Annotated in this window: 49 protein-coding genes (2 of these 49 cut by a window edge); 31 read left to right on the top strand and 18 right to left on the bottom strand. The window is 66.5% G+C overall.

Annotated features, from left to right (window positions below; genetic code table 11):
* From ACZ4TW_RS16730 to ACZ4TW_RS16715, 4 genes are all read right to left on the bottom strand, one after another.
* Positions 1-545: the beginning of a glycoside hydrolase family 65 protein gene (locus ACZ4TW_RS16730; RefSeq protein WP_465544389.1), read on the bottom strand. Its footprint begins 2,503 nt before the window's first position; the window shows 545 of its 3,048 coding nt (coding positions 1-545); it begins with the start codon at positions 543-545; its stop codon lies beyond the left edge, outside the window.
* Positions 546-651: 106 nt separating this feature from the next.
* On the bottom strand, positions 652-873 hold the full coding sequence (locus ACZ4TW_RS16725; protein WP_465544387.1) for a hypothetical protein: 222 nt from the start codon (positions 871-873) through the stop codon (positions 652-654).
* A gap of 50 nt (positions 874-923) precedes the next feature.
* Positions 924-2,450, bottom strand: a complete 1,527-nt coding sequence (locus ACZ4TW_RS16720; RefSeq protein ID WP_465544385.1) for an amidohydrolase family protein — start codon at positions 2,448-2,450, stop codon at positions 924-926.
* Positions 2,451-2,485: 35 nt separating this feature from the next.
* Positions 2,486-3,928 (bottom strand): purine-cytosine permease family protein, encoded by a 1,443-nt coding sequence (locus tag ACZ4TW_RS16715; protein WP_465544383.1) that lies wholly within the window; start codon positions 3,926-3,928, stop codon positions 2,486-2,488.
* Positions 3,929-4,081: 153 nt separating this feature from the next.
* Between ACZ4TW_RS16715 and ACZ4TW_RS16710 the strand changes: the two genes are divergently transcribed.
* The 6 genes from ACZ4TW_RS16710 to ACZ4TW_RS16685 all read left to right on the top strand — a co-directional run bounded on the left by ACZ4TW_RS16710 (position 4,082) and on the right by ACZ4TW_RS16685 (position 9,452).
* Positions 4,082-5,635: a PucR family transcriptional regulator gene (locus ACZ4TW_RS16710; RefSeq protein ID WP_465544382.1), complete on the top strand. Its 1,554-nt coding sequence runs from the start codon at positions 4,082-4,084 to the stop codon at positions 5,633-5,635.
* Between the two features lie 120 nt (positions 5,636-5,755).
* Entirely contained in the window at positions 5,756-6,130 is a 375-nt protein-coding gene (locus ACZ4TW_RS16705; protein ID WP_465544381.1) for a hypothetical protein, read from the top strand.
* Positions 6,131-6,216: 86 nt separating this feature from the next.
* Positions 6,217-6,588, top strand: a complete 372-nt coding sequence (locus ACZ4TW_RS16700; protein ID WP_465544380.1) for a hypothetical protein — start codon at positions 6,217-6,219, stop codon at positions 6,586-6,588.
* A 70-nt stretch (positions 6,589-6,658) separates the two neighbouring features.
* On the top strand, positions 6,659-7,855 hold the full coding sequence (locus tag ACZ4TW_RS16695) for a TY-Chap domain-containing protein (protein WP_465544379.1): 1,197 nt from the start codon (positions 6,659-6,661) through the stop codon (positions 7,853-7,855).
* A 29-nt stretch (positions 7,856-7,884) separates the two neighbouring features.
* Entirely contained in the window at positions 7,885-8,340 is a 456-nt protein-coding gene (locus ACZ4TW_RS16690) for a hypothetical protein (RefSeq protein ID WP_465544378.1), read from the top strand.
* Between the two features lie 176 nt (positions 8,341-8,516).
* Positions 8,517-9,452, top strand: a complete 936-nt coding sequence (locus ACZ4TW_RS16685; RefSeq protein ID WP_465544377.1) for a hypothetical protein — start codon at positions 8,517-8,519, stop codon at positions 9,450-9,452.
* Between the two features lie 57 nt (positions 9,453-9,509).
* Here the strand turns inward: ACZ4TW_RS16685 and ACZ4TW_RS16680 are convergent, their stop codons facing one another.
* Positions 9,510-11,174 carry a CotH kinase family protein gene (locus tag ACZ4TW_RS16680; RefSeq protein ID WP_465544376.1) on the bottom strand — a complete coding sequence of 555 codons (1,665 nt, stop codon included), beginning with the start codon at positions 11,172-11,174 and terminating at the stop codon, positions 9,510-9,512.
* Positions 11,175-11,360: 186 nt separating this feature from the next.
* Here ACZ4TW_RS16680 and ACZ4TW_RS16675 point away from each other — a divergent pair, with 186 nt between their 5' ends.
* Positions 11,361-12,668, top strand: coding sequence for an aspartate aminotransferase family protein (locus tag ACZ4TW_RS16675; RefSeq protein ID WP_465544375.1), 1,308 nt, complete (start codon positions 11,361-11,363; stop codon positions 12,666-12,668).
* Here the strand turns inward: ACZ4TW_RS16675 and ACZ4TW_RS16670 are convergent.
* Entirely contained in the window at positions 12,665-13,723 is a 1,059-nt protein-coding gene (locus ACZ4TW_RS16670; protein WP_465544374.1) for a hypothetical protein, read from the bottom strand. The genes ACZ4TW_RS16675 and ACZ4TW_RS16670 overlap by 4 nt on opposite strands.
* A 176-nt stretch (positions 13,724-13,899) precedes the next feature.
* Here ACZ4TW_RS16670 and ACZ4TW_RS16665 point away from each other — a divergent pair, with 176 nt between their 5' ends.
* The 3 genes from ACZ4TW_RS16665 (at position 13,900) to ACZ4TW_RS16655 (ending at position 16,820) form a co-directional block, all read left to right on the top strand.
* Positions 13,900-15,144: a S8 family serine peptidase gene (locus tag ACZ4TW_RS16665; RefSeq protein WP_465544372.1), complete on the top strand. Its 1,245-nt coding sequence runs from the start codon at positions 13,900-13,902 to the stop codon at positions 15,142-15,144.
* Positions 15,063-16,331: a hypothetical protein gene (locus tag ACZ4TW_RS16660; RefSeq protein ID WP_465544370.1), complete on the top strand. Its 1,269-nt coding sequence runs from the start codon at positions 15,063-15,065 to the stop codon at positions 16,329-16,331. Before ACZ4TW_RS16665 ends, ACZ4TW_RS16660 begins: the two co-directional genes overlap by 82 nt.
* A 72-nt stretch (positions 16,332-16,403) precedes the next feature.
* Positions 16,404-16,820, top strand: coding sequence for a DoxX family protein (locus tag ACZ4TW_RS16655; protein WP_465544368.1), 417 nt, complete (start codon positions 16,404-16,406; stop codon positions 16,818-16,820).
* 7 nt (positions 16,821-16,827) lie between these two features.
* Here ACZ4TW_RS16655 and ACZ4TW_RS16650 read toward each other — a convergent pair whose 3' ends face one another.
* Together ACZ4TW_RS16650 and ACZ4TW_RS16645 are read right to left on the bottom strand one after the other, a co-directional pair.
* A complete protein-coding gene (locus ACZ4TW_RS16650) occupies positions 16,828-18,555 on the bottom strand; it encodes an ABC transporter ATP-binding protein (protein ID WP_465544366.1) in 1,728 nt (575 codons plus the stop codon).
* Positions 18,552-21,110, bottom strand: a complete 2,559-nt coding sequence (locus ACZ4TW_RS16645; protein WP_465544364.1) for an ABC transporter ATP-binding protein/permease — start codon at positions 21,108-21,110, stop codon at positions 18,552-18,554. Before ACZ4TW_RS16645 ends, ACZ4TW_RS16650 begins: the two co-directional genes overlap by 4 nt.
* Before the next feature lie 252 nt (positions 21,111-21,362).
* On the opposite strand from ACZ4TW_RS16645, the gene ACZ4TW_RS16640 reads away from it, so the two are divergent.
* Positions 21,363-22,898 (top strand): catalase, encoded by a 1,536-nt coding sequence (locus tag ACZ4TW_RS16640; RefSeq protein ID WP_465544362.1) that lies wholly within the window; start codon positions 21,363-21,365, stop codon positions 22,896-22,898.
* Here the strand turns inward: ACZ4TW_RS16640 and ACZ4TW_RS16635 are convergent.
* Both ACZ4TW_RS16635 and ACZ4TW_RS16630 read right to left on the bottom strand, forming a co-directional pair.
* Complete coding sequence (locus tag ACZ4TW_RS16635) at positions 22,875-24,389, bottom strand: dynamin family protein (RefSeq protein ID WP_465544360.1); 1,515 nt, start codon at positions 24,387-24,389, stop codon at positions 22,875-22,877. The genes ACZ4TW_RS16640 and ACZ4TW_RS16635 overlap by 24 nt on opposite strands.
* Complete coding sequence (locus ACZ4TW_RS16630) at positions 24,373-26,043, bottom strand: P-loop NTPase family protein (RefSeq protein WP_465544411.1); 1,671 nt, start codon at positions 26,041-26,043, stop codon at positions 24,373-24,375. The genes ACZ4TW_RS16635 and ACZ4TW_RS16630 overlap by 17 nt, the downstream gene beginning before the upstream one ends.
* A gap of 21 nt (positions 26,044-26,064) precedes the next feature.
* Between ACZ4TW_RS16630 and ACZ4TW_RS16625 the strand changes: the two genes are divergently transcribed.
* On the top strand, positions 26,065-26,256 hold the full coding sequence (locus ACZ4TW_RS16625) for a hypothetical protein (RefSeq protein ID WP_465544415.1): 192 nt from the start codon (positions 26,065-26,067) through the stop codon (positions 26,254-26,256).
* 65 nt (positions 26,257-26,321) lie between these two features.
* On the opposite strand, the gene ACZ4TW_RS16620 is transcribed toward ACZ4TW_RS16625, so the two are convergent.
* The 3 genes from ACZ4TW_RS16620 to ACZ4TW_RS16610 form a co-directional block, all read right to left on the bottom strand.
* A complete protein-coding gene (locus ACZ4TW_RS16620) occupies positions 26,322-27,074 on the bottom strand; it encodes a hypothetical protein (protein WP_465544359.1) in 753 nt (250 codons plus the stop codon).
* Positions 27,075-27,267: 193 nt separating this feature from the next.
* Positions 27,268-28,458, bottom strand: a complete 1,191-nt coding sequence (locus ACZ4TW_RS16615; protein WP_465544358.1) for an IniB N-terminal domain-containing protein — start codon at positions 28,456-28,458, stop codon at positions 27,268-27,270.
* A gap of 142 nt (positions 28,459-28,600) precedes the next feature.
* Positions 28,601-29,185, bottom strand: coding sequence for an IniB N-terminal domain-containing protein (locus ACZ4TW_RS16610; RefSeq protein WP_465544356.1), 585 nt, complete (start codon positions 29,183-29,185; stop codon positions 28,601-28,603).
* 369 nt (positions 29,186-29,554) lie between these two features.
* Between ACZ4TW_RS16610 and ACZ4TW_RS16605 the strand changes: the two genes are divergently transcribed.
* From ACZ4TW_RS16605 to ACZ4TW_RS16590, 4 genes are all read left to right on the top strand, one after another.
* A complete protein-coding gene (locus ACZ4TW_RS16605; protein WP_465544354.1) occupies positions 29,555-31,363 on the top strand; it encodes an Hsp70 family protein in 1,809 nt (602 codons plus the stop codon).
* A 3-nt stretch (positions 31,364-31,366) separates the two neighbouring features.
* Positions 31,367-33,718: a helix-turn-helix transcriptional regulator gene (locus tag ACZ4TW_RS16600; RefSeq protein WP_465544353.1), complete on the top strand. Its 2,352-nt coding sequence runs from the start codon at positions 31,367-31,369 to the stop codon at positions 33,716-33,718.
* 159 nt (positions 33,719-33,877) lie between these two features.
* A complete protein-coding gene (locus ACZ4TW_RS16595) occupies positions 33,878-34,234 on the top strand; it encodes an ArsR/SmtB family transcription factor (protein WP_465544351.1) in 357 nt (118 codons plus the stop codon).
* 3 nt (positions 34,235-34,237) lie between these two features.
* A complete protein-coding gene (locus ACZ4TW_RS16590; RefSeq protein ID WP_465544349.1) occupies positions 34,238-34,723 on the top strand; it encodes an SRPBCC family protein in 486 nt (161 codons plus the stop codon).
* An 18-nt stretch (positions 34,724-34,741) separates the two neighbouring features.
* Here ACZ4TW_RS16590 and ACZ4TW_RS16585 read toward each other — a convergent pair whose 3' ends face one another.
* A complete protein-coding gene (locus ACZ4TW_RS16585; protein ID WP_465544347.1) occupies positions 34,742-35,347 on the bottom strand; it encodes a TetR/AcrR family transcriptional regulator in 606 nt (201 codons plus the stop codon).
* Between the two features lie 107 nt (positions 35,348-35,454).
* Here ACZ4TW_RS16585 and ACZ4TW_RS16580 point away from each other — a divergent pair, with 107 nt between their 5' ends.
* The 8 genes from ACZ4TW_RS16580 (at position 35,455) to ACZ4TW_RS16545 (ending at position 45,440) form a co-directional block, all read left to right on the top strand.
* A complete protein-coding gene (locus ACZ4TW_RS16580) occupies positions 35,455-36,351 on the top strand; it encodes a metal-dependent hydrolase (RefSeq protein WP_465544345.1) in 897 nt (298 codons plus the stop codon).
* Complete coding sequence (locus tag ACZ4TW_RS16575; RefSeq protein WP_465544343.1) at positions 36,348-37,418, top strand: PDR/VanB family oxidoreductase; 1,071 nt, start codon at positions 36,348-36,350, stop codon at positions 37,416-37,418. Before ACZ4TW_RS16580 ends, ACZ4TW_RS16575 begins: the two co-directional genes overlap by 4 nt.
* A 10-nt stretch (positions 37,419-37,428) precedes the next feature.
* Positions 37,429-38,958, top strand: coding sequence for a flavin-containing monooxygenase (locus tag ACZ4TW_RS16570; protein ID WP_465544341.1), 1,530 nt, complete (start codon positions 37,429-37,431; stop codon positions 38,956-38,958).
* Entirely contained in the window at positions 38,955-39,809 is an 855-nt protein-coding gene (locus ACZ4TW_RS16565) for a short-chain dehydrogenase/reductase (RefSeq protein ID WP_465544339.1), read from the top strand. Before ACZ4TW_RS16570 ends, ACZ4TW_RS16565 begins: the two co-directional genes overlap by 4 nt.
* A gap of 80 nt (positions 39,810-39,889) precedes the next feature.
* Positions 39,890-41,665 carry an AMP-dependent synthetase/ligase gene (locus ACZ4TW_RS16560; protein ID WP_465544337.1) on the top strand — a complete coding sequence of 592 codons (1,776 nt, stop codon included), beginning with the start codon at positions 39,890-39,892 and terminating at the stop codon, positions 41,663-41,665.
* A gap of 11 nt (positions 41,666-41,676) precedes the next feature.
* Positions 41,677-42,828, top strand: coding sequence for an acyl-CoA dehydrogenase family protein (locus ACZ4TW_RS16555; protein ID WP_465544335.1), 1,152 nt, complete (start codon positions 41,677-41,679; stop codon positions 42,826-42,828).
* 63 nt (positions 42,829-42,891) lie between these two features.
* Positions 42,892-44,058, top strand: a complete 1,167-nt coding sequence (locus ACZ4TW_RS16550) for a CaiB/BaiF CoA transferase family protein (protein WP_465544333.1) — start codon at positions 42,892-42,894, stop codon at positions 44,056-44,058.
* 137 nt (positions 44,059-44,195) lie between these two features.
* Positions 44,196-45,440 carry a DUF7373 family lipoprotein gene (locus ACZ4TW_RS16545; RefSeq protein ID WP_465544331.1) on the top strand — a complete coding sequence of 415 codons (1,245 nt, stop codon included), beginning with the start codon at positions 44,196-44,198 and terminating at the stop codon, positions 45,438-45,440.
* Between the two features lie 27 nt (positions 45,441-45,467).
* Here ACZ4TW_RS16545 and ACZ4TW_RS16540 read toward each other — a convergent pair whose 3' ends face one another.
* On the bottom strand, positions 45,468-45,980 hold the full coding sequence (locus tag ACZ4TW_RS16540) for a flavin reductase family protein (protein ID WP_465544330.1): 513 nt from the start codon (positions 45,978-45,980) through the stop codon (positions 45,468-45,470).
* Between the two features lie 227 nt (positions 45,981-46,207).
* Between ACZ4TW_RS16540 and ACZ4TW_RS16535 the strand changes: the two genes are divergently transcribed.
* The 4 genes from ACZ4TW_RS16535 (at position 46,208) to ACZ4TW_RS16520 (ending at position 50,897) form a co-directional block, all read left to right on the top strand.
* On the top strand, positions 46,208-47,440 hold the full coding sequence (locus ACZ4TW_RS16535) for an acyl-CoA dehydrogenase family protein (protein ID WP_465544328.1): 1,233 nt from the start codon (positions 46,208-46,210) through the stop codon (positions 47,438-47,440).
* A 50-nt stretch (positions 47,441-47,490) separates the two neighbouring features.
* Positions 47,491-48,837 carry a styrene monooxygenase/indole monooxygenase family protein gene (locus tag ACZ4TW_RS16530; protein WP_465544326.1) on the top strand — a complete coding sequence of 449 codons (1,347 nt, stop codon included), beginning with the start codon at positions 47,491-47,493 and terminating at the stop codon, positions 48,835-48,837.
* A gap of 162 nt (positions 48,838-48,999) precedes the next feature.
* The gene (locus tag ACZ4TW_RS16525) at positions 49,000-49,620 is read left to right on the top strand and encodes a DedA family protein (protein ID WP_465544324.1); all 621 of its coding nucleotides are present in this window, start codon (positions 49,000-49,002) and stop codon (positions 49,618-49,620) included.
* Positions 49,617-50,897 (top strand): competence/damage-inducible protein A, encoded by a 1,281-nt coding sequence (locus ACZ4TW_RS16520; RefSeq protein ID WP_465544322.1) that lies wholly within the window; start codon positions 49,617-49,619, stop codon positions 50,895-50,897. The genes ACZ4TW_RS16525 and ACZ4TW_RS16520 overlap by 4 nt, the downstream gene beginning before the upstream one ends.
* Here the strand turns inward: ACZ4TW_RS16520 and ACZ4TW_RS16515 are convergent.
* Both ACZ4TW_RS16515 and ACZ4TW_RS16510 read right to left on the bottom strand, forming a co-directional pair.
* On the bottom strand, positions 50,887-52,524 hold the full coding sequence (locus ACZ4TW_RS16515; protein WP_465544320.1) for an AMP-binding protein: 1,638 nt from the start codon (positions 52,522-52,524) through the stop codon (positions 50,887-50,889). The genes ACZ4TW_RS16520 and ACZ4TW_RS16515 overlap by 11 nt on opposite strands.
* A gap of 207 nt (positions 52,525-52,731) precedes the next feature.
* Positions 52,732-53,367, bottom strand: a complete 636-nt coding sequence (locus ACZ4TW_RS16510; RefSeq protein WP_465544318.1) for a hypothetical protein — start codon at positions 53,365-53,367, stop codon at positions 52,732-52,734.
* 580 nt (positions 53,368-53,947) lie between these two features.
* Between ACZ4TW_RS16510 and ACZ4TW_RS16505 the strand changes: the two genes are divergently transcribed.
* Positions 53,948-55,075 (top strand): nitronate monooxygenase, encoded by a 1,128-nt coding sequence (locus tag ACZ4TW_RS16505; RefSeq protein ID WP_465544316.1) that lies wholly within the window; start codon positions 53,948-53,950, stop codon positions 55,073-55,075.
* A gap of 97 nt (positions 55,076-55,172) precedes the next feature.
* Positions 55,173-56,222 (top strand): lipase family protein, encoded by a 1,050-nt coding sequence (locus ACZ4TW_RS16500; RefSeq protein ID WP_465544314.1) that lies wholly within the window; start codon positions 55,173-55,175, stop codon positions 56,220-56,222.
* A 5-nt stretch (positions 56,223-56,227) separates the two neighbouring features.
* Here ACZ4TW_RS16500 and ACZ4TW_RS16495 read toward each other — a convergent pair whose 3' ends face one another.
* Positions 56,228-57,232 carry a cupin domain-containing protein gene (locus ACZ4TW_RS16495; protein ID WP_465544313.1) on the bottom strand — a complete coding sequence of 335 codons (1,005 nt, stop codon included), beginning with the start codon at positions 57,230-57,232 and terminating at the stop codon, positions 56,228-56,230.
* Between the two features lie 178 nt (positions 57,233-57,410).
* On the opposite strand from ACZ4TW_RS16495, the gene ACZ4TW_RS16490 reads away from it, so the two are divergent.
* Positions 57,411-57,671, top strand: partial view of a 4-hydroxyphenylacetate 3-hydroxylase family protein gene (locus ACZ4TW_RS16490; protein WP_465544311.1) — the start only. 1,311 nt of this gene lie beyond the right edge of the window; only the first 261 of its 1,572 coding nucleotides appear in the window; it begins with the start codon at positions 57,411-57,413; its stop codon lies off the right edge, out of view.

Below are 57,671 nucleotides of genomic sequence, written 5' to 3'. Positions count from 1 at the left end.
CGATCACCGTCGTCGACGCTGCGGACGACGATGCCGATCCCATCCGCTCCCAGTAGCTCGTACACGGCTTCACTAGCGCCGCCATCGCCGATGTAGATGGGGAGGTCGGTGGTGGCATCGGCGCCCATGTGCTCCAGCAACCACTGCACCGCGTGTGTGGTGGGCTCGCCGGTCGGGTCCAGGTTCTCCTCCCCGCCGTCGCGGCCGAGGATCTGGCGGCCACGTTCGGCGACGTACCAGAGGCCGTCGACGTCGACCCGCGCCCGCAGCTCCGCGAGTCCTCCCCCGCCGATGACCGCCACGGGACAGAAACGGGCGACGCGGACGAGTTGGTGACGCAGGCCGTCGACCACGTCGGCCGTTGCTCGTTCGGAGGTGATGGTCCCGTCGAGATCCAGGATCACCAGGGGCGTCCGGTTGTGGAATCGCGCGGTGAGCTGATGGCGGGAGGTGAGGGCCTCGGGGATCTGCGACAGCCGTCGGAGTCCGGCGGGGTCCTCCGCGGTGCTGCCGCGCGATGAGGTGTTCTCGGTGTGTGGATCCATGTCGTCGTTCCCTTGGGGGTGATCGGACGTCGGTGGACCCTTCGACACTAACCGCTCACAGCCCTCCGACGACGTGTTTCGCGAGCGCCGGGGACCCGGCCGGCGGCTACCCCAGCACGACGCGGATCGCGCGCCGCACGTCGTCGATACCCGTGTACGGCGCCCGCCCACCCGGCTCGTACAGCGCCGTCACATACAGCAACCGGTGCAGGTGCCCCTCTACCTCGCCCTGCAGCACGGCGGCCTCCACACGCGCGACGTCGTGCTTCGTCTCGGCGCCGTTCAGCACCCGCTCACATTCGACGATGAGGGTCCGACTGATCCACATACGGCCATTGTGAGCGCTGATCAACGCGAAGTCACCTGATTCACGACGACTCAGTTGACCCAGCACTCCCCGCGCCCGCTGTAGCGGTTCACGGCGGTCTCGCGTGACATCGTCGTCGAATACTGCCGGTCGAATGCGGGTAGCAACGCCCGGTTGCGTCGTTCCATCTCGTCCTGCCATGCCCGCAGCTGCGGCCCCCGCGCCTGCAGCTCCTCCAGGACGGCTTTCTCGTCGACGGTGAGCAGCTCACCGTCGTCGAGCACGACCTGTCCGTCGACGATGACCGTTCGGATCGACGACCCGTTCTCCGAGTACACGAGATGATTCTCTGGCTTGTTGCGCGGTGTGAAGGCGAGGGAGGTCATGTCGTAAAAGACGAGGTCGGCCTTCTTACCCACCTCGACGCTGCCCACGACATCGCCCAACCGCGCCGAGCGCGCACCACCGAGCGTGCCCGCGGTCAACACTTCCTGGGCCGTCGGCCATTGCCGGAAATCGGGACCGGTGACCTTGTGTAGGAGTGCTGCGGTCTTGACGACCTCGGACATGCGGGCGTTGTCCGAACTGGACATCCCATCGGTCCCCAATCCGACATTGACGCCCTTGTCCAGGTACTTGCGCCACGGCGCGATGCCTGACCCAAGCTTCAGATTCGAGATCGGATTATGCGATAGCGACGACCCGGCACCGACGATGGTGTCGAGATCGGCGTCGGTGAGCCAGATGCCGTGGGCCATGGTGACGTGCTCGGTGAGCACGCCGAGCGAGTCGAGGTAGCCGACCATCGTCTTGCCGTAGAACTCCTCGGCGGTAACGGCCTGGGTGCGGGTCTCCAGGACGTGAATGTGGAACTCGAGGTCGAATTCCTGTGCGAGGGACCTACATCCGGCCAGAAGTTCGGGGCTGCACCGCTGTGGCGCCGACGGCCCGACCATGAAGCGCAGCCGGCCGTCGGCATAGTCGTCGTACTTCTGTGCGGCACTACGGGCAAAGGCGAGATAGTCGTCGGCCGAGGTCACCGCGAGCGCATCGAGTTCGTTGCGCAACTCCGGCTCCAGCGCATCGGCGAGAAACGGAAAGTGTTGCACCAACGGATGATCCATCACATGTCCGGAGATGTTGGCGCGGATCCCGATGTCCCGGTACGCCTGGAACACCGCGTCGAGCTGCCCTTCGGTCTGACCGGGGATCTCGAGGACATCGTCGACGAGTGTGGTGACGCCGTTGCGCAACGACTCGATGGCGACGAGTTGGCTGCGCAGCCGGATGAGGTCGGGCGATACCGGCTCCAGCCCGAGCACCGGGTAGGAGAGCAGCATCCAGTGCTCGAGCGGCAGATTGTCCAGTCGTGCCCGGAACAGCGCCTCCCACGAGTGGGTGTGCGCGTTGACGTATCCGGGCACGACCAGCCGATCACGTCCGTCGATGACCGTTTCCCCCTCAGCGGCAACCAGATCGACGCCGATCTCGGTGATCACCCCGTCGTGGACGCGGATGGAGCGGGTGATGGGCGACGCCCCGTGCTCGGCGTCCATGGGGAGAACGGTGGCGCGATGAATGAAGAGGTCGGCGGTCATGGCGGTGAATTCCTTTCGGGGAGAGTCGGAGTAGATCAGGCGACGACGCGACGCATGCGGACGGTTTCGAGGGCAAAGTACGAGACCGCGGCAGCGGTGCCGCCCGCCAGCCAGGAGAGGTCGATACCGCCGAGCGCGACGGCGGCCGGGCCCTGCAGGACGTCGAGCATGCCGTACATGAAGAACCAGGTGCACACGATGCCCAATGCGAGGGAGATCAGCGCGGTGGGCCGGACCATCGGGAGCGTGCTCTGTGCGGGCGAGGTGAACAACGACGCGGCGTCGACGCTGCGGCGAGCGACGTAGAACCAGTGCACCAACATGACTGCGGCCCAGGGGGTTACCCATCCGACGATGCCGATGAGCCAGCTGTCGATGGTGGTCGCGAAATCACCGTTGAGGACGAAGAAGGTCACGATACCCATGGCGACGACTCCGATCAGGACGTTCAGAATCCTACGGTCGACCCGGATGTCGAGGGCCTGAGTCGAGACGGTGCACGTGTAGATGTTGAGGATGTTGGTGGCGAGCGGACCGTGCACCACCAGGAGCAGCACCGGGACCGCCAACACGCCGTAGGCGTCGACGATGATCTTGCCGGGATCGTCGGAGGAGCTCAAGGTGGCCAGCGTCGCGCCGAGTGCCCCTAACCAGACGACAGGGATGAACTGACCCAATGCGCTGGCCAGGAACAACTTTCGGGACGGGACGTCGGTGGATACGAAGCGTGAGTAGTCGCCGGCGTAGCCGAGCCAGGTGAGTCCCCAGCCGATGCCGATGGCGGTCATGACGGCGGTGATGGCTCCCCAGTGCTGGCTGGTGGTCATGGCGGGATCGCTGCCCTGGCCCCAGTTGACGTCGAGCCCGATCCACGCGACGAGCGACATCGCGATGAGGATGGCGACGGTTGGCGGAACGGTCCAGCGTTCGAAGGCGGAGATCACCTTGTAGCCAAACCATGCGATGGACACCTGCATCACCATGATGACGGCGGCCACCGCGATGCGGGCGCCGTCGTTGGCGGACGCGGCGTCGACGATGCCGATCCTGCCCAGCAGTGCCATCACCAGATCCAGCACGATCCAGGTGTTCACCGCGCACCAGCCCATGCAGACGATGGCCTGTACCGCGGCTGGGACGTAGGCTCCGCGGCGACCGAAGACTGCGCGGGACAACACCATTCCGGTGACGCCGGTCTTCTGACCGATCACCACGAAGATCCCGAAGATCGCCATGCCGATGAGGTTGCCGAGGGCCAGCACGGCGATGGTCTCCCACAGCCCGAGTCCCATGCCGACACCGAGGGCGCCCAGCACCCAGTTGATCGGGGCGATGTTGGCGCCGGCCCAGATCCAGAACTGGCCACGCACATCGTGCACCTTGGCGGATTCGGGGATGAGTTCGAGTTCGGCCTCGTGGACGGCGATGTCGTCGTCGGGCATGGTCACCGCGGAGGGCGCGGCGTCGAGTGAGGTCATGACGGTTCCTGTCGGGATCGGACGTTCTCGGTCCGGGATGAGGGTGACGGTGCGCGACGCTGCGCTGCATCCATCCTCGCCCGCTCGCTCGCGCTGCGGTATGTACAGAGTGGCTATAGTCTTGGGCTCCCTATAGCCACATCGCTCATAGCGATGCTCACCTCGGAAGCCGCCATGCCGTCGACGCCGCCCATCCCACCCGCGTCGTTGACGTTGCGCGAGATCCTCGCCGACCCGGCACTCGCCGCCGCCCGCCCCTCCGTCATCGCCGGGTGGGAACACCTCGACAACGAACTCCGCTGGGTGCACACCTCAGAGGTCCTCGACGTCGCCGACCTACTCACCGGCGGTGAACTGATCCTGGTAGCCGGCGTCATCCTCGCCGACACCGACGACGACGCATTGCGCGCCTACATTGATTCGCTCGCCGATGTCGGTGCGGCGGGACTCGCCGTCGAAGGTCCGCGGCTCGATGGAATGCCGACGGCGCTGGCGGAACAGGCTGCGGCGCGGGGCTTTCCGTTGATCGAGTTGCACGAGGTGGTGCGGTTCGTCGACGTGACACGGGCGATCAACAGCCGGCTGGTGGCGACGTCGGTGCGGGAGCTGCATTTCAACGACGAGGTCACCCACCGCCTCGCGGGAGTGCTTGCGGCAGAGGGGGATCTGGATGCGATGGTGGCCGCGCTGCGGGATCTGACGGGGTGCTCCATCATCATCCGATCGGTCGCGGGTGCGGTGATCGCGTCCGCCGAGGTGGCGGGCGCACGCCCCCGCGGGTATGCGCGGGTCGCGCCGATCGATTCTGCCGGCGTCACCATCGCGAGTCTCGAGGTACTGCCACGCGCCGGCGTTGACCTGCAGATGATCGCGGCGGCCTGTCGGCGGGCTCCGGAACCGCTGGCACTCGCCCTCCTGCGCGATAACCCGATGACTCTCTCCGACCAACACGTCCGCGAGGTGTTCCGCCTACTCGTCAGCGCCGCCGACCCGGAGCGCAGTGGTGCTGTCCGCAGCGAGGACGCACGCGCCATGCGCACGGCGACAACCGAACTCGGCTTCGATGGTCCGGCGTTGTTCGTCGGGGTGGTCGCGCTCTCGGTGTCGGGTCCACTGCAGACCGCCGAACTGTCCGAGGCGTTGCGGATCGACGAGTTCCCCGTCCTCTCGGAGGTCCGCGACGGCATACACCGCTCCATCGTCCGCGTTCCCACGCGGCGTGACCGCGGCGTCGTCGTCGACGATCTGGTGCGGCGGTTGATGTCGTGGGCGTTGCCGGGTCAGCTGCGGATCGGTGTCACCGAACCAGCCGACGACATCCTCGCGCTCGCTCCCGAGATGGCGATGGCGCGGACCGCTGCGTCGTCTGCGACATCGCGCGACTACGTGGCGTTGGCCCGCGATGTGGCCGTCGACCACTTCCTCAGCGGTGTGGATGCGCGGGTCGTCGACGGATTTCTGCAGTCCGTGCTCGGGCCGATCCTGGCGTCGGATCGCTGCGATGAGTTCCTGCTCACGCTGGTGGCATTGCACCGCACCGGGTCTCGGGTGGCGGCGGCAAAGGAACTCAACATTCACCGGCAGACGATGTACCAGCGGCTTGATCGCATCACGCGAATCCTCGGCAGACCGATCGACGACAACTCGGGCGCCAAGGGCGCGTTGCTCGTCGCCGCCGAATTGGCGTTGGCGCGGGGGCAGGGTTGAGGGAGGCTGCGGACGGTTCTCGGTTGCCGCCCTACGGAACCGCACGCCGACTGTCATACCCTTCCCCTACCCTGACACTCCCCGAACCACCCCAGGTTCGATCCAGGTCAGGAAGGCGCGATGTCCGAGCTCAGCTTCGACGGCTACGTCAAGGTCGCGTGGCGTGACCGTGCGATCGCACTCGGCCGAAATCTGAAGCAGATGACCTACGGCGACACCCTCACCATCAGCCAGTCCACCGACGAGCTGCCCGGTGGCCCGCACGGACGTGTCAGCTTCTCCGTCACGCGCGGCGGACTCATCCGCGCCACCATCGACTCGTCCGATCTCGATACCGACATCACGCACATCAACGACAACCCACCCGAGGTCCAGCTCATGGCTCGTCTGGCCTTCATCGACGATCCGGCGCACGTCTACGACGTCATCAACGACATCGGCCGCCGACATCGCGGAATCTCATTCCACGTTCACGGCGACCATTTACACGCGTAATCGATTGTGCTGCCTTTCATCCCGCGAACCTCCGCAACGGAATCTGGTGCTGGTATGAGTTCCTGCGCAGCGCGGGGCCGGGCATCGTGGAGATCCTCGATCCCGACCACACCGGAGGTCGACGATGCGACGTCGAGATCCCTCGTCTGTTGCGTGAGCTGTTGGAGGAGACGCGACGCCGCGAATTGCGGCCTGGCCAAGCCGGATTCGCATGCGATCATGACATCGACCTGATCTACGACTACCTGCGCATCTGCGACCGCGAGTTCATCGCATGGAACGACCGCTGGGCCGAAGCCAAGTCCCGCAAGGTGTGCGGGGACGCCGACGACTTCTACGGCGAAGCCGTCCTGTGGGAACGGCTCGGCGATCATCTCCGCGACTGCCTGCCGGCCGCGGCGAGGATCAAGTACGACCGCAAGACCAGACCGATGCGTCCGCGTCGCACTCGGAACTGAATGTCAGACCCCTCCCCTACTCTGCACCCCAAACAGATTCAGCCGAGGGTTTCCACAGACAGGGGACACGATGGACAACACCTTCGACAGGCAGGTCACGCTGGCATGGAAGGAGTGGGCGGCCGACATCGGCGGCGAACTGTGCAAGCTCAGCAAGGGGCAGCACACATCCGTCGCGCAGACGGACAACGACGACACACCCAGCTGCGGAAATCCGCGGATTCTCTTCACGGTCACCGGCGCCAAGCGGCTACGAGCCACCATCAAAGAGATCAACCTGAGCGCGGCTCCGGAGCGACGCTCCGCCCAGATTGCTTACCTCGATGAACTCGGCTGGCGGCGCCTCAACAACGGCACCCACATCCTGGAACAGTCGATTCGTGAGCCACGCCGCATGGCGGCCCTCGCCGGTCACGCCCTGCGCAATGTCTCGGAGGTGATGCACCCGGCCTTCCTCAACGACGAGATGGACGCCCCGGAGGAGCCCGCTCCCAGCATGACCCCGTCGACAGCCGACGACGCCTCCGAGCTCCTCGATCCCGATCGGCTGTTGCAGGTGGTCGCCGAGTTCCTGTCGGCATCCTCGGGGATCGAGGTCGAGCCGAGCATCCATCGGACCGTCCCCCTCCCGGACACCGACGGCATCGACTCGTGGCTCCAGCCGACGATCCGCGGCGTCGGCGTGGAATGCCTTGCACGCCTGGGACTTATCGGTAGTCCGGCGGCAATCGGTGACATCATCCTCGAGTACGGCGAACAATGCCGTGACGTCTCCCTGTTCGTCGACGACGGCTATCTCTGCGCGGCACTTCCCATCCACTGCCCATCGTTCCAGGCCGCCAACTTCCGCGAGTCATTGCGGTTGTGGCATCACTTCCTGTTGTTCGACGCCAAGGCAATCCGGGGCCGCATCGCCGCAGCAGCCTCGTGCGCACACCCCACCGACACCGCTCCCATCCCGAAGTTGTTGCAGCACATCGCTGATCAGTGCGCGCATGACGACACGTACGCCGCACCGCAGGTCGCTGCCGACTGCGAACTCAACGAACTCCTGATCCTCACGTTCCTGCGAACCTGCGATCGCCTCATCGTCGAAACCACCGAGCGCGCCATGAATGCGCTTCTCGTCGACGGCGACAACGACGAAGGGCAACGCATCAACGCCGAGGTCGACGGCTGGGTGCTGGTCAGCACGGTGCTGCGGCAGGCGCTGCGCATCACCGTCATGAAGAACCGTGAGGACCGGAAGAACGGCGTGGTCAGGTGAGCGACTCTGTCCCTGCTGCCGATCCGACGATGAGTGCGATCGGTGCCGCAATGGCGCAAGGCCAGTCCGGCGACGCCGACGTCGCACGGGCAGCGCTGTTGTCCCTGTGGGATGAGATCGGTGCTGACGGAGATCCCCTGCACCGATGCACCCTCGCGCATTACCTCGCGGATCTCTACCCGGACGCTGGGGATGCGCTCATCTGGGACCTGCGGGCGCTCGAGGCCGCCGACTCGCTCACCGATGAACGCGCCCGGGCACATCACGCGAGCCTGCAGGTCGAGGGGTTCTATCCGTCGCTGCACCTCAACCTCGCGGACTGCTACCGGCGTCTCGGACGCTTCGACGAAGCGACGCGACACATCACGCTGGCGCAGGCAAAGGTCGGCGCCCTGCCGGAAGGACCGTATGGCGACATGATTCGGGGCGGCATCGAGGGATGCGCCGCGGCGATCGACGCGCGGGATGTGGAGAGTAACGGCTAGATCAGCAAGGGGGTCCACGTGATCGTCACCACACGCTGGCGAACGACCTCGTCGGCGAGGACCTAAGTCCCCTATTTCGTAGCAGGTCGACATCCGTTGCACACCAATGACTTTCCGGCGTTGCAGTCACGTTGCCAACCGTGCAGAACCTGTCTACCCGCGAGTAAAATTGTTGCATGGCCAAATTGAGCACCGCAGTAACCGCGTTGAAGGCCACGCACTGGCAGCAGCGCTTGGCACCGTATCTCGTCGACGGCGAGTCCGTCGTCGCCTTCGCGTCCGCGCATCACCCCAAGCCAACCACCGAGGGTGTCGCGTTCACCAATGCACGGATCATCGGATTCAACACCGCAGCAGCGTTGCCCGACGACGTGATCGCGGTGTCGGTGTACGCAGACGAGATCGAATCGTATGACCTCACGTGCGTGCGCCTCGTCCCCACGCTCACGGTTCATACCCCCAGCGGCCCGCGCGGCTTCGGCACTTTCGAGAAGGCCGAGTGCGACTTCATCGCGTACTTCCTCGACACCCTGCAGGACACCGGCATCGACCGTGCCGCGTCTCCCGGCATCGAGCGCCTCCGCAGCAATGCCGAGTTCGCCCGCCGCGAGGAGGCCCAACGCCTCGCCGACCGGCAGCGCGTGGCCGTCTTCGGTGAGCCGATGTCGGAGTCGCAGTGGCAGGCCATCGAAGCCAATGCACCCGCCGACGAGCACCCGTCGCTCATCCTCAACGCCGGCCGCTACGGCCAGCTCGCCGCCTACGCTGATCGGCTCGTCGTCGTCAAGAAGGACCATGCCTCACGTGCTGCGGATGCCCTCAAGGTCGGGATCATCCCGTTCTCGAAGATCACCGGTATCGAATACCGGTGCGGGGCACTGACCGGTGTCCTCGAGGTGCTGACCAAGAGTTACCCGGGGACCGGCAACCCCGACTATTGGCCGACGGCCCAGAGCACGCGGCCCAATAATCCTTGGACACAAGCGAATACACTGCACCTGCCGAAGCCCTACTATCAGCAGGCACAGGAACACATCGAAGAGCTGCGGCGCCAGATCTGCGGGGATACGGCGTCCGCCGTCGTTCCACAAACACCCCACTTTTGTGAATAGACACCACCAAATAGGTGGTGTGTACCTGCAGAAGTGGTGTGTTTGCGGCGGCGGAGCTCAGCTGAAGAACAGCTTGCTCCCGGAGGCATCCTGATGGACTCGCGGATGGCCGTTGGGGGTCGGCGATGATCCGAACTTGGCTTTCAATCCCGTTCTCCTGCTGACGAGTTCGAAGTATCCGCTGAAGGTGGACTGGTCCGGGGAGTCGATGAGTGCGTAGTCGAACTCGTCGGCGTTCCCGGTGTTGTCGTCGGGGCACGTGTAGAGCATCTTGAGTCCCTGCGATGTCTGCACGCCCTGGCTCGCGTGCAACGCTCTGCCGGTCGCCTTGTTGTGCACCGAGATTCCGGTACCGAGGCTACCGATCGTCCAGAGATCGGTGTCGTCGATGGTTGCCGATCGGGGTCGGTGGGTCGTCTCGAAGTTCACCGCTGCCGGGTCGGCGGGCGGAATCGTTTCGGTGCCCGCGTGCATGACGTCGTTGGTGGCGTCGTCGCGGATGTAGAGTCCGGGCGAGTGTGCGAGTCCGCCGGCGAGATAGCCCGCCGACATCGCCAGCCTCAGCTGTTTGCGGACGATCCCGATCTCGGCCGCCACGTTGGGGACGCCGAACGGAGTGAGGGTGTTCTGCATCGAATCGAGCAGCGGAATCCAGGTGCTCTGCTGGGCGTCGCGGCTGAAGATGGTCTCGCGGAACGCACGGACCTGCTCGTAGAACGTGATCTGCTGGGCCGGTGTGCCGGTCACCATGCGGGCGAGCCGGCCATCGGAGCCGATCACGAAATGCCGCGTGGGTTGCAGGATCTGGTCCAGGCCCCACGGGATCAAGGTGAATCGCACATTCGCCGGAGCCGGGTTCGCGACCGCGTCGAGATCGTTGTAGACATACGTGTTGTTGGTGTTGCGCGAGTAGCCGTCCCAGTGCTTGAGGAAGAAGTCCATCGCGTAGAGCTTGATGAACTTGTCGACGTCGAAAACCTCGAGGGCGCCGTTGATTCCGTGCGCGTTGAGCCGATCGATGGCGAGCCGAAGATCCTTCTTGTCGTCGAACGCGGAAAGATCTTCGACACCGATGAAGTCGAAGCGGGCGTCGGTGAAGTCGTCGGTGTGCTCGATCTCGTACAGGTTGCCCTTGCGGTGTGTGAAGTTGCGCTCGACGTAGCGCGGCATGACCGGTTCGACGTTGACGTACAGTCCGGGCGGAGCGATGAACCGCTGATCCGGGAATCCCTGCCCGATCGGCACGCCGTTGACCCGGACACGAGCGAAGTTGCTGCGGGAGAACGGGAGTCCGGCTTGCTCGTACATGCGGTAGCCGAGAGTCTGCCGCACATACGACTGATCCTGGACCGAGTTGTTCAGCGTGATGTACCGCGTGCCGATCAGTGCTTCGATGATCGGCTTGTTCTCCTTCTTGACCTTCGCGAAGTCGATGTGCAGGGACGGCTTGTCGCTGCGAATGGAGCCACAGAACGACTTCTTCTTGACCCCGACGTCGGTGAAGGTCGTCTTCGCGGGAAAAGCGGTGCCGGAAATCGTGACCTTGGTGGCGGTGCGCCAGGTGTACCGGCCGCCGTCCTTGTAGTTGAAGTTGCAGACCCCACCGGCGGGCGCCTCGGTGCGGAGCGCATCCCACGTCGCCGACGGCATCTCGATGTCGATGGTCAGCACGTTGTCCAGCGCGTAGAGAGCATCCATCTTCTGCTGTTGCTCGGCGGTCATCGCAGCCTCCCGGGGCCAGGGGTGTGGTGCATACATCGTCCAGGGGAGATGGGTCGGTTGTCGTGAGTAGTGACTACCTGTTTGTCACCGATGTTCCGCAAACCTGCGAGTTGATGTCCGCAAACCTGCGAGTTACGCTCCGACCGCCGATGAGTGTCGCCACCGTTCGCGTCGTACCGTTGGTCCATGACCTCCACCCGCCCGGCCGCGATCGACACCAGCCACCTCGTCCGTTACGGCGGTAGTTTCTCCCCGGAGCTGATCAGTCGTGCCGAGGGCAGCTGGGTGTTCGCCGCCGACGGCCGGCGCATCCTCGACTTCACGTCGGGGCAGATGTCGGCAATCCTCGGGCACTCACATCCGGAGATCGTGGCCACCGTGTCGCACGGAGTGGCCACATTGGATCATCTCTTCAGCGGCATGCTGAGCCAACCGGTACTCGACCTGGCCGCCGGACTGAGCGAGACGCTGCCCGATCCGCTTGACCGCGTCCTGCTGCTCACCACCGGCGCGGAGTCCAACGAGGCCGCCATCCGCATGGCCAAACTCGTCACCGGCAAGCACGAGGTGGTGTCGTTCGCCCGCTCCTGGCACGGGATGACCCATGCCGCCGCGGCGTCGACCTACAGCGCCGGCCGCTACGGTTACGGCCCCGTCGCACCCGGCAACTTCGCGCTGCCGACACCGAATCCGTACCGCCCGGATTTCACGAACGTCGACGGCACGCTCGACTGGCAGCGCCAGCTCGATTACGGCTTCGAGATGATTGACGCCCAATCCGTCGGATCGCTCGCCGCATGCATCGTGGAACCGATCCTGTCGTCGGGTGGCGTCATCGAACCGCCGCCCGGATATTTCGCCGCCCTCAAACGCAAGTGCGAGGAGCGGGAGATGCTGCTCATCGTCGACGAGGCGCAGACCGGGCTGTGCCGCACCGGCGCCTGGTACGCGTTCGAGCGCGACGGCATCGTCCCCGACATCCTCACCCTCTCCAAGACGCTGGGCGCGGGATTGCCGCTCGCCGCGACCATCACATCGAGCGAGATCGAGCAGATCGCCCACGAGCGCGGCTTCCTGTTCTTCACCACCCACGTCTCCGATCCGATGGTCGCCGCCGTCGGCAACACCGTCTTGGAGGTACTGCACCGCGATCGTCTCGACGAGCGCGCCGCCGCGGCCGGCGAGACCCTGCGCTCCGGCCTCCTGGCATTGCAGGCCAAGCACGACTGCGTCGGCGACGTACGCGGGCGGGGGCTGCTGCAGGGCATCGAGCTGGTCACCGATCGCGAAACCAAAACGGGTGCAGACACTCTGGGTGCAGCGGTGACACGACGCTGCTTCGACCTGGGCCTGCACATGAACGTCGTGCAGCTCCCGGGCATGGGTGGGATCTTCCGGATCGCGCCGCCGCTGACCGCGTCCGACGACGAGTTGGTTACGGGACTGGAGATCCTGGATCAGGCGTTGGCCGAAAGCATTGCGGCGCAGGCCTAGAATTCCGTGGCGGGCACCGTCAGCCGCAGGGAATCCGGGTCGATCAACACCCGGCGGTCATCGGCCGTGACGACCTCATGCGCGACGCCGCCACCCCACCCCGCGTCCGGCGGTAACTCCCGCGGGCGATAAGTACCGAGAACAAGTCGGCCGGGTTCACCGGTCCGCACATGAGGGCGCACCACGCCCTCCGGGATCGGTGCGATGCGGGCACGGACGAGCGTGTTGAGAGACACTTCGCCGACGATCGGCGCGTAGACGTCGTCGTCCTCGGACCACTCGTACTCACAAGCACTGCAATGGAATTCATCGACGATCGGGAACACGATGACGCATCCCGCGAGGAGCGTGGCGGGCCCCGGCGGACCGGCGGGCATGCCGTGAAGGACATCGAAGGTGCGCTCTGCGGAGCACCGCGGGCACAGCGGTCGGTGTCGGAACAAGAGCTCCTCGGCGCTGGGCCCGACGGGTTCATGCAGGATGTCGTGACACTCACCGCACACGACGATATGTCTCGCTCCGAAGAACTCGATCTCGTCGTGCTCGATCAGGGTATGCGCCTGAGCGGGACCGACATCGTCGAAGTCCCGTCCACAACAGGCACAGTAGAACGGCGTCCACTCATCACTGGTCTGCCGAACCTGCTCTGCCTCACGACATCCGCGCTCATCGAGACTCCGCCACGGGGTCCGGCTCGTCGCCTCCTCCTCGATCGCGCGGAGAACCCGCTCACCGAACTCCTGGCCGAGTGTGGCGGGAGCGGCAGGCAGGACGTCACCGAGATGGGCTTCGACGGCTGCGATGGACAGCCCACCGTCGAACACCCCCGAATATTCATCGGTGTCCACGCTCCAGGCGTCGTCGACGTCGCTGATGAACACTTCCACGGTGTAGATCGCCGGTACCGGACTGTCGGTCGTGACGACGAGTAGATCGCCGGCCGCGTAGTCCGCCGGTATGTCCCAGGTGAGGTCGGCGATGGGGGCGTTGTCGTCTGGGCCGTAGGCGTTGAGCAACTGGCGCCACGGCACCGCCGCGCCGATGTGTACTGCCATCCCGGCCTCCTCGTCGAGTGCTGTCATCCGGGCTATCGACCGGTGTTGTCGCGACGTTATCGGCGAGTACCGACAAATGAGCCTCGGCGCGGGAACGCCCTCGTCTGTCCGTTTTGTCGACACTCGACGCGTCCGCACTCTACGATTCGCTCAGCACCCGGACCAGTGGAGTCTCCATGAATCAGACTGCGCTACTCATCGACCCGACGAACACCAGTACGTTGCGTGTGCTCGCCGACCGCAGGAAGGATCTGCGTTCGTTGGCGTTCTCACCGATCGCCTTCCTCGACGACGACTCTCACCTCGAGGAACTCCTGTCCGTTCCCGGGGTCGTCGGCCACGACAGCATCGGCGATCTGACCTTCCGCATCCTGTGCGCCCTCGACGGGATCACCGCGCTCGCCGCGCGAATGCACCCCGAGTGGACGTTCACCGGCATCGCGCCCGGCGAACCGTACCCGCGCATCGCCACCGACACGCCCGACGGCATCCCGCAGGCGGCACCGCCGGCCGGTTGCGCCGCGGTCAGCATCTCCCTCACTCCGCGCAACGCCGACACCGCGCCGCTGCGTCCCGACGACGCCGTCAACCACATGACCCGCTTCCTCTCCGACTTCACCGTTCCCGTGATCGCCGTCGGAAACGACTATCGCGGACAGCAGTTCGAGACGGTCTCGCCGTGGGCAGAACCGCCGTGGGTGCTCTCCGTCGGCGCCACCGAAGATCCGGCAGCAACCCGCGTCGCACCCTATTCGAACCGGGCGTCGACGCGTGCCCCCGACGTCGGGCCGGACGTCCTCGCCTATGGTGCGTCAGCGCTGGACGACACGGTGATCGGCACGAGTTTCGCCACGCCTCGCGTCGCGTACATGATCGGGCTGTCGATGACCTGGCTGCATCAGGTACTCGCGAACGTCACCCGGCTGCGCCGTCAACCCTATGGTGTGCCGCTCCTCGGCTGCGCAATCGTGGATACCGAGGGCTCGCCCTACGGCGACCCCGCACCGACGTATCAGGCGATGCCCGTGTTGCCGATCAATCCCGCCGTTGCCCACGAACTTGATTCTGCAGCAGCCGCTTTCGGACGCTACTTCACCATGCCCGCCGATGCCCGGGCGCTGTTGATGGCCGCCGCCGAGCAGCACGGCCGCGACGCACTGACCAACACCCCGTGCATCGCACACGCCTCGCTGATCGAGTTCCTCTCGACCCTCACCGTCCCGCACCTCTTCTCGATCCTGTCCGGATCACCACGACCCGCGGGCGCCGGCAGTCCCCCGATCTTCCTCCGCGACACCGTCATCGACATGGACCTCTACTACGAGAACACCGTCCCCAAGTGGCTGTGGTGCATCGACACCAACACATCTCAGATGGCTTTCGGCCAACGCGACACCCGTTTCCAGGAGGCAACCTCATGACCGCCGACAGCAAGACCCCCACCTCTCAGGAGCAACTCGATCTGCTCAAGTCGATCCTGATCGACCCGTCCACTCTCGACAACGGCACCCTGGAGGCCACCGGGGATCACGCCCTGTTCCAGGGCGCGCTCGCACTGCCGTCCCTGCAGAAAGCCGCGGGCGAGGTCTGCGCGAAAGTACGCGCAGCAATGGATAACTCGACTGACAACCCGGCGGAGTTCCTCATCACCGCCGACCCCGATCTGACGACCCGGGACGCGGTTCTCCGTGGCGTTCGATCAGACCTGACGTCGCTGAGCGAGACCGTCAGCAACGCGCTCGAGGAGGTCGAGAAACTCACCGCTCCCGAACCCGAGATCAGGGAAGCAGTTGCCGGCTCCGTGGTCCTCGGCGCCACCGCCTCTGTCGTGCCGTCGGTGATCAATCTGTTCTCCACCAAGAAGACCGCGGCGTCGTTCACCACCACCATCGAGGACATTCACGTCCTCACCGCCGTCGCCCATCAGTTCCACGGCGCCGGCACCAGCCAGTACGAGCGTGTGTACATCGACGGCTTCCGCACCATCGATCCCGGGCATCCCCTGGTCCTCGGCATCGATGAGCTCCGCAACAACCACGCGGCCCTCTCCGGACATAACGCGGTCCTGAAGTCCCGGGTGGCACAGCAGGACGCGCGCGAGAAGGCGCAGCAGGCATCGCTGGACGCGCTGCAGAAGGATCGCACGACTGCCACGTCCACCGAAGCCGCTCAGCAGGTGGACCGACAGATCGAGGACGCCCTGCGCGAACTCGATCGACTCCAGCAGGACGGCGAGTCCTTCCGTGACGCATCGGCCGTGATCGACAAGCTCGTCACCGATGTCGGGGCCTTCATCACCACGGTGAACACTCCCGGAGCCGACGGGCGGTCGCTGCTCACCACCGCGGTCCTGCAGGCGTGGTTGCACGAGGCAACTCCCGGCACGACGCGGTACGTCCTCTACGTCAAGCTCTTCGGTGCCACAGCCGATCAGCTCACCCTCGACGGCCGCTTCGGCAGCCGCGACGAGATCGGAGTCCGCAACGACACCGCCCTGACACTCGTCCTCGTCGACGCCGCCGGCGCGATCGTCCGCGCGGACACAGTGTCGGCGACCGCGGCGCTCCTGCAGAGCCCCAAGTCGTACTTCCACGACGCCGGGAACTGAGCAGGACGCCTGAGCGCGCCGCGTCGGCGTACCGTCGAGGAGACGACCCGCGCACCCACCGAGAGGCCACCCATGTCCCTGCAGCTCACCGATCCCAAAGCCCCCGCCTCGCAGAACGTCACACGACTCATCCTGGGTGGCTTCATGACGTTCGCCGGGATCAGTCACCTCACGTTTGCGCGCAAGGATTTCCAGGCGCAGGTGCCGAAGTGGGTGCCGGTCGACAAGGATCTGGTCGTCCTGGGCTCCGGGGTCGCCGAGATCGGTCTCGGTGCATCATTCGCTCTGCTGCCCAAGTACCGCAAGCAGATCGGCATCGCGCTCGCCGGCTTCTACACCGCGATCTTCCCGGGCAACATCGGCCAGTACGTCGAGCGCAACGACGCCTTCGGCCTAGACTCTGACGGCAAGCGCCTCGGCCGGTTGTTCGGTCAGCCCGGCCTGATCGCCGCCGCGCTCTGGGGCGGCGGACTGCCGAAGAAGCGCTGACGGCTCGTCAGAGCTTCCACCCCGCAACAGCACCCTGCCGTTCCCAGAACCCGGCGAAGTAGCCACCGGACTCCAGCAGTTCCTCCGGAGTGCCGGACTCGACGACCTTGCCGTCCTCGATCACGATGACCCGGTCCGCATGCCGGATACCCGCCTGTCGGTGCGCGACGATGACCCGGGTCCGGTCGATGTCATCGGCGGACAGCGCATCGACGACGGCCCGTTCGTTCTCGTTGTCCAGGGCACTGGTGGCCTCGTCGATCACCAGGACCGGGGCGGGCTTCAGCAGTGCACGGGCGATCGAAATACGTTGGCGCTCACCGCCGGAGAGTACGGAGCCGCCCTCGCCCACCGCGGAGCGGCGTCCGTCGGGGAGCCGGTCGGTGATCTCGTCGACACGCGCCAGCCGAGCGGCGGCGTCCACCTTCTCCGCCGACGCCCCGGGATCGCCGGCGAGGATGTTCTCCTCGATGCTGCCCTCGATGAGGTACGGCTGCTGGAACACCACCGATGCCAGCGAACGGCGGGTGTGGTGATCGAGAGTGGCCGCGTCGACACCGTCGAAAAGGATGCGGCCCGACGTCGGCTCATACAGTCCCGCGATCAATCCGAGGATGGTGCTCTTCCCCGATCCCGACGGCCCGATGATGGCCGTCGTCGACGCGGCGTCGAAGGTGAGGCTGAGCCCATCGAGGACCGGATCCTCGCCGTCGCCATAGGCGAAGGTAACGTCCTGGAACTCGACGCGGGGCGGCAGCAATGTGCTGTGGGTGGCGTCGCCGGAGCCGTCGACCGATGCGTCGAGCACCGTCTGAATCCGCTCCAGCGTGGCGCGTCCTGTCTCGAGTCCGGGTGCGAGTTCGGCGACCGCCGCGAACGGTTCGATGTAGCGTACGGCCACGACGATCATCGCCACGGCGGCAGCCACGTCCAGCTCACCGTCGACCGTCAGCCACGCGGCCATACCGGCCAGCGCCAGCAACGCGATCTGGCTGGCGATGCTGAACAGCAACTGCCCGGGGACCTGCATGAGCAGCATCCTCGTCGTGGCGCCGTGCTGGCGCGCCACCGCCGCACCGGCGAGGCTGCGCTCGGCGTCGACGCGGCGTGCCACCCGCAAGGCCTGCTGGGTCCGGGCGAACTCGACGACACGCTCGGTCAACGCCGAATTCGTCTCGTCGGCAAGCAGATCCGCCTTCCGGCTGATCGCGGTGCTCGCCCACAGCGCGCCGAGCAGCAGCGGCACACCGATCAGGGCGACCAGCGCCAACTTCCACGACACGAACAGCAGGGCGACGGCGATGGCCAGCGGCAACAACACCGAGGTCACCAACGGCAGCAGCAGGTACACCATCACACCCACCAGATCCGGGCCGGTGGCGGCGATGGCCTGCCGGGCCGTCGAGGTGTTGGTCACGGAGAACCAGATCAGCCGGATGCGGGAAAGACGTTCTGCCACTGAGTGTTGGGCACCGTCGAGCAGGGTGAAGCCCAGGTTGTAGCCGACCTTGGAGCCGGCCGCGTCGATGAACCAGCCGAAGAACGTGATGACACTGAACGCGAGCATCCAGTAGATCGCGTGGCTGTGATTGCCGTCGACCAATGCGACGATCAGCGGCACCAACATCACCACGCCAAAGGCTCGCAGGAGCGCCGAGGCCACCGCGAACGCGAAGAACCGGTTGAGATCGGGGCGGGAGTCGGCGGGCAGCAGGGCGATCAGGGTGCGGATCATCGGTCGGCTCCAGTCGTCTCGGACGCAGTGTCCTCGGCGGATTCCCACAACGCTCGATACCGTCCGCCGCGGCCCAGCAGTTCCTCATGCGTGCCGGTCTCGACGACATGCCCACCGTCGAGGACGACGATCCGGTCGGCGTCGGTCACGGTGTGCAGGCGGTGCGCGATCACCAGCACCGTCCGATCCCGAGCCAGGCGGCTGAGGCTCTGTTGCACTTGGTATTCCGACTCCGGATCCGCGAACGCGGTCGCCTCGTCGAGGATCATCACGGGTGCATCGGCCAGCAGTGCCCGCGCGATCGTCAGCCGCTGCTTCTCGCCGCCGGACAGTGCCGCGTCGGGGCCCAGGAGCGTGTCATAGCCGTCGGGCATGCGGGCGATCCGCTCGTGGATGTTGGCGGCGGTAGCGGCGTCGACGATCTGTTCCCGCGTGGCGTCGGGGACGGCGAGCGCGATGTTCTCCGCGACGGTGCCGGCCACCAATTGTGTTTGCTGTAAGACGAATCCGAGGCGTTGATACAGTTCGTCGGCGCTGAGCGAGCGGATGTCGCGGCCGTCGATGGTGATCGAGCCGCCGGTGACGTCGTGGAATCGGGCGAGCAGGCCGGCCAACGTCGACTTGCCCGAGCCCGACGGCCCGACCAGTGCGGTCACCGTGCCGGGCTCGAGTCGCAGTGAGATGTTCTGCAGGACGGGCACTCCGGGGCGATAGGCGAAGCTGACGTCGTCGAAGACGACTGCGCCCGAGGTGTCGGCGGCGGCGTCCTGCTCCTGCTCCTGCTCGGTGAGATCCGGGGTGTCGAGGGCTTCCTGGATGTCGCGCGCGGCAACCATCCCGGTCTTGAGACCGGCGAGGCCGTAGCCGATGCCGAGGAGGCGTGAGCCGAAGGTGGTGCCCAGCAACAGGAATGGCAGCAGTCCGGCGGGAGTCGTCCAACCCCACACGACGAACAGCGTGCCGATCACGACGATCAACCACAGGAAGGTGGTGGGTCGCGTGATGAGGTCGATGGCCGTCTTGATGGAGATGAACGGACGCTGCCAGTTGTCCAGGAAGGAGATGTAGCCGTCGAGGTTGCGGCGGAACCTCGACGACATGACGCCACCGAAGATCCGGATGACCGGCTGCGCTTCGAGATACGCGCTCGCCTCGCCGTTCATGCGTTCCGCCCAGGTCTGTGCGAGGGGGATCTTGGGACCCGAGGTCACCATCATCCGCGCCATGGCGAAGATATACGCGAACACCGGGAGGAAGAGAAACAGCGCGATCCGCCAGTCGACGATGAACAGGTAGACCAGCACCGCTACCGGAGCCACCACCGCGGCCACCGCATCGATCACCGAATGGGTGACCAGGTAATGCAGGGACAGTGTGTTGTCCTGGATGAGCGTCTTGACGTTGCCGGCGTTGCGATCGGTGAACCAGCCCAACGGAAGTCGCGCGAGCTTGTTGAGCAGCCGTTGCCGCAGATCGCGCGAGAACCGGCCGTCGACGGTGTGCAGCCAGAACAGCATCGCGGCGTCGAGCACCGACCCGACGCCCAGCAGCACCAGCGCGATGATGCCGAGTCGCCAGAGTTCGGCGGACTCTGCCCCGTCGAGTAGCCGTCGACCCAACTCCACCAACAACACGTACGGAGCCAGCTGGACCAGCGTGACGATCGCCTGCATCACGCCCGCGGTGATCAGGGTGCGCTTGAGCGGTGCCAGCAGTCGCCCGGCGCCCGCTGCGCGCCAGGTGGCGTCGCCGGCTGCGACGGACGGGGCGTCGGCGGCCGGTTCGATGATGTCGACGACGGGCGGCTCGGCACCGGGATCACGATCCTTGCCCATCGCCTTGCCCTGCGACCAGTACGCCTGCACATGGGTCTCGGCCTTGGGGAAGCCGAACTCCTTGATCTTCTTTCGGATCTCCTTGAGCGCAGTGCCCTCCGGCCCCGCCCACAGGCTCCAGTCCGACCAGTCGCGCGTCTCGAGCGCCGCTGCGACCGACGTCGCGTCGGCACGCTTGACCCAGTGCACCCGCAGCCGGGGATGGGTGGCGAAGGGGAGCTGACGGTCCAGGTCGTCGTGCTCCTCGAGGTACAGCTCGACGGGTACCTCGTCGGGGATGGTCGCGATGACGGTCCGGATCGCCGGCAACGACGCCGAGTCGCCGATCAGCAGGTAACCGGCCGGCGGTTTGTCGGGTACCTCGAACGGCACCGAACTCATCGAGATCATGTCTATCTGCGCCCCCGGCCCGGCGTTTCTCGCCCAGGTCGACGCCGGGCCGGCGGGCTCGTGCAGCACGAAGTCGATGGCGAAGTCGCCGGTGTCGGGGGTCGCCTCGGCGAAGGTGTACCCGCGCTGATGCTCCTTGCCGTCGCCGTCGGGGAACCATCCGCGAATCCAGCTCGTGGGGCCGAAGACGACATCGTCGAACAGCGTGTCGGAATGGAAGAAGATCCGAATGCAATGGTCGGTGAGTTGCTCGGTGCGGGTGACCGTGGCGACGTGATCCACCGCCCCGTACGCCCGCATGATCGTTCCGGTGAAACCCCGAGCTGCCATGTCGTCCTCCCGTGTCGCGCCGAGCGGCGTCGACGACGACACCTCCCGGAAACCGCCCTCAGGTTAGTTCACCCTAAGTGCTGCGCATAGCCCTCACCCGGGGGACGTCGTGCGCCGATCCCGAGGGGGCAGGGCACCCACCGGCGTAGCATCGAACCCACGGACCTGAAACAGCCCGGGTCTCAATCTATGGATCGCCCCGTCGTTCAGCCCCGACGCGATGGCGACCGAAGGACTATGACCGGAGGCGATATGTCCGCAAAGAATACGTCCGGCACCAACGACTTCTATACGACCCGCGATTCGGGAGCTCCCGCCGGCAGCGAGGAACATTCGCTGACCGTGGGCGCGGGTGGCCCGATCGTCCTGCACGATCACTATCTGATCGAGCAGATGGCCCAATTCAACCGGGAGCGCATCCCGGAGCGGCAGCCGCACGCGAAGGGTAGCGGCGCGTTCGGCACCTTCGAGACCACCGAGGATGTCTCGGCCTACACCTGCGCGGGGCTCTTCCAGCCCGGGGTGAAGACGGAGATGGTGGCGCGCTTCTCGACCGTCGCCGGTGAGCGCGGCAGTCCCGATACCTGGCGTGACCCACGGGGTTTCGCGTTGAAGTTCTACACCGACGAGGGTGTGTACGACATGGTCGGGAACAACACACCCGTCTTCTTCATCAAGGATCCGCTGAAGTTCCAGAACTTCATCCGATCGCAGAAACGCCGGGCGGACAACAACCTTCGCGATCACGACATGCAGTGGGACTTCTGGACGCTGTCCCCGGAATCGGCTCATCAGGTGACCTGGCTGATGGGAGATCGTGGGCTGCCCAAGACGTGGCGGCACATGAACGGCTACAGCTCGCACACCTATCTGTGGGTCAACGCCGACGGTGTGAAGCACTGGGTGAAGTATCACTTCATCTCCGATCAGGGAGTCGAGTTCTTCACCCAGCACGAGGGTGATCAGATGGCCGCGGCCGACACCGATTTCCACACCCGCGATCTGTTCGAGTCGATCGCCGACGGCCAGTACCCCAGCTGGACGCTCAAGGTGCAACTCATGCCGTTCGACGACGCGGTGTCCTACCGCTTCAATCCGTTCGACCTCACCAAGGTGTGGCCGCACGGGGATTACCCGCTGCACGAGGTGGGTCGAATGACGTTGCACACCAACCCCACCGACAATCACGCGCAGATCGAGCAGGCCGCATTCGAGCCGAACAACGTGGTACCCGGCATCGGATTCTCGCCGGATCGCATGCTGCTCGGCCGTGTCTTCGCCTACGCCGACGCCCACCGTGCCCGCCTCGGTGTGAACTACAAGCAGATCCCGGTGAACGCGCCACGCAACGAGGTGCACTCGTATTCCAAAGACGGTGCGATGCGCATCAATCCGGTGACCGATCCGGTCTACGCACCGAATTCGAAGGGCGGGCCGGCCGCGGTCTATGCCGGGCAGCCGGAGCCGCAGTGGGCGGCCGACGGTCAGATCGTGCGCAGCGCCTACGTCGATCATCCCGAGGACGACGACTGGGGTCAGGCCGGCACGCTGGTGCGCGAGGTCTTCGACGACGATGCTCGTGACCGCCTCGTCGACAACGTCGTGGGGCACCTGCTCAACGGCGTGAGCGATCCGGTGCTCGAGCGTGCCTTCGAGTACTGGTCCCGGGTGGACGCCGAGATCGGCAAGAAGATCAAGTCCGGTGTCGAGGAGAAGCAGAACGAGCCGGACCCGAAGAAGGACGAGCAGGGCAATCCGGCGCGGTCATCGATGCAGGCGAAGGTCTGATCGAGCCCGTCCCGCGGCCGTATCCATCTCCGCGACGATTCCTTCGGCACTGCGCGCCGCCGCGCGGCACACGCGGGTGGTGAAGGAATCGTTGAGGGGATGGGTCGCCCGGCCGCGCCACCGCTGGGCGGCCGCCAGCGAGGCCGACCGACCCGACGTCATCGTCTCGAACGGATCGAGGCCGAGCCGTTCATCGGGCGCGGCGCCGTAGCCGCCGATGAGGCGGGTCACCTCGACGATCTCGCCCTCGGTCAGCGTCGTCGACCGTGACCGCAGCAGGCCCAGCAGGCGCACCTCCTCGAATCCGTGGGTGTCGCCGAGTTGCCTGCGCACCGCACCCGCGATCGACGACGCCGCCGGCTCCGGATACCGCTGCAGCACCCGCGACAGTTCCGTCAACGCCGAGTGCGCCTTCAATTGGTCTGCGCGCTGGCCGAATTGGATGTCGATGATCGATTGCAGCTCCGTCAGACCGCTGCGGGCGAGCAGCTCGTTCGACAGCGTCGTCGCGTCGTTGACACCGCCCTGCAGCAGCGCCAACGCGATCCGGATGCCGAAGAGCCCGAAGCGCCGGATCAGCGCCGCGCGGATCTCGTGATCGAGATCCAGCGGACTCTGCTCACGCACGAACCGGTCCACCGAGAGCATCGCGAGTTGCAGATCCTCCGCCGACTCCGACGCCAAGGCGGTCAGCGCCGCGAACTCACGCTGCCGCAGGGTCCGCGCCGTCAACGCGACCAGACCCGCCACCGGGACAACGGCCTGGCACAGCCCCGACGCGGACAGAGCCGCCGCGTACCGCGCCGCGATCTCCTTGGCGGACATCATCGCGTCGATCCGGCCTACACCGATCTCGTCCGCGCGCGAGAGCACCCCGACGACACCGAGCGGCCCGGACTTGCCGCCGACCTGGCGGTTCAGTTCGGCCAGGGTGCTCACGTCGCTGGCCGTCGACGTCCGCATCAGGTAGACGACCGCATCCGCACCGGAGACCCCATCCTCGGGTGCCAGCATCGCCATCGTGCGGCGGGATACCTCGGCGTTCAACGACGCGGTTCCGGGGGTGTCGATGATCGTTCGACGGCCCAATTCCGCTGTCGGCCAGTGCACTTCGAGCCGATCGATGGAACCGGGATCGAGGGCGTCGAGGTTGAAGGCCAGTTTCCTGCCGTTGCGCTCGATGGGCACCGGGGCGCTCTGACCGTTTACATGGTGCGCCCGGACCGCCGGCGCCCGGCCGTGCCGGAACCACGTCACGATCTTCGTGCACTCGGTGGCGTCGGTGGGCGCGAGTTCCTCACCGATCAGGGCGTTGAGCAGCGTCGACTTGCCCGCCTTCAGGGCACCGGCCAACGCGATGCGCAGCGGCTCGTCGAGCCGATCGGCACACCGTTGCAGATCGGCGGCCGCGGTGGCTGCTCGTGGCCCCGCGTTCTGGTACACACCGATGGCCTCATGCAGGAGACGACGTGCCTCATCCGACGCGCTCACGCTGACCTCCCGCTGCTCCGTTGTCCGCGCTGTTGCCCGCGCTCTGTGCGCCGGCCCAACTCCCCACCTCGGCGAGGAAGGTGATGTCCGCCTCGAGCGCCCGCGCGCGGCCGTCGCGGTCGGCGACCTCCGTGCGGGCGGCGTTCTCGGTGGCCTTGATCGATTCGGTCAACGACCGTGTCGTCTGCTCGGCGATGCCGCGGAAGTGATTTCGCAGCACCCGCTGGATGATGCGCAGGCGATATCGGGATTCGCGGCCGACCTCGAACAGCACGTCGTCCATGAAGACGCGGACCGCACCCTTGGCCTCCGCTCGGCGGCGGGTCAGTCGCATCTCCGAGTCCTCCTTGTAGGACTTGCGCCCCAACAGGACCCCGGCGGCGATGGAGAACGGATTGACCATCGCCATGCCGACAATCGTCGACATCATGCCGAACATCATCATGCCGCCGTAGGAGCCACGCATCCCGGTGATCAGCTTGTGCCCCACGCCCGACGGCGCCTGCTCGAGATCGGTGAGTCCGTTGAGCGGTTCGATCTCGTGGCCGATGGATTCCAGCAGCATCCGCGGAATGGCCACTTCCCCGGTGTCGGAGAAGGATTCGGCCACCCGCTGGGCGAGCGCGAGGGATTGCTCGTGGGTCCAGATGAAGTTATCACCGACGGCTTCGGCGATGGCGTTCTTCAGGTTCTCGCCGAGCTCATCCCAGATCGCCGCCGGATCATGCGAGTCGATCTGGTGCTCGAACTCCTTGAGAATGCGGCGCGTACGGGAACGCAGGTCGTGATCGGAGTCCGCGGAGAGGTCGGCGACGCCGTCGCCAAGGACCTGCTGCCACAGCGCCGTGCGTGCGGACATCTCCTTGGCCTCACCGCGGGCGCGTTCGAGTTCGGCGAGGATCGCCTCCTTCGCGGCGGGATCCCGCAGCGTCTCCAGTTGCGGCCGCAGTCCCATCCCGAGATGTCCGGTGGCGGCGCTGATCTCGCCCATCACGACCCGCTGCATGGTGGCGTTCACCTGGGTGAGCACCTGATTCTGCAGAAAGTCGATGATCCCAGGAAAGCCGGACTCCGCGTTGAGTTCCCGATCCTCGAGGCGGATCGCGTGATCGCGCAGCACCGACGACACGGGCAGCGGTTCGATCGTCGACCCCTGCCGTTGCAGATGGGCGACGTCGGCGGCGATCACCTCACGCCACATCGGGTACAGGTCCACCTTGGTGGCCACCACCAGCGCGTTGCGACACAGCTCCTGTGCCTGCCGGATGAACGACATCTCCGGGGCGGTGTACTCCTGACTGACGTCGGACGCGATGATGATCGCGTCCGATGCGGTCAGCAGACCGAGCGTCGCCGCGGCATGCGGCGAGCCGACACCACCCGAGCCGGGTGTGTCGATCAGCGTCAGCCCCTGCTTCAGCAGCGGGCTCGGCACACCGATCTCCACCCGGAGCACCTGTGCGCCCGCGGCTTCCGGCGGAGACGAGAGATCACGGGTGACCTCGTCGATCGGGATGGGGATCTGCCGTTCTCCGCCGGTGGAACCGGAATCGGAATCATCGACGACGACGAGGCGCGCCCACGGCACATCCGCGTACCCGATCACGGTGACCGTGGAGGTCGTCTCACCGTCGCCGACGCGGCAGACCGGCACATTCAGCAGGGCGTTGATCAGATGGCTCTTGCCCTGCTTGAGTTGCCCCACGACGACGACCCGGGCACGCGGATCGTCGATTCTGGATCGTGCGGAGCGGAGCCGTCCGACGAGATCCTCGCGCCCGGCGTCGTGGGCCATGCCGACCAGCTTCTCGATGATCTGGCAGACCTTGGTGGTGTTGATATCCATGGTGTTTCAGCTCCCCGCTGATTGATCGACACGTACGGGAGTCGACGTCCGGCACCGTGCCGAGCGCCGACTCCCTGCCGTCGTGATCAGAAGATGTCGTCGAAGACGTCGCCGATCGCATCGACCACGCCGCCGGCCGCGTCACCGACGGCACCCGCTGCGCCACCGTAGATTCCGCCGACCGCGCCACCGATGGCGCCGATGGCATTGGCCGGATCGGGCAGTTCCAGGCCGTTCGACGACGAGTCGTGCGAGTCATGCTGCGAGTTGTCGTTGAACGAGTCGTTCGTCGAGTTGTCGTCGTGCGAGTCGTAGCTGCGCTCGTCGTTGAACGAGTCCGAGATGTTGTGGCTGTCATGCGTCTCGGTGTACGAGCTGCTGCCGTCGACAATGGGTCCGTTGTGATGCGTACCGAGGTCGATCCCGGACAGGTTCGCTCCACCGTCGCCGCCCCAGGAGTTCCCGCCGTCACCACCGTCACCGGCACCGCCGAAGAGGCCCGCGAAGCCGCCACCCGCTGCGCCACCGTCACCGCCTGCACCGGCGGAACCGCCATCGGCAGAGACGTTGACCTGAGCGTGATTGTCGTTGGTGCTGTGATCGTCGACCTGCGTGACCTGGGTGTTGCCGGAGTTGTTGCCGTGCACCGACTCGTCGACGTTGGTGACGTCGTTGTCGAAGGTGTTGCCCACGACGTTTCCGTCGCCGGCGACGCCACCCGTCGTGGCGATGTTGCCGGTGCTGTCACCGCCGACGGCAACCGATCCGGTGCCCGACGAACTGACGTCGGTCTGGGTCCAGTCGGTGTTGCCGGCGTTCCACTGCGAGTTGCCGCTCATGATGATTTCCTTTGTGCGAGTTGATGAGTGATGGTGTTCGGTTGTGGGTGTCGAGATGATGTTCCCGATGCCTTAGACGCTATGGGCTGCCGGCGGTTGCGGGAACGGGGTTGATCCCCCCTTCGGATTCGGGGGACCCGGGGAATGGGGGCGGATGCGTGCGGGGATGGGGTCCGCATCCGCCCCCAAGCTCTCAGGAGCCGTCGTGGAATTCGACGGCGGGCGCGGGCCCCGCGTCGGAGACGACGGGTGCCGCCGAGACCGGCTCGGGGACATAGCTTTCCGCGCCACTCGGTTCATAGCCGGAGTCGACGGGGAGGGCGGTGGGATCGACGTGATCCGGGGCGTACGTGATGGACGGATCGAGTCCGGAATTCGGATCGCCGGAGTGGTCGACGTCGTAGTGTCCGCCGTCCATGGGTCCGTCGACGTGTTGGCCGGGGTCGATGTCGGTGGCAAAGAAGTCGGGTACCGAGGCGCCCTCGATCGGCTGGAAATCGGGCGGATCGTGCTCGACAGGCGCGTCACCTCCGACGACGTTGGGGTCGTCGGGGCTGACGTGCACCACGTGGTCCAGATAGTCGTTCGAGGCGGGATCATCGCCCAGGAGGACGGAGTCGGGAACCTCGGTAAACGGCTGTGCCGCGTGCGATTCCGTCATGATGTCGCCGCCGGAGGCACTGACGGCGGCCGCGGCTACCGCAGGCGCCGGGTCGACGGCGATCGATGTCGGCGCAAAGGTTTGCATCGGCACCTGCGCCCCGCCACCGTCGGCCTTGACGCCGAGCGAGGAGTGATCATCGGTGCGGGAGTGATCATCCACCGCTGTGCCCGACGTGTTGCCACTGCCGTCGCCATGGATCGACTTGTCGACGGTGGTCGTGTCGTTGTCGGTGGTGTTGTGCGTCGTGTTGCCGTCGCCGGCGGTGCCGCCGGTGGTCGCGATATTGCCGTTGCTGTCCTCGCCGATGGCTACCGCGCCGTCACCACTGGCGATCACCTGCTTCATGTCGACGTGATTGTTGTCGCCGTTGATGTTCAGGATCTGCTGGTAGTAGTTGTTGGTGATCTGCTGCAGGACGCTGGCGGCGCTGCCGTGGTCGGGGTAGGACGGCTGCCAGTGCCCGCCCCCTCCGCCGCTCGGTGCCGGGATGTTCTGCGCCACGGCCTCCACCGCGTGATGGACCTCCTGCGGTGTGACGTGTGAAAGCCCGGCGTCGGCCATGCACCCGTCCGGATCATCGGCGAAGTCCGCCGCCTTCTGTTCATCGCCGAAGATGCTGAGGATGAACTGGATCAGCGCATTCTGCTCCTCGGCGGTCGGCGCGGCACCGGAATCGTGTGCCTGCGCGGCATGCTCGCCGAGGACGGTGTCCTTGCTCATGGGAACTCCTAGTCGTGGGTCTCGCCGGTGGAGACGTGACGCTCGTGCGAGATATGAGAAACGCTATGGCCGAGTGCGATCCGCCCCAACGGGGTAGATCCCCGTACTTGCGCCCCCGCCGTCGGGGATCGGTAGGGGGGAGTCAGAAGACGTCGTCGGGGACATCGGGAAAACCGCCGGAGTGTGCCGGATCGGGTGGGGTGAGATCGAGGGTCGAGACGTCGTGGTGCTGTATCGAGGCGGGTTCGGCAAACGCCAGATCGGCAGACGCGGGATCACCAGGGGCGTGATCGGCATAGGCGTGATCAGGGAAGGTTTGATCGGCAAAGACGGGGTCCGGCAGGACGGGGTTCGGCGCCAGCGGCTCTGAGAAATCGGGATCAGGCAAACCGGGATCGGGGACCGTCGAGAATCCGGCATCGGAATGGATTGCGCCGGGCAAAGGGTGATCGACCGGCACCGCGCCGCCGTCTGGTACCGCATCGATCGACGGCGGATCACCCATATCGAAGGCATGCGCCGCCTCGCTGGCCTGCCAGATGCTGCTGTCAGCCGTTCCGCCGGTCGAGGAATCGGCGATCGGGAGGAGCGCGTCGATGTCCGCCGCGGCGACGTCGGCCAGACCCGAGTCGTGGAGTACCTGCTCCGGGTCGGCCGCGTAGGCGGCGGCCACCCGGGGATCATGTGCCAGCGACATGACGAACTCCAACAACGACGAACCTGACACGTATCCTCCTCGGTGAGTTCCTCGACGCCGCGTTTCCGGGGCGTCCCGACCGATTCGGAAGTGTTCGGCCAGAACGTTTTTCGCCGGGTCCACGCTGTTTCGAGCGTATCGGCCGTCGGAGACCCACCACTACGGGAGTTCGCCCGTAGGATCGTCGCGCCACTAGGGGATCACCCCGGGGAATGCCCGCCCACGGATAGGGGATCAACGCCGCCGGAGGCACCCCGGGCCGTCGGCGTAGGTGGTGCCACCCACCCTCCCCCTACGTACCCCCGCGCTTTCGAGTAGTCCGCTACTCACGACCTACCCCGACGACTGCCGTTGACTCGACGACACAGCCACCCGGAACGATCAACCAGAGGACATCCCATGGCCACGGCACTCGGTATCACCCTCGGCACGCGCTATCTGCGGGCAGCATCGCCCGACGCCCCGTGCGTGCGGCACACCTCGGTCATCACCCTCGACGGAGCGGCGCAATCCATGCGCACGCCGGAGTCCGGGACATCCACCGAGAATCCCCGTGTGGGGGCGGGCGGCATGACTCTCGGCGGCTTCGTCGAGCGCGTCGGTGATCCGGTGCCACTCACGGCCGCCGACGGCGCCACCCATCTCGCCGAGGACCTCACCGTCGCCGCCATCAAGAGCCTGGCCCGGGCAGCGGCTGCCGGCTTCACCACGCCTCCGAGCATCGTCGTCGGAATTCCGGCCTGGTGGGCACCACATCAACTCGCCGCGCTGAAGGGTGCTCTCGCCGAGTCGTCGCTCGCCGATGCCCGCCTCGAGCCCGACCTGGCCTGCGCCCTCGCCGAACTCCGACGCCTCCCCGACTTCCCCGCCGATGGTCTCGTCGCGGTCGTTGATGCCGGGGCGTCGGGCACGACGGTGGGCATCATCGATGGCGGCCGGCTCGTCGCCGATCCGCTGCACGTCGACGAACCCAGCGGCAACGACATCGATCATGCCCTCATGCGGCACATCCTGTCCCAGGTTGTCGACGACCCGTCGACCCTCGCCTCCCCGGACCCCAACCTCACGGCGGCACTCGGCGTCCTGCGAGTCCGCTGCGCGCAGGCGAAAGAGGAGCTCTCCGCGACCACCGCCGTCGACGTCGACGTCGATCTGCCCACCTACCGCGGTGACGTGCGGATCACCCGCGATGAACTCGACGACGTGCTCGAACCGTCCCTCGACCGCTGTGCATCCACGATTCGGGAAGCCCTCGAACGTGCTGGCCGCTCTGTCTCCGAGCTGACCGGCATCGCCGCGATCGGCGGTGGGGCGTCGATCGGTGCACTCACACAACACCTTTCGGGGCAGTTCCATCTGCCCGTCCTCGTCGACGCCGATCCGGCGACCACCGCGGTGCGCGGAGCCGCCCGCCGTGCCGCCCATCTCGCGGGCGCACGAACCGATCCCGCAGGATCCACCGGACCTGCCGCCCGGCGATCCGATCCGACGGTCGGCGCACCGGCACGGCCCCTTCCCTCATCACCCGCGCCCGCGGAACCACCTGCCAGCTCTCGCGAATTCCCGGTCACCGCAGCAGCTTTCGCCGCGCCGACGTCTCCGACCAGCCCGCAGCCCGCGGTGGGTCCGCGCCCGGTGCTGAGCTTCGCCGAAACCGAACCGGCCGAGCAGCAACCCGGCGGCACCACTCGCCGTCGTCGGATGCTCATCATCGCCGGCGTGGCCGCGGCCCTCGCCCTGCTCGTCGGCGGGACCGCCGCCGCACTCTCCCGCGACGACGAACCGGCACCCCCGAGCACCCCGGCATCGGTGGCACCGGTCTCCACGGCCAGCAGCACCACCACGTCCGTACAGCAGGCACCGGTAATCGAGGAGCAGCCGGAGGTGGTCGCTCCACCGCCGACCGTCGAGACCACCATCACCTCGACCACCGAGCCCTGGCCGTCCGATCCACCGAGTACCCCCGAGGTCAGTGAACCGGACACGGGAACCGGAGGCACCGGCAACGGGACAGGCGGCACGGGCGACGGGTCCGGGGGCACCGATGACGGGTCGGGCGGTACCGATTCCGGAGGCGGCGCCGGGGGAACGGGCAACGGAGGAACGGATTCCGGGGACGGAGGGGCCGGCGACGGCTCCGGACTGTCGAACTCCGGCCCCAATCCCGCTGCTGCCCAAGCGATCACATCGACCCGCGCGGCTGGTTGAGTCATGACCTGGACAGCCCGCTACCGGGAACTCGGCGCCGAGGTGGCCGCGTCGATCGATCCGCTCAGCGGATGCGGCCGCCTCGTCGTCGCACCATCCGGATACGGCAAGACCCGGCTGCTTCGGGGTATCGCCGACGGCCTGACCGAACGCGGCATCCCGGTGACCAGCGATCCGCGGACCGCCCCGGCAACACCCGGGGTGATCCTCGTCGACGATCTCGACCGCCGCAGCGATGCCGAGCTCGACGGCATCGTCGACGCCACGCGAGGGCCGTCGCAGGTCGTGATCGCCGCGACCGGGCCCCGGCAACGCCGCCCCCGGCTCCGCGTCGCCACCGCTGCGATCACCGCGGGCGCACCGCCGATTCGGCTCGGACCGTTCTCCCCCACCGACATCGACGATGTCCTGACAGGCCTGTCCGGGCACAGCACCGCTGCTGTCGCGCAGCGTATCCACACCGTCACCGGGGGTCTGCCCTGGCTCGTCGAGACGGCCGCGGCCCACCTCACCGCAGACCCCGTCATCCTGGACAAGGTCGTCGCCGGGGAGATCCGCAATCGCCTGTGGGAGTACTCCGAGACCGAGGTGTCCGGCATCGTCCTGCTGAGTCTCGATCCATCGATCGGCACCACCGACATCGCGGCCGCACTCGGGGTCGACTACGCCCGCGCCGCCGACATCATCGATACAGCACGGTGTTCGGGCCTCCTCGACGCCGGGAGCCGCCTCACCGCCGAGGTCCACCGGCAGGCCGCCGTGGTCCTCGGACGCACTCGGCTGCTGGAGGTGGAGAACGGGCTGGCCACGCTGCTCGCCTCCCACGGCGGCGTCTCCGACACGATCGCCACGCGACTGGCCGCCGACGGCATCGAGCGCTCGCCCGCGACGCGGATCGACACCATCGCCGGCCGCCTGCTCACCGGCGACGCCGCCGGGGTGGGCACCGCACTCGATCCGCTCTGGGACACGATCGACGACGCACAACGCACCCGCGCCGTCGACCTGGCGGCCACGGCAGCCGTCCTGCGCGGAGATGCTCAGCGATGCACGACGCTGCTCACGTGGGCACATGATCGGGACGCGAGCGCGACACCAGGCACCGTCACCCACGCCCGATGGGCCACCATCGATGCCGTCAACGGGCACATCCCCGCACTGCTGGACGTGCCGATGGCCGAATCACTGTCGTGCAGCCCACGCATGTCCGATCGGGTCGATCAACTGACCGCGCAAGGTCTCGCGGCGTCGGTCGGCGGGGGCGGCGGCGCCCTGCACACCCTGCTCGCCGCCGCCAATGTGGAGCGCGATTGCCTCGCGGAGCGGGTGCGGATCGAATCGTCGGCGGCGATCGCCGCGCAGCTGGCTCTGCATCGAGGTCAGCCCGCCACCGCACGATCGGTGTTGCGCAAGCTCCCCGCCGATCTGCCCGCGCTGTATCGACACCGGCAGCAGGTGCTGCTCGCCTGGGTGTCGATGGTCGAGGGCGACCTCGACGGACCGTCGTCGATCATCACCCGACTCTCCACCGAAAACCTCTGCCCACGTGAGGAACTCGCCACCGCGATCCTGCGCGTGGGTCTGGCGCGCCGCCGCGGGGACGACGGCGGGCTGGAGGCGACGGTCGACGCCGCGCTCGACCTGGTCGCCGAGCATCACGTGGATCTCTTCTCGCTGCTGTTCATCGGGGAACTCTGGGTGGCCGCCGCGCAGACCCGACGCCTCATCCGCCTGGAACCCTCTCTCGCCGAGGCGTCCGAGCTGGTGGCGGCGCTCGGCCCGATGTCCCAGTGGAGCACGGCCTTTCACTGGTCCGGGGTGCATGCTGCCATCGCCGCCGGGCGACCGGACGCGCTCATCCCGCACGCACGGGCACTGGCCGAGGCGGGCCGCAACTGCACCCAGGCCGCAGCGCTCGCGCAGGCCGGACGGGTGTGGGTGGAGGTGCTCGGGGGCGACGTCGACGGTGACCGCGTCGACGCGGCGGCCCGCCACCTCGACGAGAACGGCTACACCTGGGATGCCGCCCGCCTCGCCGGACATGCCGCGCTGCGCGCCCCCGACCCTCGGGTCGCAAGCGCCATGCTGCAACTCGCCCGCTCGCTGCGCACCCATCGCGTGGTGACCACCGACGCCGAGCCCTCCGGCGGCTCCCCCATGACCCGGCTCAGCGAGCGCGAGCGGGAGGTGGGCGCACTTCTGTTGTCCGGCATCACCTATCGCGACATCGGCGAGCGGCTGTTCATCTCCGCGAAGACCGTCGAGCATCACGTCGCGCGGATCAAGCGCCGCCTCGGCGCCGAGACGCGCACCGAAATGCTCGCGACGCTGCGATCGATGCAGCTCAGCGGGTGAGGGTCGAGGCCGGCGCGGGAACGAGTGCGGAACAAGTGCGGTCAATAGCGACCACCGCGCCGATTATTGTCGCCGCGCGCACCACAGACCGTAGTTATGTACGCGGCCGCAGGGGGCAGGGGTTGACAACGTACAACCGCCTGGTTGTATATTGATTCCGTGGCCGACACCGACGAGGACCAGGCAGATGCCCTGTTCCACGCACTGTCCGACCGCACCCGCCGCGACATCATGCGGCGCGTGTTGGCCGGGGAGTATTCGGTGTCATCACTGGCGGAGAACTACCCCATGAGCTTCGCCGCCGTCCAGAAACACGTCGCCGTTCTCGAACGCGCGGGGCTGCTCACCAAAAGGCGAAGTGGCCGTGAGCAACTCGCGTCCGGGGATGTCACCGCAGTCCGTGCCGTCGGAGACCTGCTCTCCGAACTCGAAGTCATCTGGCGAGGGCGCATCGCCCGCATCGACGATCTCCTCGCCGGCACCACCCCACCGCACGACCCTCCCGCAAAGGACTAACCCATGCCTGTCATCGGAACCTCCCACGACATCGACACCCACACCCTGGTCATCACCGCCGAGTTCGACGCCCCGATCGATCGCGTGTGGCAGGTCTACGCCGATCCGCGTCAGCTCGAGCAGATCTGGGGTCCGCCCACCTACCCGGCCACCGTCGTCGAGCACAGCCTGACCCCCGGCGGCCGCGTCACGTATTACATGACCAGCCCGGAAGGCGAAAAGTTCGGCGGCTACTGGGAAGTCATCTCCGTCGACGAGCCCACCGGATTCACCTTCCGGGACGGCTTCGCCGACGGCGATCTCAATCCCATCGAATCGATGCCGGTCTCCACCAACACCTATGCCTTCACCGAGAAGGACGGGAAGACGGTGGCCATCTACACCGGTGTCTACGCCAGCGCCGAAGCACTGCAGCAGGTCCTCGAGATGGGCATGGTCGACGGCGCCACCAGCGCGATCAACCAGATCGACGCCTTCCTCGCCGCCTGAGGGAGAGTTCGCAGGGTTTCAGGTACGGGGATCGGCGATCACCAGGAGATGGGTCCGCGCGAACTCCTCGACCTCCGCGCGGGTACCCAGCGGGATGAACACGTGCGGGGTCAGCAGGATGGAGTGCGTGATGCGCACCAGGATCTCGGCGCGTGCGCGCAGAGCGTCGTCGTCGAGTTCGGTGTCGGGGGTGCGCAGTACGTTGACGATGGCCTCGACGGCGGCGGCGAGGATGAGCCCGCCGTTGAGCGTCAGCTGATCGAGCACCGTCCCCGGCTCCAGTTCGAGGACCCGATTCCACACGGGATTGTCGCGGATGGTGGTCACCGTCGTCGTGAAGGCGTTGACGATGCGGTCGGCGTAGGTGTCCGAGTTCTCCGCCGCCGCCGCGATATCGGTGAACAGTCGGGTGGCCTCGCGCAACATGACGGCCGCGAGGATCTCGTTCTTCCCACCGATCCGGCGATACACCGTGACCCGCCCGACCCGCGCACGCTTGGCGATGTCGTCGACCGTCGCCCGGCGGATGCCGATATCGGCGAAGACGGCCAGGGCACCGTCCAGGATCGGATCGGCCGCCGGGTCGATGTCCGCCGACGCGGCGAACAAATCGGTAAGCGACATGGATGCAGCCTAGTCGACACTAGACACTGAAACACTGATATGTAATATGTTTCAACGTTCCGGACATGACCCAGGTCACGTCCCCGTGTCTGATCGAGGAGGTCCCCATGACCAGTGCCGATGGCGCTCGCACCCGCGAATACGACGACGAAGCCCTGGCGATCAACGCCCGACCGGTGTCCTTCGACTGGACAGGCGTCCCACTCGAATACATTCCCGGCGAGCCATATGCGACGCACTTCTGGAACGTCATGCACATGGTGCTGCCCGAGGGCGAGCGCTCCATGGCCGACGTTTTCGCCCAGGCACTCCCCTACATCCACGACGAGCGGCTGCGTGAGGAGGTCGTCGGATTCGTCGGGCAGGAGGCCACCCACGCGTCCTCCCACGAGGGCTTCCGCAACTATCTGATCGCCAACGGTGTCGAGATCTCCCCGATCATGCTGCGCATCGAGTACGCCGTGCAGAAGGTCTTCGGCGATCACGGCCTGACCTCCGGTCGAGCCGGACGCGCCTGGCTCGCCGAACGCCTCGGCATCTACGCGGCCGCCGAGCACTTCACCGCGGTTGTCGGTGAGTGGCTGCTCGACAACACCGAGTTCGACCGGATCGGTGTAGACCCGACGATGCTGGATCTGCTGCGCTGGCATGGCGCGGAGGAGCTCGAGCACCGCAACGTCGCCTTCGACGCCTTTGCCTACGTCGACGGCGGGTACATCCGACGGGCGCGCACCGCGATCATCGCCTGCGTCGGCCTCGCTTCACTGTGGTTCTGGACCGCGGCGTTTCTCTACCGCAACGACACCACCGTCCAACGTCGCAAGCCATGGCCGGTCGCCTTTGCGCTGGCGGCCCGCAAGAACCTGATCCCCGGTGTCTCATTCCTGTTCGAGCAGATCTACTACTACCTCAAGCCGGGCTTCCATCCGTCGGCGATGGGTGACATCGACAAGGCGGTGCGGTATCTCGCGATCTCACCGGCGGCGCGGGCGGCACAGCCGTGAACTATCTCCTGCCCGCCACCACCGACATCGAGAATCCGACACCGATCCTCGGCGCCATCGGACGTCTGGCACGTGGCTACTCCCGCATATTCGCCGAAGGCCGCTACGCAGAACGCCTTTCGCCGATCCACCCGGTGCGACGCGTCGGCTTCGACCTGCGCCTCGATGTCACCGAGAGCATCGCCGCAGCCGACGGCGTCCGCATGGTCACCCTGGCCCGCCCCGACGAGCAGACCTTGCCCCGGTGGACCCCCGGCGCACACATCGACGTCTTCACCGCATCCGGCAGGCAACGCCACTACTCGCTGACCGGCGACCCCGCCGACCGGCTCAGCTACCGAATTGCGGTGCGCCGCATCCCCGATGGCCTCGGCTCCGCGGAGATGCATCTACTCCGTCCCGGTAACACCCTGCACATCCGCGGGCCACGCAACGCGTTTCCGTTGGCCCCGAACGATCGGTGCCTGTTCATCGCCGGAGGTATCGGCATCACCCCGATCCTGCCGATGGTCCGGGAAGCGGCCCGCCACGGTGTCGACTGGACGCTGATCTACACCGGCCGCTCCCGCTCCACGATGCCGTTCATCGACGAGCTCCTCGCCATCGACCCGAGCCGGGTGCAGATCCGCTCCGACGACGAGTACGGAACATCTCCGCGAGTTCAGGATCTGCTCGGCGACAGCGATACTCCCGTCTACCTGTGCGGGCCCTCGGCAATGCTGGAGGAAGCCCGCCGCATCGTCGCCACCGAGCAACACGGCCGCGAACTGCACAGCGAACGGTTCTCGCCGCCCCCGATCATCAACGGCGCTCCCTTCCGCATCGACTTCGCCGACGGTGGCTCGGTGGAGGTCGACGCCGATGAGACGGCCCTCGCCGCGATCCGCCGAGTCAAGCCCGACGTCCGCTATTCGTGCCAGCAGGGCTTCTGCGGTGCCTGCCGGGTCAAGGTACTCGACGGCCGCGTCGTCCACCACGACCGCGTGCTCATCGGCGAGGAGAAAGACGACTCGATGATGCTCTGTGTTTCGCGCGCCGCCGACGACCACGTCGTCATCGACATCTAGGAGAACACCAGTGGCAGACACAGCCCCCGCGGGACACGCCCCGCACCACGTCCACGTCGCGATCATCGGTACCGGGTTCGGAGGTATCGGAGCCGGAATCCGGCTCAATCAAGCAGGATTCGACGATTATCTGATCTTTGAGCGCGCTGACGCAATCGGCGGCACCTGGCAGGTCAACACCTACCCGGGGGCGCAATGCGATATCCCCTCGGCGCTCTACTCCTTCTCGTTCGCCCCCAACCCGGACTGGACGCGTCTCTACCCACTCCAGCCGGAGATCCGGCGCTACATAACCCGCTGCTCCGACGAATACGGCGTCACCGACCACATCCGCTTCAACCACGAGGTCACCGCCGCCGATTGGGATGACCTGGCCCAGGTATGGCGCATCACCGCAGGTGGCTCGGACGTCACCGCCGACGTCCTGGTGGCCGCGACCGGTCCGTTCAGCGAGCCGTCGACACCGGATATCGAAGGGCTACAGGACTTCACCGGTGAGGTCTTCCACTCCGCGGACTGGAATCACGAATGGGAGGCTGCGGGCAAGAAGGTCGCGGTCATCGGCACCGGCGCCTCCGCGGTGCAGTTCGTGCCACAGATCCAGCCGCACGTCGAGGAACTGCTACTGTTCCAACGCACCCCGACGTGGATTCTGCCCCACCCCGACCGCCCGGTGGCGGCGTCGGTCCGCCGCATGTTCCGGCGGTTCCCCATCACCCAGCGCGCCCTTCGGGGGTCCTGCAGCTTGGTGCAGGAAGCAATGGTCCCCGGACTGGTCAAGCATCCGTGGATGCTGGCCCCGTTCGCCGCCGCCGGACGGTGGAACCTGCGCCGGCAGGTGGCCGATCCGGCGTTGCGTCGTGCACTGTCACCGACCTACGCGTTCGGCTGTAAACGGCCGACCTTCTCCAATACCTTCTATCCCGCACTGGCAGCACAGAATTCGACTGTTGTCACCTCCGGCATCAGCCGGGTGACCGCCACCGGAGTGGAGACCGCCGACGGTCTCACGCACGATGTGGACACCATCATCCTGGGTACCGGATTCAAGCTCGCGGGCAATGAGGGCTTCACCCGCATCCGCGGACGTGACGGGCGCAGCCTCACCGAGGTCTGGGACGGCGAGATGGCGGCGTACCTGGGCACCAGCGTCACCGGGTTCCCCAACATGTTCCAGATCCTCGGCCCCAACTCGGTGGTGTACACCTCGCAGGTCGTCACCATCGAGGCACAGCTCGACTATCTCGTCGACGCGCTCACACAGATGCGCGACAAGGGGATCCGCAGTATCGATGTCACAGCGGGCGCGCAGCAGCGCTTCATCGAATCGGTTGATGAGGGGTTGACCGATTCGGTGTGGAACACCGGAGGATGCTCGAGCTACTACCTCAGTCCGTCGGGCCGCAACTACACCTTCTGGCCCGGGTTCGTCGTCAACTTCCGGCGCACCATGCGATCGGTCGCGTTGCGCGACTTCGACGTCCGGATGACGGGGCCGCGGAGCATCGTCAGCGAGCAGGGACGGGAGCTGGTCGGATGAGCGCGTCCACCGCCCTAGGGCTACCCGGTTCCGTTGCACTGATCACCGGTGCCGCTCAGGGCATCGGCCTGGCCACTGCACGCCGTCTTGTCGAGCGAGGCGGGCGGGTCGTCCTCACCGACGTCAACCCCACCCTGCTTGCCGCGGCCGCCGAAACCATCGGCAACCGCAACGTGGTGGCTGTGACCGCCGATGTGCGTGACCTCGGTGCGCTGCGCGCCGCTGTCGAGGAAGGCATCGACAGATTCGGCAAGCTCGACATCGCGGTTGCCAATGCCGGTGTCACCCCGTTGCCTGCCACGCTGCGCGATGTCGAACCCGACGCCTTCGAGCGGGTGCTCGACATCAATCTGCTCGGCGCATTCAACACGGTGAAGGCAAGTATCGAGCCGATCATCGCTTCCCACGGCCACATTCAGCTCATCGCGTCGTGCGCGGCATTCGCTCCCGGTATGGGCGGCTCGGCATACATGATCAGCAAGTCCGCCGTGGAACAGCTCGGGCGGGCCCTGCGCATCGAACTCGCACCCCATGACGCGTCCGCCGGATTGGCGTACTTCGGCATCGTCGAGACGCAGATGACACGCGCCACCCTCGACGACGACCCGCTCGGCCAGGAGATCGGCGCTCAACTCCCCTGGCCGTTGAACAAACGCATCACCGGAGATCACGCCGCCGAGGTCATCGTCAGCGCCGTTGCGCACCGCAGGGCCCGAGCCATCGCACCGAAGCAGTGGACGGCGTACTCGCTGCTGCGCGGACTGATCAACCCCGCACTGGACGCACAGTTGGTGCGTAGCAGCGCCATTCACGACATCATCCGCAAACTCGAAGATCGGTCCCGAGTATGAAATGGCATGACCTGGCCAACGCCTGACTCGCAGTCGATTTCGCATCAACACGATTCCATCACCACCAGATCGAGGACATCATGAGCTACACACCCAACAGCCTGTGCGGGCACTTCCAGCACCGTGTCGCCGAGCTCGGCGGCGAGGCGGCCATCCGCCGTGCCGACGGCTCCGCCGAGCTCACCTGGTCCGAGTATGGGCGCCGGGTGCGCGCAGCCGCGGCCGGTCTCACGGCGGCCGGCGTGAGCCGCGGCGATGTCGTCGGCATCATGCTCACCAACCGACCCGAGTTCCACATCGTCGACGCCGCCGCAATGCACCTCGGCGCCATCACGTTCTCGGTGTACAACACGAACTCGGCACCGCAGATCGCCTACCTGTTCAACAATGCCGAGCCGCGCATCGTCATCACCGAGACGCAGTTCCTCGATCGTGTGCGCGAAGCTGCGAAGGGCACGTCAGCGAGCACGCTGATCGTCGTCGACGCCCCGCAGTGCACCGACGGCGTCGCCACCCTCGCCGATCTCGAGAACAGCGGCGCACCGGATTTCGACTTCGACGCCGCCTGGCAGGCCGTCACCGCTGATGACGTGCTCACGCTGATCTACACCAGCGGAACCACCGGAAACCCCAAGGGCGTTCAGCTGACCCACGCCAACCTGCTCTATCAGCTCGAGGTGATCACCGAGGTCATCGGTGACCTGACCCGCGGCCGGGTCATCTCGTATCTGCCGGATGCGCACCTCATCAACCGCTGGATCTGCCAGTACGCGCCCATGTACTTCGGCATCACCGTCACCGACCTCGATAACCCGAAGGCCCTGATCGAAACGCTCGGCCAGGTCCGCCCGACGTTCTTCGTCGCGGTGCCGATGCTCTGGTACAAGATCAAGGGCAGCATCGAGCTCACCATCGCCGACGAGGACGGCATCAAGGGCAACCTGGCGCGGTGGGCGCTGCGCGCAGGCAAGAAGAAGGCCGCCGCAACCGTTGCGGGCACCACACTCGGCCCGCTCGACACTGTGCAGGCAGAGCTCGCGGACCGGTTGGTGCTGTCGAAGTTGCGTGCCAAGCTCGGCATGGATTCACTGACCGCCGCCGTATCGGGCGCCGCTCCCGTTGATGTCGGAGCGTTGGAATTCATGCTGGCACTGGGTGTTCCGGTCATGGAGGCATGGGGAATGTCGGAGACCTCCGCGGTCACCACCGTCAACCCGATCAACGCGCCGGTCTACGGCTCCGTCGGCAAGGCGATCCCCGGCACCGAGGTCACTCTGGCCGACGACGGCGAGGTGCTGGTCCGCGGTATGGGCGTCATGCGCGGCTATCACAACGATCCCGTACGCACCGCCGACACCCTCGACAGCGCCGGCTGGATTCACACCGGCGACATCGGCACCCTCGATGCCCAGGGCTACCTGACGATCATCGACCGCAAGAAGGAGTTGATCATCAACTCCGGCGGAAAGAACATGTCGCCCAGCAACATCGAGGGTGCACTCAAAGCCGTGAGCCCGCTCATCGGCTCGGTGGCCGCTATCGGTGACAACCGACCATTCGTGTCCGCACTGATCGCCCTCGATCCCGACGCGGCAGCAGCGTTCGCTGCCAAGGCAGGGCTCGCCGACGCCACCCCCGAGGCGCTCGCCGTACATCCCGGCATCATCGAGGCGATCGAGGTGGCCGTGGATCAAGCGAACGCGAAACTGTCCCGCGTCGAGCACATCCGATCCTGGAAGGTGTTGCCCACCTACTGGATTCCCGGAGGTGATGAGCTCACCCCGACCATGAAGCTCAAGCGATCACCGATCGCCAAGAAGTACTCCGAGCAGATCGACGCCCTCTACCAGAAGTGAAGGAACCCATCGTGTCCACGGCTCCCACCGATGATCTGACCACCGAACTCGCCGACCTGTCCGCACTCGCCCGTGAGTTCTTCACCAAGGAGGTCGCGCCGCGCCACGAGGAGTTCGCCGCCGCAGGTGAACCCGACCGGGCCCTCTACCGACGCGCCGGTGAGCTCGGTCTGCTGAGCATGTCCATTCCGGAGGAATATGGCGGTGGCGGAGCAACTTTCGCCCATGATGCCGTCCTGTTCCGCGAGCAGGCGCGCAGCGCTGAGCTGTCCATGCAGCTCGGCGTGCACTCCGGCATCGTGCCGCACTATCTGCTGGCCTACGCATCGGAGGAGCAGAAGCTGAACTGGCTTCCGAAGCTGGCGTCGGGTGAGTGGATCGGTGCGATCGCGATGACCGAGCCGGGTACCGGTTCGGATCTGCAGTCCATCGCCACCCGCGCAGTCCGCGACGGTGACGAGTACGTCATCACCGGTGCCAAAACCTTCATCTCGAACGGTGCCACCTGTGATTTGCTGATCATCGCGGCCAAGACCGACCCCACCCTGGGTGCGTCGGGCGTCTCGCTGCTCGTCGCCGAGGTCGGTGAGCAGCCGGCCGGTTTCGAGCGCGGCCGCAAACTGAAGAAGATCGGCCAAAAGGGTCAGGACACCACCGAACTCTTCTTCGACGGCCTGCGGGTGCCCGCCACCCATCTCCTGGGCGGCGTCGAAGGGCAGGGCTTCATCCAGTTGATGCAGCAACTCCCCCAGGAGCGTCTGATCATCGGGGCTGCCGCACTGGGCGCCGTCGAGGCCGCATACGAGCACACGCTGACCTACGTCAAGGAGCGGTACGCCTTCGGCAAGCCACTGTTCGCCCTGCAGAACACGCGGTTCGAACTGGCCGATGTCGCCACAGCCGTTGAGGTGATGCGCTGCTTCGTCGAGGATGCCATCGCCAAGCATGTGCGCGGTGAGCTCGATGTCACAGGCGCCGCGATGATCAAACTGTGGTGCTCCGAGCAGCAGACGCAGATCGTCGACCGCTGCCTGCAGCTACACGGCGGGTACGGCTACATGGAGGAATACCCCATCGCCAGGCTCTTCGTCGATGGTCGGATTTCCAAGATCTACGCCGGCGCCAACGAGGTCATGAAGGACCTCATCGCGAGAAGCCTCTGACCCTCCCGCACCGGGCGGGGGAAGCGATCGCGGATGTGTTCGCAGGGGTAGAGTTGCCCCGACATGAGCCCCTCGTCGAGTCCCGCGCCGCTGCCCCTTGACGGCATCACCGTCGTCGCACTCGAGCAGGCCGTCGCCGCACCTCTCGCGACCCGGCATCTCGCCGATATGGGTGCCCGTGTCATCAAGATCGAGCGCGTCGGCGAGGGCGACTTCGCCCGCCGCTACGACGCCGCCGTACACGGACTCGCGACGCACTTCGTCTGGCTCAACCGGGGTAAAGAATCCATCGCTCTGGACCTGAAAACCGAACGCGGACTGAGTATTCTGCGTCGGCTGATCGACCGTGCCGATGTCTTCGTACAGAACTTCGCACCGGGCGCCACCACGCGTCTGGGGCTGAGCGCCGAGGATCTGCGCGCCGATCATCCGGAGCTAATCGTCGTCGACATGTCCGGTTACGGTGACGCCGGGCCGTTCAAGGAACGCAAGGCCTACGACATGTTGGTGCAGGCCGAGGCCGGGCTGATCTCGGTGACCGGCAGCCCCGAGGAGGTCGCCAAGACGGGGATCCCCACCTCGGATATCGCGGCCGGTATGTACGCGCTCACCTCGGTGCTGGGCGCGCTGGTGCGTCGCGGTACGACCGGCGCCGGGGCGTCGATCGCCGTGTCCATGTTCGACGCGACCGTCGAGTGGATGGGCCATCCCATGTACATGCGTCTTTACGGTGACCGTCAGATCGCGCGCTCGGGCGTCGGGCACGCCGCGATCGTCCCGTACGACCGCTACCCGACCGCCGACGGCGAGATCCTCATCGGCGTCCAGAACGACCGGGGCTGGCAGGCCCTCGTCCGGGATGTGCTGGGTCGCGCCGACCTGGCCGATGACCCCCGGTATGCCACGAACATCGAGCGTGTCGCCCGCCGTGCCGAGGTCGACGCGCTGGTGGCCGCGGAGACGGTGAAGTACGCAGGCGATGACCTCGACGCCAAACTCGCCGCCGCCGGGGTGCCGGCCGCGGAGATCCGGGAGCTCGACGGCGTCGTCGAGCATCCCCAGCTGCATGACCGGGACCGGTGGCGCACGGTACAGACCGAGGTCGGACCCATCTCCGCGCTGCTACCACCCATGACCTTCGACGACGTCGAGCTCGCGATGGGTGACGTACCCCGCCTCGGCGAGCACACCGCGTCGATCCTCGCCGAACTCGGCGTCGACGACGCCTGAACCCGATAGCGAGGACGTGGGCGTCATTCGCCCGGTCGGATGCCGACGTCCCCTGTTCTGGGGAGCAACCGACGCTCGTTAGACTCCATCCTCGATCAGGTCGCCGCGATCCGCGGCGTACAGGAGGGGATCCGACCATGTCGACGACGCGTACTCGACTCATCTGCACCACCATCGCCGTGGCAGGCGCACTCACCGTGACCGGCTGCACGACTTCCGGGACACCGACCGCGGACTACGTCGCGGCGGCAAACACCACATCCGATCCGGAGGTCACCGTCGCCGACCTCGACACCGGCGGTTACGCGCTGGTGCCCTCGGCTCCGCTCCCCGATGAAACCGACAACTCCAAGAAGCAGTATCTGGAGAACCGGCGACTGGGCGATTACGTCATCTTCCCCACCGAAGCCGATCTGCGCTTCGCCGACTACTCCTCCGGGAGCGGCAACGTCAACGATCTCTCCGACTTCGTCACCGACGGATCGCCCGCCATCGACGGTTTCGTCGGCGGCTTCGCGGCGCATGGAGGCGAGCACTCGTCGAAGAACACCTTCGAGATCAGCGTCCTGCGCTTCAGCTCGTCGGAAGCGGCGTCGACCGCAGCGCGCCAGCTCTCCGACGATCAGATCAAGCATCCGCGGACCGCGTCCTTCTCGGGCAAACCCAACAAGGTCACCGCGTATCCGATGCCGACGATCCCGAACACGACCGGCGTACGGTCATCGCTGGACCCGGCACCCGCCTCCGGTGAGACCACGTTGACCGGATACACCACCCACGACGAGTACGTCTTCATCACCAGCGTGTACGGCAACGAGAAGGCGTCGCTGCCCGCGATCGCGAACGCGGTGACGAAGCAGACCGCGCTGATCGATGGGTACCAACCGCGTGACCTGAAGGCTCCGGTGCCGGTCGACGAGCACGATATCGCCGTGTACGCGCTGGCACCCGACGCCGAGGATGCCGAGTACACGCCGTCGGCATCCCGCGGCCTGGGGGTGCGCGCCGCGGCCCACTATGCCTCGGATGCCATGAGCCAGCAGACCGCCTACGACATCCCGAACCGGCACGGCGTCACCGATGTTGGCGTCTGGTTGACCACCGTCTATCGCGCCCCCGACGCCACCAAGGCGGGCGGCGTCGTCACCGATTTCGTCCAGGCGCTCACCTACGACAACGGCACAAAGGCGGACTCACCCAAGGGATTACCGAAGGCACCGTGCGTCAGCGGCGTGACGGCCGGCGGGAGCGCGACCTACACCTGCTGGGTGCAGGTCGGCCGCTACGTGGGCCAGGCGCAGGGACTCGAACTGGAAAAGGTCCAGCAGCAGATCTCGGCGCAGTACGTCATCCTCACCCAGGCGGATCAGGACGCCAAGTAGCGTCGACGACCCGGGGGTTCGCGCTACTCAGCGCGCGGCGTGTTCGACCCGCGCGAAACGGCTGCCGTGGAAGACCAGCGGATCGCTGTCCGCCGATGCGTCCAGAGCGTGCACCGCGAGCACGACAATATCGTGATCTCCGACCCGAATCATCTGGTGCACAGAGCATTCCAGTGATGCGGCAGCGTCGTCGAGCAGGACGGCGTCGTCGACGGCACGCCAGCCGATCCCCGCGAACCGGTCCCCCGCGCGGCTGGAGAGCTGGCGGGCGATGCCGTGCTGATCGGCCGCGAGGACGCTGACGCCGATGCGGCGGGCGGAACGCAGCACCGGCCATGTCGACGACGAATGCGCGATGCACACGGACACCAGCGCGGGCTCCAGCGACACCGAGGTGAAGGAGCTCGCCGCCAATCCCACCGGCTCGCCGTCGACGAGTCCCGCGAGCGCCGTCACCCCGGTGGGGAACGCGCCGAAGACCCGTCTCAGATGGGCGGCGTCGTGGGTGGGCACACGAGCATCGGTCTCGGTGACGGTCACAGAACCTCCTCGCCGGCAAGCGGCACGGGACTACAGAACTACGGGCATACGAACGCAGGCGAGTATTCCGGCACGGGGCCGGTGCTCGCATCCCTTGGAATCACGGTGCGCGCAAGAGCCGCCACGACGACCCGACGCAGGTCCGGTGCGTGGCACATCCCGGACAGTTAGCACCGTCGTGAATCAAACGGGTGCAATCGTGAATCCCTACTGCCACGGTGTCCGCCATGACCCTTGATTCCGTGCTCGATACCACCTCTGCACCCGTGACGCCGACGATCCGGCCGACCACGCTGCTCGGTCCGCGGCAGTACGCCGATGTCTACGCGACGATCGCCGACGGCGCCGTCGCCCGTGAACGCAGCCGCGAGCTCGCCCACGACGCGGTCCGTCTGCTGTGGCGCAACGGCTTCGGAGCGTTGCGGCTGCCGACCTCCTTCGGGGGTTCGGGGGCGTCGGTGCGTGAACTGTTCTCCGAGCTCATCGACCTCGCCGCCGCGGACTCCAACATCCCGCAGGCGCTGCGCGTGCATTTCGCCTTCGTGGAGGATCAGCTGATCTCCGGCAACGAGCGGCTGTTGCGGGCGATCGCCGAGGGCGCACTGGTCGGCAACGCCATCACCGAGGCGGGCTCGGGCGCCATCGATCACTACCGCACCCAACTCCTGCGCGACGGCGATCACTGGCTGCTCAACGGCGAGAAGTTCTACAGCACCGGATCGTTGTACGCCGATCACATACTCGTCGCCGCGGACCGCGAAGGTGACCGGGTCAGCGTGCTGGTGCGCTCCGACGCCGACGGCGTCAACCGCCTCGACGACTGGAAAGGCTTCGGGCAGAAGCTCACCGCGAGCGGCACCACCGTGTTCACCGATGTCCGGGTGACCGATGAGGACATCCTCGGCCCCGGTTACGGCACCGCCGGGCCGACCTACTCCACCGCCTACCTGCAGCTGTTCCAGCTCGCCGGGCTCGCCGGCATCGCCGCGCGCGCCACCTCCGACACCGTCGACTGGATTCGCAACCGCAACCGCACCTTCACGCACTCCGCAGCCGATGTGCAGCGCCACGATCCGCTGGTGCAGGAGGTCATCGGCAAACTCTCGTCGGTTGCTTTCGCCTCGCGCGCAACGGTTCTCGCCGTCGCCGATCTACTCGACGAATTACTCGCGAACGATCCGGAGGATCCGGACGCCGTGCGCGCCCTGGAACTGGCCGCCGGGCAGGCGCAGGCGTCGGTCGCCGCGCAGGTGCTGGCCGCGACCAGCGAACTGTTCGAGGTGGGCGGCGCGTCCATCGTCGATATCGATCTCGCCTTCGACCGGCACTGGCGCAACGCCCGCACCCTGGCCGTACACAACCCGATCAATCAGAAGCTGCGCACCATCGGCGATCACCTCCTCAACGGCACCGAACTCCCCTACGCCTGGAGTGCGGGCGTCCGCCCCGACATCATCTGACGCCATTTCTCCGCACACACACGAACATCACCATCGAAGGGAACACCCGTATGTCCAACCCACGCAGCGTCGCCATTGTCGGCGCCGGAATCGCCGGGGCCACAGCGGCTCTCGGCTTCGTCGATCAGGGCTTCGACGTCACCCTCTACAGCGACCGCGATCGCGCCGGCCTGCGCGACGAGGTCCCACCGACCGGTGTCGCCATCCTGTTCGGCGCCTCCCGCGACTGGGATGCGCAGATCATTCCCGACTCCTACGAACTGGCCAACACCACCGGCATCAGCGTGCGCCTCTACTCCGAGGAGGACGGTGTCCGGTCCCGGGTGCTCGAGTTCAATCCCGATTTCGGGTACGAGGCCCAGGCGGTCGACGTCCGCCTGCGCGCCGACGACCGCATCGGCCACTTCCTGGACCGGGGCGGAAAGTTCGTCGTCGAAGCCGTTGACGCGCAACGCCTCGACGAGATCGCCGCGGCGCACGACCTCACCCTCGTCGCCACCGGCAAGGGCGGATTGTCGTCGTTCTTCCCGGTCGACGAATCCCGCACCACCTACACCGAGCCGCAGCGTCGACTGCTGCAGGTCACGCTCGCGCCGAAGTCCCCGCTGGACTTCGAGTACCGCAACAAGAACTCCCGCGAGAACCTCTTCAATCTCGACGCCCAGAACGGTGAGGCGTGGTTCGGGCCGTTCGAGCACAAGGACAACGGCGCCACCTACTCGTTCCTCGGCTTCGCCAAGACCGACGGCCAGTGGGCGGAGCGGTTCGCCTCGGTGCACGACGCGGAATCCGCGCGACAGGTCGTCGTCGACCTCTACCGCGACTACTTCCCCGAGGATGCCCCGGAGATCGAGAAGCTCGCCGTCATCGACGACCCGAAGAGTTGGTTGACCGGCGCGGTCACCCCGACGGTCCGCAAGGCCGTCGGACGGACCGCGGGCGGACACCCGGTGCTCGCGATCGGTGACACCGCCATCGCCGTCGATCCGGTCGCCGGTCAGGGTGCCCAGAACGCCATCATCCAGGTCGCCGAGCTCGTCGCCGCGGCCGCCGCCCACCAGGGCGAGTTCGACGAGGAGTTCCTCACCGCCGAGTTCGAGAAGCACTGGGAGCGTCGAGGGCACGCCAGCACCGAGGTCACCCGACTCTTCCTGGGCGATCCCGAGTACGCCGATCACCTGGAGCTGTCCTTCCCGGCGGCCGCCGTCAGCAAGCCGATCGGGTCGGCGCTGTTCGGGTTGCTATCGGAGCCGACGCCGCTGCTCACGCTGCGCTCACGCGAGGACGTGACCGGATTCCTGGCCGCCGTCGGCGGTGAACCGGCCTACGAGTTGCTCGGCAAGTTCAGCCCGTCGGGCCAGTTCAGCACGGCCGAGGGAGCACGCATCCCGGCCTGATTCAGACGGTCACGACCTCGGGGGCTGGGGTACGGGGACATCGGCGGGGGCATCGGCAGTGGGCGCCGATGCCCCCGTCGTTGTGTCCGATGCTCGCCGTGGTCACCCCACTCAGCGATACGTGGCGAGGCGTCGTCGGTGATGGGGCCTACCCTCGATGCTGTGCACGTTATTGCCGATTGGCTCGTGGGGCTCGTGGAGTCGGTCTCGTCCTGGGCGGTCTACCTGTTGGCGTGCGGAATCGTCTATGCCGAAACCGCCACGCTGGTCGCTGGTCTGATCCTGCCCAGTGAGGCAGTGCTGCTCGCGGCCGGGGTGGCCGCAGCGGTCGGCTCCACCACCATCGGCCCGCTGGTCGTCGCCGTCTGCGTCGCCGCGATCGCCGGGGACCTGACCGGCTACTGGATCGGCAACACCTCCGGGTGGCGGCTGACGCAATCGCGCGCGGGCCGCAAGTTCGGCGAGCAGCGCTGGGAGGCCGCGCAGGAGCGGGTGCGCCGCGACGGCGCCATCGCGGTGATCACCGGCCGCTGGATCGGCTACGTCCGCACGATCATTCCGCCCGTCGCGGGCATGGCCGACATGCGGTTGAGCTACTTCGCTGCCGCTGACATCGTCGGCGCGTCGAGCTGGGCCACCACGGTCCTGCTCGTCGGCTACTTCACCGGTGCCACCCTGGGCGCGACGCTGTTGATGTATGCCTCGGTCGCGGCGGTCGTCGTGGCCGGAGGCTTGATCGTGTTCCGCCGCTGCCAACAACACCGATTAGGCTCGGTGCGGTGAGTGTTCGCGTAGGCATCGTCGTCACCGGGACCGAGGTCCTGACCGGAAGAATCTCCGATGCCAATGGACCGTGGGTGTCCGAACAACTCCTCGCCCTCGGCGCCGACGTCGCCCACATCACCATCTGTGGGGATCGGCCCGCCGATCTGCTCGCCCAGTTGCGTTTCCTCACCGACGACGGCGTCGACCTCATCGTCACCAGCGGTGGCCTCGGCCCCACCGCCGACGATCTGACCGTGGCGACCGTCGCGCAATTCTGCGGGCGCACCCTGCTGCTCGACGATGCCCTGGAGCGCCACATCCAGGGCATCATCCGACGGTGGCAGCGCGACGCGCCCGACGCCGAGATCCCACCCGCCGCACGCGCGGGTATCCGCAAGCAGGCGATGGTCCCCGAAGGGGCACAACCCATTCCGCCGACCGGTACCGCGCCGGGAGTGGCAATCCCCGCCACCGACTCCGCGCCCGCGATCCTCATCCTGCCCGGCCCGCCCCGCGAGCTGCAGCAGATGTGGCCTGCCGCGTTCGAGCAACCGGCGATCGTGGCTGCACTCGCCGGTCGCGACGAGTACCGCACCGAGACCATCCGCGCGTACGGCCTGCGTGAGGCCGAACTCGCCGAGACGCTGCCCCTCGCCGAAGGGGAGGTCACGGCGTTCGACGATCTGGAGATCACCACCTGCATGCGTCTGGGTGAGATCGACATGGTCACACGCTTTCCTGCCGCGGCATCGCCCGCCTATGACGAGTTGACGTCGGTCCTGACCGACCGGCACGGGTCGTCGATCTTCTCCACCGACGGCTCCACCGTCGACGATCTGCTTGCCGCGGCACTGACCGGCCGACTGATCGGTACCGCCGAATCCTGCACCGGCGGAATGGTTGCCGCACGCCTCACCGACCGACCCGGGTCGTCGGCGTATGTGGTGGGTGGTGTGGTGTCCTACGCGAACGAGGTGAAGATCGGGACGCTGGGAGTACCGGCCGAGCTGATCGACGAGTTGGGTGCGGTCAGCGAACCGGTTGCCGGCGCGATGGCCGAGGGTGCGTTGCGAGTCCTCGGTGCCGACGTCGCCGTATCCACCAGCGGGATCGCCGGCCCGGGTGGCGGAACACCGGAAAAGCCGGTCGGCACAGTCTGTTTCGGGGTTGCCATCGCCGGCCACCCGACGACGACCCGCACTCTGCGCTTCCCCGGGGACCGGGATTCCGTGCGCACCCTGTCGACGACGGCCGCCCTCCATCTGGTGTTGCGGGCGCTGGAGGCTACTCGGTAAGCGGCCCGGTCGGCAGCTTGCGGCGGACCAGCTTTCCGGTGGGATTGCGGGGCAGTTCCTCCACGAAGACGACGTCACGCGGCACCTTGTAGCGGGCGAGGTTGGCCTTGACGTGAGCGCGGAGCTCGTCGGCCTGCGGATCGGAGCCGTCGGCGCGAACGATGAAGGCGCGCAATCGGGTTCCGTACTCCTCGTCGTCGACGCCGACGACCGCGACGTCGGCGACATCGCGGTGCTCGGCGAGGAGATTCTCCACCTCGAGGGGAAAGACGTTCTCGCCGCCGGAGACGATCATGTCGTCGTCGCGACCCTCGATGAACATGAGTCCGTTCTCGTCGAAACGCGCCATGTCACCGCTGGACATGAAGCCGTCGATCATCTGCTTGCTGCGCCCGTCGGTGTAGCCCTCGAAGGGCGAGCCGGTCCGCACGAAAAGTCGTCCGCGGACATTCTTCTTGGTGATCCGCCGGTCGTCGTCGTCGAACAGGGCGAGGTGACTGCTGACCGGGGCACGCCCGGCTGTGCCGGGTGCCTGGCGTAATTCGTGGGGCTGCGCGACGGCCGCCACCCCGACCTCGGTCGAGCCGTACAGGTTATAGAGCACGTCGCCGAAGGTGTCCTGGATGGAATCCGACAGCGTCGGTGACAGCGCCGATCCCGCAATGACGATGATTTTCAGCGCCGACAGATCGTACTTCCCGATGACATCCGGGCCGAGCGCGAGCATCCGATGCAGCATCGTCGGCACCGCCACGAGCATCTCGGCGCGGTGTTCGGCAAGTGCCGCAAGGGTTTTCTCGGCGTCGAACCGTCCGAGCAGGACGGCCTTGTTGCCCAGCGCGGCAGCCACACCCCATAACGCGAAGCCGGTCGAGTGGAAGACCGGCGACACGATCACCGCCGAGCCGTGCTGCGGGATCGGGATGCGGTCCAGGATGAGGGCGCTGACGAACGGTGAGAACTTGTCGCGTCTGGCACCCTTCGGCAGTCCGGTGGTGCCGCTGGTGAGGATGACCATGCCGCCGTACTTCGCCGGCACCGGGGGCGTATCGGTCCGGCCGGAGGCAATGATGTCGTCGAGGGTGCGGGTGCCGGCGGGAAGGGGTCGCTCGTCGTCGTCCCAGATGAGGATCTTGCGGGTGTCGGGGAGTTCGGCGACGAGATCGGTGAACTCCTCGTCGTAGAGGATGGTCTCGATGCGCTCCCGCGCGCCGACCTCCGCGAACTGCGCCGCGCCGAATCCGGTGTTGAGCATGGCCAGGCGAAATCCCGCGAAGCCTGCGGCGGCCATCGCGGTGAGCAGGCCACGATGATCCCGGGCGATGACTCCGACAACCGATCCGGGAGTCAACCCCGCGTCGAGGAGCGCGTTGGCCAGGGCCTTGGAGTGGGCGGCGAGCTCGCCGAAGGTGACGGTGCCGTGAAGATCGGCGACCGCCGGATCGTCGGGGTACTCCTTGACGGCGTGGGTGACGATCGCGGCGGGCGGGCCCAGGGTCTTGGCATTCTTCGACGCCTCGATGACCTGCCCCGGTTTGCGCAGGTCGATCGCCCCCGCCTTCTGGAGCACCCGGATCGCCTTCGCGGTGTCCGCCACCTGCTCCACCAGAGTGCTGACCACCGACATACCGAGCCTCCCGAAGATGTGGAAACGAGTGTTATCCGATTGTCATCGTAGGGGCCTGACGGGTGGGCAGGGAAGGTTTGGGGCAAATGGTTTCGGGCGGTGGCGGTGGCTCCCCAAAAACCACCCCGGAGAGGAGCTCCGGGTTCGTATGCGGGGGTGAGCGCGCTGGGGACGGTGGTTATTGGGGAGCCCCGAGCTGCCCGGACCTCACCGAACTGTCGTCGGGAAGACCTTCTTGCCGAGGATTTTGTTGCAGGCCGACGGCCCGGCGCGGTATCCGGCGTCGAAGGCGGAGACGCGGCCGATGTGGGGGCCGGCGTCGGCTTCGGTGGTGCGGGTCAGCAGCGAGCGCGACGCCCGGTTCGCCGTCGACGGCAACATGCCCTCGCGGACGTACCAGCGCATCGCGACACCTGACCAGCAGTCCGCGGATTGTTCGAGGCGGGCGGTCAGTGCCGGATCGGTGAGCATCGGAGTGACCGTGTCGATGCCCGCCTTCTCCTGCACGCCATGCGCCGTCTCATGGGAGAGCGCGGTGATGGCGTCTATGTCGGAGCGGAGGAACGCGGCGTCGGTCGTCGGGTTGACGAAGGTCCGGCGATCGCAGTGATGCAGGCTCGTCCCGAGACCGTTGACCCCGCCGAATCCGCAGAGTCCGCCTGTCACGGAGTTGGGCCACACGTTCACGGTGGTCGGGTCGGTGATCACCGTCGCCGTGAGCACATCGGACAGCCCCTGCGATGCGAGCCAGGCGTCGGTGAAGGCGACACCGCATTCGATCCGCTCGTCAAAACCTCGACGACCCGCCTCCCCTGTGCCGCACGCCTCTCGTGACGGGGTCACCAAGGTCGTACCGGCCGGGAGCATATCGGCGGCAGCAGGTGCCGGTGGACTCAGCAGGACCGGAAGCGTACCGGCGGCAATGATGAACGCGCCCAGAGCAATTCGTGTGCGTGGTTTCATACGGATGTGCCTTCGATCAGAGGTGTTCGGAGGATTCCGGCCGATCGGGCACCGCAAGCCCCTGCGAGTCTCTCATCTCCGTCGATGACAGTTCCAGACCTCATGCGTCACAAAACGGGCACGGCGCCTTCTTCTTCAAGGGTCGCAGAGATCTCGTATCCGTGCAGGCCGAGCACTCTGAACCACACCGGCATCAGACCCCAAGACACGAGTCGATCGGACACAGCAAAGGACCGGGCTCCCCTCAGGCCCCGGTCCTTTGCTTGCCACTCGCGCAATCAGTAGCTCTGGTAGCTGTCGATGTACCCGTCGTGCACCGACCGAACCGAAAGGTTCCCGCGCCGTCGAACTTCTTTTTCTGGCGGCCACTCAGTGCCGGCGATCCCTTGCCGATCCCCCGAACCCGTGTATCCAGAACTAGAACACGTTCTAGTGTTGGGCGATACCCGAGGAGCATGCCATGCACACCCCCATCTGCGACGAGCTCGGCATCGAGTTCCCCATCTTCGCGTTCACCCACTGCCGCGACGTCGTCGTCGCGGTGAGCAAGGCGGGTGGTTTCGGGGTGCTGGGTGCCGTCGGATTCACGCCAGAGCAGCTCGAGATCGAGCTGAACTGGATCGATGAGCACATCGGCGATCATCCCTACGGCGTGGACATCGTGATCCCCAACAAATACGAGGGCATGGACGCGAACATGTCGGCCGACGACCTCACCACAATGCTGCAGTCGATGGTCCCCCAGGAGACCCTCGACTTCGGTCGCAAACTCCTCACCGATCACGGCGTCCCGCTCGCCGAGGGTGATGACAACTCGCTCCAGCTCCTCGGCTGGACCGAGGCCACCGCCACCCCGCAGGTGGAGATCGCACTGCACCATCGGAAGGTCAGCCTCATCGCGAACGCGCTCGGCACGCCGCCGGTGGACATGATCGAGAAGATCCACGACGCCGGGCGCAAGGTCGCCGCGCTGTGCGGATCGCCGAAGCAGGCACGCAAGCATGCCGACGCCGGGGTCGACATCATCATCGCGCAGGGCGGCGAGGGCGGCGGGCACTGCGGTGAGGTCGGCTCCATCGTGCTGTGGCCGCAGGTCGTCAAGGAGGTCGCGCCGCGGCCGGTGCTCGCCGCCGGCGGCATCGGCAGTGGTCAGCAGATCGCGGCCGCGCTGGCGCTCGGGGCGCAGGGCGCGTGGAGCGGATCGCAGTGGCTCATGGTCGAGGAGGCCGAGAACACTCCGGTTCAGCAGGCCGCCTACATCAACGCGTCCAGTCGCGACACCGTCCGCAGCCGCTCCTTCACCGGCAAGCCGTGCCGCATGCTCCGCAACGACTGGACCGAGGCGTGGGAGAACCCGGAGAACCCCGATCCGCTCGGGATGCCGCTGCAGTACATGGTGTCCGGAATGGCCGTGGCCGCCACCCACAAGCATCCCGACGAGACGGTCGACGTCGCGTTCAACCCGGTCGGGCAGGTCGTCGGCCAGTTCGAGAAGGTGGAGAAGACGGCGGCGGTCATCGAGCGGTGGGTCACCGAATACATCGATGCCACAAGCGCTCTCGACAGCTTCGCGGAAGCGACCGTGTAGCCGCTCACTTCCGGCGTCACCGTCCGGCGTCACCTGCCACACTGAACCCGTGAAAGATGGGTCGACGACGCGCCGTGGGTTGAGATGGCCGTCGCTGGTGGCGTTCGTGGTTCTGGTCGTCGTCGGGATGCTCGCATGGCTGATCGTGCCGCGCGTCCTGGGCGACGAGGTCGAGCGGTCCGACGTGGCGTCGTTCTATGAGCAACCCGCGAACGCGGCCGACGGCGAAGCCGGAACACTGATCAAGAGCGAGGCCCTCGAGGGGGCTCCGGTCAGCGCACGGGCATGGCGCATCATGTACCGCACCACCGATCTCAACGGGCAACGAGTGGTGTCGACCGGCGTCGTCGTGACTCCGCTGACTCCGACTCCGGATGGGGGACGGACCGTCTTGGCGTGGGGACATCCGACGACCGGCACCGCATCCGAGTGCGCCCCGTCCAAGGGCTTCGATCCGTTCCTCGGGATCGAGGGGCTGCGGATGATGCTCGACCGCGGCTATACCGTCGTCGCCACCGACTATGTGGGCATGGGGACACCGGGTCCCGACTCGTATCTCATCGGTGCGACGGCCGGCAACGCGGTGCTCGACTCGGCGCGGGCAGCCCGCGCGATTCCGGAGACACATTCGTCGACATCTGTTGTGCTCTGGGGACATTCGCAGGGTGGTCAGGCAGTCGCATTCGCCGCACAACGCGCTCACCAGTACGCACCCGAGCTGACCATCCGCGCCGTCGCCGCGGCCGCACCCGCCGCCGACCTGTCCACCATCCTCACCCCGCAGGCGCAGGCCGCACTACCCGAGATGAACAGCCTGTGCCTGCTCACCCACATCACCAAGCTCCATCGCATCGCGCAACCGCTGGTCGGCCATTTCACGACCGGGGATCCCAGCGTGGTGCAGCCGTGGGCCACACTGTTGCAACAGAATTCGGCGGGCGGGGTCAAGTTCGACGCCCCGCTCTTCGTCGCTCAGGGACTCGACGACACGCTGGTCCTGCCGTCGGACACCGCGAAGTTCATCGACGTCGAGCGCAGGACCGGGATCACCGTCGAGTATCACACCGTGGACAAGGCGACACACGCGACGATCGCGTACCTGGCTCTGCCCACGCTATGGAAGTGGCTTGAGGCACAGCATGTGTGAGCGCGTCACGACGATGCGCGGAACCTGCCCGGACTGACGCCCACCTGCTTGCGGAACAATCGGCTGAAGTGGGAGACGTCGCGGAAGCCGACACACTCGCTCACCTCTGCAACCGACTGCCCGGTGGACATGAGCAGACACTTGGCCCGCTCGATCCGGGCCGCGTAGAGCCAGGCCATCGGCGTGGTTCCGGTGGTGGCGACCAGTTTCTGCACGTTGCGCGCCGACATTCCGCTCAGGGATGCAAGGTCGGTCAGCGAGAAATCCACGTCGTGCAGATTGTCGGCGATGACGTGTTGAATCCGCGCGAGATCCTGCGCCCGGAACGACTCCTCCCGACGCTCCGCCGGAAGCTCCGCGAGGATCGTCGCCGTCAGGATGTCGACGGTCGACGTCGCAAACGACGCCGACGCAGGAGGCGGGATCGGAGAGGCCGACGTCGCGATCTGCTTGAGCAATGAGCCGACGATCCCGGCGGGACCCGACGACGGGCCGAACTCGCGGCCGGTGAACCGATTCGCGTAGGCATCGGGCAGGCGCCCGGAGATCATCTGGCCGGGAACACGGACCACGACCTGCTCGAAATCGTCCGGGGAGTCGAAGACGAACGGTTCACCGAGCTCGAGAAAGGCGAATCCGCCGGGCCGCAGCTTTGTGGTGCGTCGGCCCTGTTCGACCGTCACCGCACCGTCGGTGATGAGGCAGACCAGGAAGTCTTCGGTGGGATCGGACCGGATCATCGCCGGAGAACGGATCACCGTCTGCTCCGAGCACCGAATGGTGCTCACGTGGAGATCCCCGAAGGGCCGGCCACCCCATTCGGCGTCGAGACCCTGCCCCACCGGCCACGCGACGTCCATCTCGCAGTACACCGAACCCAGCGTGTTGCGCCATTCGTCGCGGCCCTCGGCAGTGTCGAGTTCCGATGTCCGGAGCATCACCACGTCGGCGTCATCCGCCCGTTCGATGCCGGTTCGCTCAGAGTCATGTGAGTGGTCGCGCTCAGTCATTCTCTGCCACTCCTCTGCCTAATAGTGTTCTGAGTCACAGGGACGATGGCTTCGGCACAGGCTATACCCGACCCCAACGCAAGACAAGCACACGGCAATTTCCCCTGTACTACAACAGGTTTCATACCGGCCACGTGATCACCCCTTCACCGTGCGCCACATCCCAGGAGGCTCAAAGATGACCACCGCTCCGCTCATCGAGAAGACCAGCACCAGCACGCTCAACAACGTCCGTCCGATGACCGGCGACGAATATCTCGAATCGTTGCGCGATGGTCGTGAGATCTACATTCGAGGCGAACGAGTCAAGGATGTCACCGAGCATCCGGCATTCCGGAATTCCGCCCGCTCGGTAGCCAGAATGTACGACGCACTGCATGAACCCGCAGCTCAGGGGATACTCTCTGTGCCCACCGACACCGGGAACGGAGGCTTCACC

The organism is Agromyces sp. NPDC029043 (assembly GCF_055564615.1).
This window is presented reverse-complemented; position numbering and strand designations above follow the sequence as displayed.

Excerpts from the sequence above, each read along its gene's own strand:
- ACZ4TW_RS16620 (WP_465544359.1), bottom strand. The coding sequence starts at position 27,074 with ATGAGCGGCAACTCGCAGTGGAACGCCGGCAACACCGACTGGACCCAG.
- ACZ4TW_RS16645 (WP_465544364.1), bottom strand. The coding sequence starts at position 21,110 with ATGGCAGCTCGGGGTTTCACCGGAACGATCATGCGGGCGTACGGGGCG.
- ACZ4TW_RS16585 (WP_465544347.1), bottom strand. The coding sequence starts at position 35,347 with ATGTCGCTTACCGATTTGTTCGCCGCGTCGGCGGACATCGACCCGGCG.
- ACZ4TW_RS16640 (WP_465544362.1), top strand. The coding sequence starts at position 21,363 with ATGTCCGCAAAGAATACGTCCGGCACCAACGACTTCTATACGACCCGC.
- ACZ4TW_RS16545 (WP_465544331.1), top strand. The coding sequence starts at position 44,196 with ATGTCGACGACGCGTACTCGACTCATCTGCACCACCATCGCCGTGGCA.
- ACZ4TW_RS16615 (WP_465544358.1), bottom strand. The coding sequence starts at position 28,458 with ATGAGCAAGGACACCGTCCTCGGCGAGCATGCCGCGCAGGCACACGAT.
- ACZ4TW_RS16530 (WP_465544326.1), top strand. The coding sequence starts at position 47,491 with ATGTCCAACCCACGCAGCGTCGCCATTGTCGGCGCCGGAATCGCCGGG.
- ACZ4TW_RS16685 (WP_465544377.1), top strand. The coding sequence starts at position 8,517 with ATGGCCAAATTGAGCACCGCAGTAACCGCGTTGAAGGCCACGCACTGG.
- ACZ4TW_RS16665 (WP_465544372.1), top strand. The coding sequence starts at position 13,900 with ATGAATCAGACTGCGCTACTCATCGACCCGACGAACACCAGTACGTTG.
- ACZ4TW_RS16690 (WP_465544378.1), top strand. The coding sequence starts at position 7,885 with ATGAGTGCGATCGGTGCCGCAATGGCGCAAGGCCAGTCCGGCGACGCC.
- ACZ4TW_RS16495 (WP_465544313.1), bottom strand. The coding sequence starts at position 57,232 with ATGACTGAGCGCGACCACTCACATGACTCTGAGCGAACCGGCATCGAA.
- ACZ4TW_RS16535 (WP_465544328.1), top strand. The coding sequence starts at position 46,208 with ATGACCCTTGATTCCGTGCTCGATACCACCTCTGCACCCGTGACGCCG.
- ACZ4TW_RS16565 (WP_465544339.1), top strand. The coding sequence starts at position 38,955 with ATGAGCGCGTCCACCGCCCTAGGGCTACCCGGTTCCGTTGCACTGATC.
- ACZ4TW_RS16675 (WP_465544375.1), top strand. The coding sequence starts at position 11,361 with ATGACCTCCACCCGCCCGGCCGCGATCGACACCAGCCACCTCGTCCGT.
- ACZ4TW_RS16670 (WP_465544374.1), bottom strand. The coding sequence starts at position 13,723 with ATGGCAGTACACATCGGCGCGGCGGTGCCGTGGCGCCAGTTGCTCAAC.
- ACZ4TW_RS16580 (WP_465544345.1), top strand. The coding sequence starts at position 35,455 with ATGACCAGTGCCGATGGCGCTCGCACCCGCGAATACGACGACGAAGCC.
- ACZ4TW_RS16515 (WP_465544320.1), bottom strand. The coding sequence starts at position 52,524 with ATGTCGGTGGTCAGCACTCTGGTGGAGCAGGTGGCGGACACCGCGAAG.
- ACZ4TW_RS16680 (WP_465544376.1), bottom strand. The coding sequence starts at position 11,174 with ATGACCGCCGAGCAACAGCAGAAGATGGATGCTCTCTACGCGCTGGAC.
- ACZ4TW_RS16590 (WP_465544349.1), top strand. The coding sequence starts at position 34,238 with ATGCCTGTCATCGGAACCTCCCACGACATCGACACCCACACCCTGGTC.
- ACZ4TW_RS16715 (WP_465544383.1), bottom strand. The coding sequence starts at position 3,928 with ATGACCTCACTCGACGCCGCGCCCTCCGCGGTGACCATGCCCGACGAC.
- ACZ4TW_RS16650 (WP_465544366.1), bottom strand. The coding sequence starts at position 18,555 with ATGATCCGCACCCTGATCGCCCTGCTGCCCGCCGACTCCCGCCCCGAT.
- ACZ4TW_RS16710 (WP_465544382.1), top strand. The coding sequence starts at position 4,082 with ATGCTCACCTCGGAAGCCGCCATGCCGTCGACGCCGCCCATCCCACCC.
- ACZ4TW_RS16605 (WP_465544354.1), top strand. The coding sequence starts at position 29,555 with ATGGCCACGGCACTCGGTATCACCCTCGGCACGCGCTATCTGCGGGCA.
- ACZ4TW_RS16600 (WP_465544353.1), top strand. The coding sequence starts at position 31,367 with ATGACCTGGACAGCCCGCTACCGGGAACTCGGCGCCGAGGTGGCCGCG.
- ACZ4TW_RS16695 (WP_465544379.1), top strand. The coding sequence starts at position 6,659 with ATGGACAACACCTTCGACAGGCAGGTCACGCTGGCATGGAAGGAGTGG.
- ACZ4TW_RS16625 (WP_465544415.1), top strand. The coding sequence starts at position 26,065 with ATGGCTCTTGCCCTGCTTGAGTTGCCCCACGACGACGACCCGGGCACG.
- ACZ4TW_RS16560 (WP_465544337.1), top strand. The coding sequence starts at position 39,890 with ATGAGCTACACACCCAACAGCCTGTGCGGGCACTTCCAGCACCGTGTC.
- ACZ4TW_RS16725 (WP_465544387.1), bottom strand. The coding sequence starts at position 873 with ATGTGGATCAGTCGGACCCTCATCGTCGAATGTGAGCGGGTGCTGAAC.
- ACZ4TW_RS16655 (WP_465544368.1), top strand. The coding sequence starts at position 16,404 with ATGTCCCTGCAGCTCACCGATCCCAAAGCCCCCGCCTCGCAGAACGTC.
- ACZ4TW_RS16550 (WP_465544333.1), top strand. The coding sequence starts at position 42,892 with ATGAGCCCCTCGTCGAGTCCCGCGCCGCTGCCCCTTGACGGCATCACC.
- ACZ4TW_RS16720 (WP_465544385.1), bottom strand. The coding sequence starts at position 2,450 with ATGACCGCCGACCTCTTCATTCATCGCGCCACCGTTCTCCCCATGGAC.
- ACZ4TW_RS16705 (WP_465544381.1), top strand. The coding sequence starts at position 5,756 with ATGTCCGAGCTCAGCTTCGACGGCTACGTCAAGGTCGCGTGGCGTGAC.
- ACZ4TW_RS16505 (WP_465544316.1), top strand. The coding sequence starts at position 53,948 with ATGCACACCCCCATCTGCGACGAGCTCGGCATCGAGTTCCCCATCTTC.